We start from the raw sequence: 56,766 nt of genomic DNA, 5'->3' as shown, positions 1-56,766 counted from the left end.
ATTCGCGAAGCCGGACAAATCCATCGGCTGATCACCGACAGCCGTCTTCCGGACGATTACGAGCGGGCGTTAACCGAGCTGGGCGTAGAGGTCATCATCGCCGATCGGTAGCAGGGCGCCTGCATGGGGGCTTCATGCAGCAGTTGTTACAGCTTGTCGAGCAGCACAAGGCCGGTATGCCGGTCGGGATCTTTTCCGTCTGTTCCGCCCATCCCTGGGTTCTGAAGGCCGCGCTGCGGCAGGCCAAAGCGCGCGGCACGCCGGTATTGGTGGAGGCGACGTCCAACCAGGTCAATCAGTTCGGCGGCTATACCGGCCAAACGGCGGCCCAGTTCCGCGATGCGCTGTGGCATCTGGCGGATGAGATTGGCCTGGAGCGCGATCGCGTGTGGCTGGGCGGCGATCACCTGGGGCCCAACGCCTGGCAAGATCGCCCGGCTCAGGAGGCGATGGCGCTGGCGGAAACCTTGATCGACGATTACGTTCGCGCCGGATTTCGCAAGATTCACCTCGATTGTTCCATGTCATGCGCCGGCGATCCCTCGCCCCTGGGGGATGCCATGGTCGCCGAGCGTGCGGCGCGCTTGTGCGCGGTGGCGGAGCGGGCCTGGATGCAGAGCGGCGGCGAAGCGCCGGTCTATGTGATTGGCACCGAAGTGCCGGTGCCGGGCGGCGCGCAGGAGGCGCTGGCGAGTCTGCAGGTCACCACGCCGCAGGCGGTGGCGCAAACGCTGGAAACGCACCGTATCGCCTGGCAACAGGCCGAGCTGAACGATGCCTGGCAGAGAACCATCGCGCTGGTGGTGCAGCCGGGCGTCGAGTTCGATCACCACCGCGTCGAACGCTATCAGCCGCAGCGCGCCGACGCCTTGAGCCATTTCATCGAACGCCAGCCGGGCATGATCTATGAAGCGCACTCCACGGACTATCAGCCGCCGCAGGCCTACCGCCAACTGGTGCGCGATCACTTCGCCATCCTGAAGGTGGGGCCGGCGCTGACCTTCGCGCTGCGCGAAGCGCTGTTCGCCCTCGATCGCATCGAGCGTGAATGGCTGGGGGAGCGCCAGTCGGCGCAGCTGTGCGCCACGCTGGAGCAGGTGATGCGCGAGCAGCCGCAGCAGTGGAGCCGCTATTACCACGGCACGCCGCACCAACAGTACCTCGATCGCCACTACAGCCTGAGCGATCGGGTGCGTTACTACTGGCCGCAGCCGCAGGTGCAGCAGGCGGTCGACGGGCTGCTGGACAACCTGCGCCGCAGCCCGGCGCCGCTGGCGCTGCTCAGCCAGTACCTGCCGGATCAGGCGCGGGCGCTGAACGCCGGCGAATTGAGCGCCGATCCGCAAGAGTGGGTGCTGCATAAAGTGACGCAGGTGCTCGACGATTACCACGCCGCCTGCTACCCGGAGGGCCGCTGACATGCCGAACATTTTAATGACCCGCATCGACAATCGCCTGGTGCACGGCCAGGTGGGCGTGACCTGGACCAACACCCTCGGCGCCAACCTGGTGGTGGTGGCCAACGACGAGGCCGCCGCCGATCCGGTGCAGCAGAACCTGATGGACATGGTGGTGGCGGAAGGGGTGCAGACCCGCTACTTCACGCTGCAGAAAACCATCGACGTGATCCACAAGGCGGCGGATCGGCAGAAGATTTTTCTGGTGTGCAAAACGCCGCAGGATGTGTTGACGCTGGTGCGCGGCGGGGTGCCGATCCGTTTCGTCAACGTCGGCAACATGCACTTCGCCGAGGGGAAGCGGCAGGTGCACAAAACGGTGTCGCTGGACGACGGCGACGTGGCCGCGTTTCGCGCGTTAGCGGCGCTGGGCGTGGAGTGCGAAGTGCGCCGGGTGCCGGATGAGGCGGGCGAGGCGATCGGCAAACTGCTCTTTTGAGCCAGGGGGAAAGCATGTTGACGGATGCGTTATTGATTGCGTTGTTGGCCGGGCTGGCGGGGGTGGACCTGTTCGACGGCCTGACCCATTTCCACCGGCCGGTGGTGATGGGGCCGCTGGTGGGGCTGATTTTGGGCGATGTCTACACCGGCTTGCTGGTGGGCGGCACGCTGGAGCTGGTGTGGATGGGGATGGTGCCGCTGGCGGGCGCCCAACCGCCGAACGTGGTGATCGGCGGGGTGATCGGCACCGCGTTCGCCATTCTGACCAAGGCCGACCCTAAAGTGGCGATCGGCGTGGCGGTGCCATTCTCGATTGCGGTGCAGGGCTGCATCACGCTGCTGTTTACTCTGTTCTCGCCGATGATGCACCGCTGCGATCGCATGGTGAAAGAGCTGAACTGGCGCGGCGTCGAACGGGTGAACTATCTCGGCATCGGCATCCTGTTCATCTTCTATTTCGTGGTGGCGTTCCTGCCGATTTACTTCGGCGCCGATGCGGCCAGCGCCATGGTGCAGAAGGCGCCGGGTTGGCTGCTGGACGGGCTGGCGGTGGCGGGCGGCATGATGCCGGCAATCGGCTTCTCGCTGCTGATGAAGGTGATGATGAAAAAAACCTACGTGGCCTATTTTATCCTCGGCTTTATCTCGGTCACGTTCCTTAAGCTGCCGATCCTGGCGGTGGCGCTGGGCGCCCTGGCGATCGCCCTGATCGATTTCTTCAACACGCAACGCGGCGCGGCAGAGGCGACGGCCCGGCCCGCTCCGCAGGAGGACGCCGAAGATGGCATTTAACGATTCCGACGATCTGCTGGCGCAAAAGGCCGAGCAACGCATGGCGCAGGCGCTGGCCACCAGCCAGGTGGAGCAGGACGACTATCTGGACAGCCAGCCCGCCGAAGCGCTGACGCGCGGCGACATCAACCGCATGGCCTGGCGTTCGCTGCTGCTGCAGGCGTCGTTCAACTATGAACGCATGCAGGCCGGCGGCTGGCTGTATCAGCTGATCCCCGGGCTGCGCAAGATCCACCGCAACCCGCAGGATCTGGCCAACTCGATGAAGATGCACATGGAATTTATCAACGTGCACCCGTTCGACGTCACCTTCCTGTCCGGTCTGGTGCTGGCGATGGAGCAGAACAAGGAGAAGATCTCCACCATTCGCGCGGTGAAAGTGGCGCTGATGGGGCCGCTCGGCGGCATCGGCGACGCGCTGTTTTGGCTGACGCTGCTGCCGATCTGCGCCGGGATAGGCGCTTCGCTGGCATTGGAGGGCAGCCTGTTCGGGCCGATCGTCTTCCTGCTGCTGTTCAACCTGTTCCACTTCGGCCTGCGCTTCGGGCTGGCGCACTACGGATATCAGGCCGGCACCAGCGCGCTGGCGCTGTTGAAGACCCACACCCGGCGCATTTCTCACGCCGCGTCGATCGTCGGCATGACGGTGATCGGCGCACTGGTGGCCTCGTATGTGCATCTGTCCACGCCGTTGGTGATGCATGCCGGCAAAGCCAGGGTGGCGCTGCAGACAGACGTGCTGGACAAGTTGATGCCCAACTTGTTGCCGCTGTGCTTCACGCTGCTCATTTTCTTCCTGATGAAGCGCGGTTTCTCGCCGGTGAAGCTGATTGGCGTCACCGTAGCGATCGGCGTGGCGGGCAAATTTATCGGCATTTTGTGAGGAGTGGGCTATGCCAGGCATTGTGATTACCGGCCACGGCGGCTTCGCCACCGGGCTGTTGCAGGCGGTGGAGCAGGTGGTGGGGCCGCAGCCGCACTGCGCGGCGGTCGATTTCCCCGAACAGATGAGCACCGCGCAGCTCAACGACGCCTTGCGCTCGGCGCTGGCGGCGGTGGCGCAGCCGGACGGCGTGGTGTTTCTCACCGACATGCTCGGCGGCTCGCCGTTTCGCAGCGCCTGCGAACTGGCGGATGCGCAGGGCGATTGCGAAGTGCTGACCGGCGTCAACATGCAGCTGGCGGCGGAAATGATGCTGGAGCGCGACGGGTTGAGCCTGGATGAGTTTCGCGAGATGGCGCTGGCGTGTGGCAAACGCGGCCTGACCAGCCTGTGGCATGAGCGCCGCCGGGTGAAATGTGAAAACGTGCCGGCCGACGGCATCTGAACGAACGCCGGGCGCCGCCGCGCCCGGCTCTGCGGGTTATGCCGGCAGCGGGCTTAGCATCAGGCGCGCCGCTTGATCTTCGCTGCGGCTGAAGCGCCAGCAGGTCTGGTGGTACTTCGCCACGCTGTTGCGGTGCGCCACGCTGATCAGCGTCACGTCCGGCAGTTCATCCACCAGCAGGCAGTACATCAACTGTTCGGTTTCGTCGTCCAGCGCGCTGGTGGCTTCGTCGAGGAACAGGATGTTCGGGCGAATCAACAGGGCGCGGGCGAACGCCAGCCGCTGTTGCTCGCCCGGCGACAGGCGGTGGCTCCAGTTGGCGGAGGTATTCAGCCAGCGCTGCAGGTGTTTCAGGCGGCAGTTTTCCAGCACCCGCATCAGCTGCGGATCGCTGTATTCCGACGCCAGGCTCGGGTAGCTCAACGCTTCGCGCAGCGTGCCGATCGGAATGTAGCTGCGCTGCGGCAGGAACAACGTGTTGGCATTGGCCGCTACCCCAATGGCGCCCGCGCCGTAAGGCCAGATACCGGCGATGGCCCGCAGCAGCGTCGACTTGCCGCAGCCGGAAGGGCCGACGATCAGCAGGCGATCGCCGCGTTGCAGCGTCATCTCGGCGCCGGCCAGCAGCGGCTGGCCGTCGGGCAAGTGCAGGCTGAGGTTGCTCAGCGTCAACGGATGGGCGGTCTCTTCCCGCAGCTGAATGCCGCGCGGCTGATGATGCACCTGATCGACGGCGGCGTTGAAGCCGGCCAGACGGTTGATGCAGGCTTTCCAGGTCGCCAAATCGTTAAATGCGTCGATGAACCACGACAGCGCACCCTGTACCTGGCCGAAGGCCGAGGCGATCTGCATCAGGCCGCCCATCTGAATGGCGCCGGAGAAGTAGCGCGGCGCCGCCACCAGCAGGGGAAATACAATGGCGAACTGGCCGTAGAAGTTGGTGGCGATGTTCAGCCGCCGGGTGATGCGCATAATCGCCCACCAGTTGCTGCGAATGGTGTCGAAACGATCGCCCAGCTGCTGCGCCTCGCGCGGTTCGCCGTGGTACAGCGCGATGGCGTCGTTGTTTTCGCGGATGCGGATCAGGCCGAAACGGAAGTTTGCCTCATACCGTTCCTGGTTGAAGCCCAGCATGACCAGAGGTTTGCCGACCCACCAGATCAGCAGCGATCCCAGCACCGCATACAGCAGCGCGAACCACACCATATAACCGGGCAAGGTGATGGCATGCTGGCCGAGCGCGAAGGTCATTGGCCCGCTGACGTGCCATAGGATGTCGATAAAGGAAAACAGCGTCACCAGGCTGGAGAGCAGCCCGAGCGACAGCGACAGGGTATATTGGGTCAATACGTTGAGATCTTCGGCAATACGCTGATCGGGGTTATCGACGATCTGCTGCTGCTCGGTGTGGTAATACGCCTGGTGCGCCAGCCATTTTTCCATGAACTTTTCCGTCATCCAGCGCCGCCAGCGCATCTGCAGCCCCTGAGTCAGGTAGATCTTGTAGACCGCCAGCACGATGAAGATCAGCGCCAGATAGGTAAAACGCCACAGCTGCGCCTTGAATACCGGGTAGTTCTTGTTCTGCAGCGCATCGTAGAACACCTGATTCCACTGGTTGATCTGCACGCTGATATAGACCAGACCGAGCGACAGGACGACGATGGCGATCAGCATCATCCAGGCGCGCCATCGCTCCTCCGACACCCAAAAGGGTTTGATCAGCTGCCAAACGGCGTGTTTCTGCAAGGGGGTTGCGTTCATAACGGCTCGATAATTGCGGTATTTCGTTCAGCATGGGCTGCGGGCCGGTAACAAACAAACCGCGACTGTAAGCAGTTTTGACCTCGCTAACCGTTTGAAATAAGGCGGCTGAATCGACAGCGGCACGCCGACGGGCGCAATTGCGGCATACACTCCACCGCCGGGCGGTTATACTGGCGCCGAATTTTTGCAGAAAGGATAAACGATGAAGGCTTGGTTTCCCCTGTTGCTGACCTGCGGCGTCTTCGCCGGCGCCCGGGCTTGGGCGCACATTGACGAGCCGGACATCGCCGCCGACTGCCAAAAGGTGGCGAGCTACGCCGAACTGGGAAAAAAGGCCTATCAGCGGCAGGATTACGCCAAAGCTGCCGACATCTTTCGCGATCAGGCGGCCTGGAGCGAGTTTTGCGGCCTGAGCGAGCAGGCCATCGCCACGGCCTACAACAACGTGGCGCTGTCGCTGATGCGCGCCGGGGAATTGCTCAAGGCACAGGCCTACCTGGCGTTGGCGCCGCACGATGACAAATCGCAGCACAACATGAGCCTGTTGCGCCAACGCCTGGCGCAGCGGCCGCAGCCGCAGGGGCCGGGCGGCGTGTATTGGCAATACGCCGGGCGCGGCGTGTGGAGCGAAGTGGCGGTGAAGCCGCAGGGCGAGCGCTGGCTGATCGATTTTTCCGGCTACGCCATGCCGCAGATGGGGCTGTATTACGGGCCGAACATGGGTGACTTCACCGCCGAGCTGCCAATCGAGCACGGCAAAGCGGTCTACCATCAGCATGACTCGGAAAGCGCGCAGGTCTGCGACGTCACGCTGGAATTTGGCGAGCAAGCGCTGGAGATGCACACGCGGGGGGATTGCGGGTTCGGTCACAACGTGCGCGCGGAAGGGCGGTTCGTGCGGGTCGAATGACCCGCCCCGGCAGCCGGGGCGGGAAAGGTAGGTTACGCCAGCGCGGCGGCGCCCAGCAGGTTTTTCCAGGCTTCCACGTTACCCAGATAGTTGCCGGCCGGCAGCAGATGCAGACGGCCTTCGCTGTCCTGCAGCGCAAAGGTCGGGAAGCCCTGGCCTTGCACTTTGGCCAGTAGCGCCCGGCTTTCCGCGATGTGCTGAGCGGTTGGCGCGCCGGTGTTGAAACGCATTTCGGCGATAAACGCCGCCGAAGGCAACCCCAGCTCTTTCGCCAACGCTTCCAGCACCGGCGTATCGGCGATGCGCCGGCCTTCTTGATAGTGCGCCTGCTGAATGCGGTGCAGCATGTCCAGCCCGCGCCCCGCCAGCTTTTCCGCCGCCAGGATAGCGGTGATCGGCGGCTCGGAATCCATCACTGCCGTGGTGTCGCGCAGCAGGCCGTTGAAATAGGCTTCGCCAAAAGGCTGGCCCGTCATCTCGGCGATGCGTTTGTCGTGCGGAATGACGTAGTTGCGCCATTCGTCGGTAATCTGACGGCGGTTGTTGCCGGTCATCATGCCGCCGGCATGCGGCACGATCTTCAGCCCAGGGAGGCTCTGAGCCGCTTTCACCAGCGGTGCGGCGCCGTAGCACCAGCCGCACAGCGGATCGAAAATGTAATGCAGAGTGGTTTCGGTCATCTTTACTCCTCGCCTGGCGCGCGGCAGCTCACCGCGGCGCCAGGGCTGGTTCAATCACGCACGGGCGCTTATTGCGGCCACTTCATCTCGCCTTTCAGCACTTTCGCGCTCAGTTCCAGGCTCGACTCGTCTTTCAGCGTCGGGTAGTGCTTTTTCATCGCCTCAATCAGCGCGGCGGAATCCTTGGCCTTCGGCAGCTCGGCTTCCAGCGTGGTCAGGTATTTCTGGGTAAAGTGCACCGATGCCAGCGTTTGCGCTGCGCCCGGCAGGAAGTGGCCCGGCACCACGACCTGCGGCTTCAGCGCTTCGATGTTTTTCAGCGTCTGCTGCCAGTGCTGGCGCGATTCCACGCTCTGGTTGTCGGCGATCCACGGGTGGATATTGTCACCGGCGACCGCGACACCGCCCACTACCGCTTTCAGCGCCGGGATCCACACGAAGGTGCGATCGGGGGTCGGGCCGTTCAGGCCTTTCACTTCCACTTTCTGGCCGTCGATGGTGAAGCTGTCGCCCTGCAGCGGCTGCGGCACGATCACGGTTTTCGGCGCGTTGTCTTTCAGGATCGGGCCCCAATAGGCGACTTTACCGTCTTTGGTAGCGTTGATGTCCTTGATGGTGCCTGGCGAAGCGATGATTTTCGCCTCCGGGAAGGCCGCTTTAATCACGTCCAGACCGAAATAGAAATCCGGGTCTGAGTGGCTGATGTAAACGGTGGTCAGTTTCTTGCCGGTAGCCTTGATCTTTTTCACCAGCGCTTCGGCGTCGTTACGCTGGAACTGAGCGTCGATCAGCGCCACTTCGTGTTTGCCGCTGATGATTTCGGAAGACACTGGGAACACGCTTTTCTCGCCCGGGTTATACACTTCCATGGTCAGGGTATCGGCCGCGGTGGCGTAGGCGCTGAGGGTGGCGACGCCGGTGAAGGCCAGAGTTAACAGTGATTTCTTAAACATGGGCAGAGGTCCTTAGGTATCGGTTAATGTTGTAATGATGTTAGGTTGCATAAATCGATAGAAAAACCGGATAATAAGCAATTATTCGTTGCATAAATCGGACTAATCATGGATCGCATTACCGCCGCAGAGGTTTTTGTCACCATCGTCGATCGCGGCAGCATGATCGCCGCTGCGGAAACGCTGGAGATGTCGCGCGCGATGGTGACGCGCTACCTGGCGCAGATGGAGCAATGGGCCGGGGCGCGTTTACTGCACCGCACTACCCGTAAGCTTAGTCTGACCGACGCCGGTGAGCGTACTCTGGAGCGCTGCCGGCAAATGCTGGCGCTGGCGGGGGAGATCGACCTGGTGGAGGAAGGGCAGAGCGACGAGTTGCGCGGCCTGCTGCGCATCACCTGTTCGCAGTCGCTCGGGCAAACGGCGCTGGTGGGGGCGGTCGCTCAGTATCTGAAGCGCCACCCGCAGGTGGCGGTCGATCTGCAGATGAACAATCGGGCGGTGAACCTGGTGGAAGAGCGCATCGATCTGGCGCTGCGCATCACCAACGAGCTGGATCCCAACCTGATCGCCCGCCCGCTGTCCACCTGCGCATCGGTGGTGTGCGCCGCGCCCGCTTATCTGGCGGCGCACGGCACCCCGCGTCAACCGCAGGATTTGGCGTTGCACAACTGCCTGACTTATTCCTATTTCGGCAAAAGCCTGTGGCATTTTGACGCGCAGGGGGTGAAATCGGCGGTGGCGGTCAGCGGCAACCTGAGCGCCAACGAGTCGGTGGTGCTGATGGCCGGCACGGTGCAGGGCGCGGGCATTTCCATGCAGCCCTATTATTCGGCGGCGCCGCTGCTGGCCAGCGGCGAACTGGTCGAACTGTTGCCGGATTACCGGCCACAGTCGATGGGCATCTACGGCATCTACACCTCGCGCCGCCAGATGCCCGCCACCTTGCGTACCATGCTGGACTTTCTGGTGGAGTGGTTCGCCACCGATCCGCAGTGGCAGGCGACGCTGCGCTGATGCTGCGGCAATATTCCCCCGCCGCTTTCAGCGCCTGACGGCGGCGGCCAGCCGGGCGACAAAGGTGGCGGCCTGCTGATGAAGGTGGTCGATAAAGGCCGTCACCAGCGCCGACGAGGGGCGGTGTAGCGGCCGAATAAGGCTGACGGTGAACGGCACGTCGATGCTGAACGGCCGCACGTGCACGCCGTTGCCGGCATAGTCGAGCGCCGTCAGCGGGTTGACGATCGACACCCCCACGCCGGCCCTCACCATGGCGCATACCGATGCCGCGCTGTGCGTTTCCATCACCATGCGGCGCTCGACGCCCTGTTCGCCGAACAAAGCATCCAGCAGGTGGCGATAGCTGTCGGTGCTCGACAGGCTGATAAAGTTCTGCCCGGCGAAGTCCTGCGGCGTCAGCCGATCTTTCAGCAGCAGCGGGTGGCCCGTCGGCAGCACGCACACTTCGTTCAACGTCATCAGCGTCACTCGCTCGGTGCCCGCCGGCGTCAGGGTGGTTTCCGTCAGCCCGAGATCGTGGCGCTGGGCCGACAACCACTCTTCCAGCAGCGGCGACTCTTGCGGGATAACGCTAAAGCTGACTTCCGGGTAACGTTCGATAAAGGGCCGGCACACCGCCGGCAGCAGCGATTGGGAAAATACCGGCAGGCACACGATCGACAGCTGCGCCTGCTGAAACTGGCGGATGCCGGCGGCGGCGTTGACGATGCGATCGAGGCCGTAATAGGAGCGCTGCACCTCTTCGAACAGCCGCAATCCCTGCACGGTAGGGGACAAGCGCCCGCGCACCCGATCGAACAGCTGCAGCCGAATCAGCTTTTCAAAACGCGCCAGCTCACGGCTGACGGTCGGTTGCGAGGTCTGCAGCAGGGCCGCCGCCTCGGTCAGGTTGCCGGTGGTCATCACCGCCCGAAAGATTTCGATCTGCCGCAAAGAGATGCTGTGCATGGCGAGGCCGCTCGATTAAGGGGAAAGCCATATCATAAATGAATAGACTACGGCTAAATAGATATTTTCCACCCGATTCAGCGTGCGGCACTATGGCGTTATCTGCCGTCATTTTCGAATTGGGAATATCGCCATGCCACGCCCGTTGCACGACACCTCCACTGCGTTGAACGCCGCTAACCTGTTGGCCTTGCCGCAGCGTTTCGGCTGCCCGGTTTGGGCCTATGATGCGGACATCATCAGCCAGCGCATTGCTCAGCTGCGCCACTTCGACACTATCCGTTTCGCACAGAAGGCCTGTTCGAACATTCATATTTTGCGCTTGATGCGCGAGCAGGGCGTGAAGGTGGATTCGGTGTCGCTGGGCGAGATCGAGCGGGCGCTGCAGGCCGGTTTTCAGCCGGGCGGCGAACCGAGCGAAATCGTGTTTACCGCGGACGTGTTGGATCATGCCACGCTGGCGCGCGTCAGCGAATTGAAGATCCCGGTCAACGCCGGTTCCATCGACATGCTGGATCAGCTCGGCCAGGTTTCCGCAGGGCACCCGGTGTGGCTGCGCATTAACCCGGGTTTTGGCCACGGCCACAGCCAGAAAACCAACACCGGCGGCGAGAATAGCAAGCACGGTATCTGGTATGCCGACCTGCCGCAGGCGGTGGAGAAAATTCGCCGCTACGGCCTGAAGCTTGTCGGCGTGCACATGCACATCGGTTCCGGCGTCGATTACCAGCATCTGGAGCGCGTCTGCGATGCGATGGTGCAGCAGGTGATCGATCTCGGTCATGATATCAGCGCCATTTCCGCCGGCGGTGGCCTGTCTATCCCGTACCAGTACGGCGAAGAGGCGATCGATACCGAACACTATTTCGGGTTGTGGAACCGGGCGCGTGAACGCATCGCCGCGCATCTGGGGCATCCGGTGCAGCTGGAGATCGAACCGGGGCGTTTCCTGATGGCGGAAGCGGGCGTCTTGGTGGCCGAGGTGCGGGCGGTAAAAGACATGGGCAGCCGCCACTTCGTGCTGGTGGACGCCGGTTTTAACGATCTGATGCGCCCGGCAATGTACGGCAGCTATCACCATATTTCGCTGTTGCCGGCCGATGGGCGCGACACCTCGCGGCAAGCGCTGCGCGAGACGGTAATTGCCGGGCCGCTGTGCGAATCCGGCGACGTGTTCACCCAGCAGGCGGGCGGCGGCGTGGAAACCCGCGAACTGCCGCCGGTGCAGATCGGCGATTATCTGGTGTTCCACGACACCGGTGCCTACGGCGCATCGATGTCCTCCAACTACAACAGCCGCCCGCTGTTGCCCGAAGTGCTGTTCGAAAACGGCGAGCCGCGGCTGATCCGCCGCCGCCAGACCATCGAAGAGCTGATCGCGCTGGAGCTTATCTGATAAGCGGGCGGGCGCCTTGCGCTCGCTTCACAGCGTCATGCGGCGGTGTTGGCCATTGGGCAATTGCACATCCAGCGACAGCGTGCCGCCCATGGCCTCGATATAGCGTTTGAGCGACGACAGCTTTATTTCGCTGCCGCGCTTTTCCAAATTGGCGACGGAGGGTTGGCTGATGCCGAGCCGCTTCGCCAATTCAACCTGAGAGACCGCCAGCTCTTCCCTCAGCATCGCCAGCCGCAGCTCGAAAATTTCCTGGTCCGCTTTTTGCCTGGCGGCGGCAACGACGGCGGGATCGAGTTTATCGATCAGTTGGGATAAAGGTTTGGCCATCTGCACTACCTCCGGGTTGCCAGATAATGTGAAAACTCCATGGCGGCGATGGGCAACATGCGCTGGTAAAAGCGTTTGTCGCCGGTTTTATCGCCACCGCACAGCAATACCGCTTGCCGCTGTGGGTCAAAGGCGAAAAACACCCTGAAAGGGCGCCCGCGATGTTGAACGCGCAGCTCCTTCAACTGCCGGACCGCGTCGGAAAAATACAGCGTATCGGCATGCGGCCGCGTCAACTGCGGGCCGAACGTCTGCAATTTGAAGATCGCCGCCAGGATGCTTGTTTGCTGGGCGTTGTTCAGCGCTAAAAACCAGTCGTCGAACCGTTCGACGGTCACCACTTGCCACATGATGCGCTCCGAACATAGCGTTTATGCTATATAGTGTAAAGGTTATTGTGCCAACAATATGCACGAACGCTGGGAGCGGAAAAAATCCAAAAGCGGGAAATGCGGCGGGCTGCGCAATCTGAGCGCATGGGTGATGGCTCACCCATGCGGCGGCGCGAATTACGGCTGTTCGTGCGCGTTGTTGAGGGTGGCGACCGAGTGGCGGCGCACCAGCGTCGGGCTGAACATGTTGGTGATTTCCGGCAGCGGTTGACGATTGGCCAAGGCCAGGGCCAGTTCCGCCGCCTGGGTCGCCATCGCCACGATCGGGTAGCGAACGGTGGTCAGGCGCGGCCGCAGGTAGCGCGAAATCAGTACGTCGTCGAAACCGATCAGCGAAATTTGCCCAGGTACGTCGACGCTGTTGTCGCTCAGCACCGAAAGCGCGCCGGCGGCCATCGGATCGTTGTAGCAGGTAACGGCGGAGAAAGAGCGGCCGCGGCCGAGCAATTCGGTCATCGCCTGTTCGCCGCCGATCTCGTCCGGTTCGCCGTAGGCGATCAGCTTTTCATCCACCGCAATGCCGTGCTCCTGCAGCGCGTCGAGATAGCCTTGCAGGCGATCGGTGGCGTCGGAAATCTGGTGGGTGGAGCAGATGATGGCGATGCGCTGATGCCCTTGCTGGATCAGATGACGGGTCGCCAGCCAGGCGCCGTAGCGATCGTCGAGCGCCACGCAGCGCTTTTCAAAACCCGGCAGCGTGCGGTTGATCAGCACCATGCCCGGGATCTGCTGCATCCAGCCGCCAAGTTCCCGATCGCTCAGACTTTTGGCGTGCACCACCAGCGCCTCGCAGCGATGTCGCACCAGCTGTTCAATCGCCTGACGCTCTTTTTCGGCGTCGTGGTAACCGTTGCCAATCAGCAGAAAATTGTGGGTGGCGTAGGCCACCTGCTCGACCGCTTTGACCATCGCCCCGAAGAAGGGGTCGGAAACGTCGGAGACGATCAGGCCCAGCGTTTCGGTGGACTGCTGCGCCAGCGCCCGTGCGTTGGCATTGGGGTGATACTGCAGCTGTTCCATGGCGGCCAGCACCGCGGTGCGCGACCCTTCGCTGGCCTTGGGGGAATTGTTTATCACGCGGGATACCGTGGCCACGGAAACACCCGCCAGCCTGGCAACATCCTTTATCGTAGCCATATCAGTCAACACATCCTGGGTAATCGCTTACATCCCCCAGTTTTGCGGAAAAAAACCGGGGCTGCAAGCGGTGTTGTGCGCAACTTGTGGCGGCCGTTGCAGAATCTTTTCGCGGCTGCGCGCATAACCGTCGGCCGCCGAACGATAGCGCAATTTGTACGTTGGCACTGGCGACGGGCTGAGGTAACGTCTGTGCATTCCGATTTGCGCCGAGAACGCCATGTCCATTAAACGCTATCCGCAGCTCGCCCATTGGGGCGCCTATACCGCCGTGGTTGAAGACGGCCGGCTTATCCGCTGTGAACCCTTCGCCGACGATCCCGACCCTTCGCCGTTGCTCGATTCCATCGTACCGATGGTTTACTCCGACAAACGTATCCGCAAGCCGGCGGTGCGCCGCTCGTGGCTGCAAAAGCGCGAGGGCAGCGACCGCACGCTGCGCGGCAGGGAAGATTTCGTCGAGGTGGACTGGGAGCTGGCGCTCGATTTGGTGGCGCAGGAGAATCGCCGGGTGCGCGATCGCTACGGCGCCTCCGGGCTGTTTACCGGCTCTTATGGCTGGTCGTCGGCCGGGCGCTTGCATCATGCGCGCTCGCTGGTGCGACGGTTCTATTTCAGCGGCGGCGGCGGGGTCGATCAGCAGGGCAACTACAGCTGGGGCGCGGCGCAGTTTTTCCTGCCGTATGTGATCGGCACTTTCTCGCCGTTGACCGGGCGCGTCACCAGTTGGCCAAGCGTGGTGGAGCATTGCGAGCTGTTTGTGGCGTTTGGCGGGCTGGCGCTGAAAAATGCCCAGGTCTCTTCCGGCGGCGCGGCGGAGCATGCGCTCAAACCCTGGCTGCAAAAGCTGGCGCACAAGGGCACGCCGGTTGTCAACATCAGCCCGATGCGCGACGACTGCCCCGGGTTCGTCAACGCGGAGTGGATCCCGATCCGGCCGAATACCGACGTGGCGCTGATGCTGGCGCTGGCTTACGAAATTCAGCGGCTGGGCGCGCAGGACGAAGCCTTCCTGCGCAGCCACTGCGTGGGCTATCAACAGTTGGCGGATTACCTGAACGGCGTGAGCGACGGCGTGGCGAAAACGCCGGCCTGGGCCAGCGCCATTACCGGCATTCCGGCGGCGCGCATCGCCCTGCTGGCGCGGCAGCTGATCGGCGTGCGCAGTTTTATCACCTGTTCCTACTCCGTACAGCGCGCGCACCGCGGCGAGCAACCCTATTGGATGATGATCGCGCTGTCGTCGATGTTGGGCCAGGTGGGCCTGCCGGGCGGCGGCTTCTCGTTCGGCCACGGCTCGATGAACGGCGTCGGCAACCCGCGCGTGGACACACCCGCGCCGACCATGCCGGTAGGGGAAAACCCGGCCGGGCTGGCGATCCCGGTGGCGCGCATCTGCGACATGCTTCTGCACCCCGGCGAAACCTATCAATTTTGCGGCGAGACGCGGCAGTACCCGGATATCCACCTGGTGCACTGGGCCGGCGGCAACCCGTTCCATCACCATCAGCAGCTGAACCGGCTGGTGGAGGGCTGGCAGAAGCCGGATACGGTGATCGTACAAGATATCTGGTGGACGGCGGCGGCCAAAATGGCGGATATCGTGTTGCCGGTCACCAGTTCGCTGGAGCGCAACGACATCGGCGGCTCCTCGCGCGATCGCTACGTGCTGGCGATGCATCAGGCGATTGCGCCGCAGCATCAGGCGCGCAACGATTTCGATATCTTCGCCGATCTGGCGGAGCGCCTGGGCTATCGCGAGCGCTTTACCGAAAACCGCGGCGAGCGGGCCTGGATCGAAGATATCTATCGGCAATGCGGCGCGGCGCAGCGGCGCGCCGGCGTCGCCTGGCCCGAGTTTGAGGATTTTTGGCGCCGGGGCTATGTCGAACTGCCCGCGCCGGCCAAGGAGTTCGTGTTTTTTGACGAGTTTCGCGCCGATCCGCAGGCTAACCCGCTGCAGACGCCCAGCGGCAAGATCGAACTGTTCAGCGAGCGGATCGCCGGTTATCGCTACGAGGATTTCGCTCCGCATCCGCAGTGGCGGCCGCCGATCGAGTGGCTGGGGGCGCCGCAGGCCAAAACCTGGCCGCTGCATCTGATCTCCATTCAACCGAGCGATCGTCTGCACAGCCAGATGGATCCGGCACCGCTGGCGCAGGGCAATAAGACCGCCGGGCGCGAAACCCTGTATATGCATCCGGAGGACGCGGCGCAGCGCGGCGTGGCGGACGGCGCCGAAGTGCTGGTCAGCAATGCGCGCGGCAGCTGTTTGGCGGGGGCCTCCCTCACCGACGGCGTGACGCGCGGCGTGGTGCTGATGGCGACCGGCGCCTGGTTCGAGCCGGGTTACGACGCGCAGCGCCGGCCGGTCGAGCAGGCGGGCAACCCGAACGTGCTGACGCTGGATATCGGCACCTCGCCGCTGACGCAGGGGCCGAACGCCATGAGTTGCCTGGTGGAGGTCAGCGCGCGATGAGTGAAGGTTTCACGTCGGGATAACCGGCTCGCCGTCGCGGCTGTATTTATTTTTTCGCCGCTGCGGGAAGGTTTAAGTTTCATTGAGTTATTACAGCAGATCGCGGGAAATTTACAGCTGGTTGCATTTGGAGCAGAACTCTTGCGATTCGCCGGTAGTTTCCTGCACGCCATCTCTCTAGAGTAGGTGATCCCAGAGGTATTGATTGGTGAGAAATCAGCATACTCTGTATGTTGAAGCCATTTTCAATTGCACCAACCTACGCGGATGCGTAGGTTTTTTTTTGCCTGCCATATAGTATTCTTTTCCCTACAACGATTTACGCCTCCATGGCCAAGGGAGAAGGGCATGATCTTTTCACTGCTGCGCGCGCTGTTTCGCCTGCTGTTTCGGGTACGGGTCGAAGGGGATGTTCAGCACTTCGAGCGGCAAAAACTGCTGATTACGCCGAACCACGTCTCTTTCCTCGACGGCGTGCTGCTGGCGCTGTTCCTGCCGATTAAGCCGGTGTTTGCGGTTTACGCCAGCATCGGCGAAAGCTGGTTTATGCGCTGGCTGCGGCCCTACATTGATTTCGTCTCGCTCGATCCCACCAAGCCGATGGCCATCAAGCAACTGGTGCGCATGGTCGAGCAGGGGCGGCCGATCGTGGTGTTCCCTGAAGGGCGCATCACCGTGACCGGCGCGCTGATGAAAATCTACGACGGCGCGGCGTTTATCGCTGCCAAATCGGGCGCCACCGTGGTGCCGGTGCGGATCGACGGCCCCGAGTTCAGCCCGTTCGGCCGCATGGCCGGGGTGTTCAAGATCCGCTGGTTCCCGCAAATCAGCATCCGCATCTTGCCGCCGACCACGCTGCCGATGCCGGAAGCGCCGCGCGCGCGTGAACGCCGGGCGCTGGCGGGCGATCGGCTGATGCAGATCATGATGCGGGCGCGAATGGATACGCGCGAACCGCAGACGCTGTTCCATGCCTTGCTGGCGGCGCAGCACCGCTACGGGCGCCGCAAGCCCTGTATCGAAGACATCGCTTTCAAAGAAGACAGTTACCAGACGCTGATCAAGAAATCGCTGGGCGTCAGCCGCATTCTGCAGCGCTTTACCGCCGAAGGGGAACACGTCGGGCTGCTGTTGCCGAACGCCACCATCACCGCGGCGGCGATCTTCGGCGCTTCGCTGCGTAACCGCATTCCGGCGATGCTCAACTACACCGCCGGCGCCAACGGCCTGAACAGCGCGATGCTCGCCGCCGGCATCAAGACCATCGTCACCTCGCGCCAGTTTCTGGAGAAGGGCAAGCTGACCCACCTGCCGGAGCAGGTGACGCAGGCCAACTGGGTGTATCTGGAAGATCTGAAAGACACCGTTACGCTGGCGGACAAGCTGTGGATTTTGCGGCACTTGCTGCAGCCGCAGCGCGCGGCGTTGCCGCAACGCCCGGAGGACGCGGCGCTGATCCTGTTCACTTCCGGTTCCGAAGGCCACCCCAAGGGCGTGGTGCATTCGCATGCCAGCCTGCTGGCTAACGTAGAACAAATTCGCACCATCGCCGACTTCACGCCGCGCGACCGTTTCATGTCGTCGCTGCCGCTGTTCCACTCGTTCGGCCTGACGGTGGGGCTGCTTACGCCGCTGATCACCGGCAGCCGCATTTTCCTCTACCCCAGCCCGTTGCACTATCGCGTGGTGCCGGAGCTGGTGTATGACCGCAACTGCACGGTGCTGTTCGGCACGGCGACCTTCCTCAACAACTATGCGCGTTTCGCGCATCCGTATGATTTCGCCCGCCTGCGCTACGTGGTGGCCGGCGCGGAAAAACTGGCGGACAGCACCAAACAGATCTACCAGGACAAATACGGCATCCGCATTCTGGAAGGCTATGGCGTGACCGAGTGCGCGCCGGTGGTATCCATTAACGTGCCGTTGGCGACCAAGGTGGGCACCGTCGGCCGCATCATGCCGCAGATGGAGGCGCGCCTGATTGCGGTGCCGGGCATCGATAACGGCGGCCGCCTGCAGCTGAAGGGGCCGAACATCATGAAAGGCTATCTGCGGGTTGAGCGCCCCGGCGAGCTGGAACCGCCGGCGGCGGAAGATGCGAATGGCGTGCTGCAGCCGGGCTGGTACGACACCGGCGATATCGTCAGCCTGGATGAGCAGGGCTATTGCACCATTCGCGGCCGCGTGAAACGCTTCGCCAAGCTGGCGGGCGAGATGGTGTCGCTGGAGAGCGTCGAATTGCTGGCGCAACGGCTGTCGCCGGAAAAAATGCATGCCGCCACGGCCAAAGGCGACAGCAGCAAAGGCGAGGCGCTGGTGCTGTTCACCACCGATCCCGCCATCACTCGTGAAGCATTGCTGCGGGTGGCGCGTGAGCTGGGCAGCCCGGAGCTGGCGGTGCCGCGCGATATTCGCCTGTTGAAAACGCTGCCGGTGCTCGGCAGCGGCAAACCCGATTTCGTCACCCTGCGTCATATGGCCGAACAGCCGGAGAGTGCCCGATGAATCCTTCGACCGAGTCCCCTTTGCTGTCACGCGGCATGATCGCCGTCATCAGCGCGCAGTTCCTCTCGGCGTTCGGCGACAATGCGTTGCTGTTCGCCACGCTGGCGTTGATCAAGCAGCAGCTGTATCCGGACTGGAGCCAGCCGATCCTGCAGATGGCTTTCGTCGCCACCTACATCATCCTGGCGCCGTTTGTCGGCCAGGTGGCCGACAGCTTTGCCAAAGGGCGGGTGATGATGTTCGCCAACGCCTTAAAATTGGCGGGGGCGTTGGTGATCTGTTTTGGGGGAAACCCGTTCCTCGGCTACAGCCTAGTCGGGGTGGGAGCCGCCGCGTATTCGCCGGCCAAATACGGCATTCTGGGCGAGATCACCAGCGGCGAGAAGCTGGTCAAGGCTAACGGCCTGATGGAGGCCTCGACTATCGCCGCCATTCTGACCGGTTCGGTGGCCGGTGGCATTCTGGCGGACTGGCATGTGGTGGCGGCGCTGGCGGTCTGCGCCTTGGTTTACGCGGGGGCGGTGGTCGCCAACCTGTATATTCCGCGCCTCGCGGCGGCGCGCCCGGGGGCTTCCTGGCGCCCGCGGGCCATGACGAACAGCTTCTTTACCGCTTGCGTCACGTTATGGCGCGATGGGCAGACGCGTTTTTCCTTGATCGGCACCAGCCTGTTCTGGGGGGCCGGCGTGACGCTGCGTTTTCTTCTGGTGCTGTGGGTGCCGGTAGCGCTCGGCATCGCCGATAATGCCACGCCGACGCTGCTGAACGCCATGGTAGCCGTCGGTATCGTGGTGGGGGCCGGCGCCGCCGCACGCTTTGTCACGCTGAAGACGGTGGAGCGCTGCATGCCGGCCGGGATCCTGATCGGCGTTGCGGTCGCGGTATTCGCGCTGCAAACCACCATGCTCAATGCCTATGTCTTGTTGGCGATCATCGGCATGCTGGGGGGCTTCTTCGTGGTGCCGCTCAATGCGTTGCTGCAGGAGCGGGGCAAGCATTCGGTCGGCGCCGGCAATGCTATCGCGGTGCAAAACCTGGGTGAAAACGCCGCCATGTTGCTGATGCTGGCGCTGTATTCGCTGGTGGTGAAGCTGGGCGTGCCGGTGGTGGGCGTCGGCGTAGGGTTTGGCGTGGTGTTTGCGCTGGCGATTAGCGCGCTATGGTGGTCGCAGCGGCGGTGAAACGGGGCGCAGCCAGGCTGCGCCCTTGCTGTATTAAGGCGCCGGAATGGTAAACCGGGTATGGATTTCTTCGAGCGCCTGCAGCACGTCTTCATCCAATACCACATCGAGGCTGTCGATGTTGATTTTCAACTGATCCACCGTGGTGGCGCCCAGCAGGGTGCTGGCGACGAACGGCTGTTGACGCACGAAGGCCAACGCCATCTGCGAAGGATCCAGCCCGTGTTTTTTGGCCAGCGCCACGTACTCGGCGATCGCCAGCTGGGTTTGCTGCCCTGAATAACGGTTGAAGCGGGTGAACAGCGTATTGCGCGCACCGGCCGGTTTTGCGCCATTGAGGTATTTACCGCTCAGGGTACCGAACGCCAGGCTGGAATAGGCCAGCAGTTCCACCCCTTCGTGCTGGCTGATCTCGGCCAGGCCAATCTCAAAGCTGCGGTTCAGCAGGCTGTACGGGTTTTGAATCGACACGATGCGCGGCAGCTCGTGTTTCTCCGCCAACTGCAGGTAGCGCATCACGCCCCAGGGCGTTTCATTGGAAACCCCGATATAGCGGATCTTGCCGGCGCGCACCTGCTCGGTCAGCGCCTCCAGCGTTTCCAGCAGCGTGACCGTGGCTTTGTCGTCGGTGTATTGATAGTTGAGTTTGCCAAAACAGTTGGTGGCGCGCTGCGGCCAGTGCAATTGGTAGAGATCGAGATAATCGGTATTCAGCCGCTTGAGGCTGGCGTCCAGCGCGGCGCGGATGTTTTTGCGATCGAGCGCCTGCTGCGGGCGAATGCTGCTGTCGGTGCCGCGCACCGGGCCCGAGACTTTGCTGGCCAGGACGATTTTTTCGCGATTGCCGCGCGCCTTGAGCCAGCTGCCGATATAGCTTTCGGTCAGGCCCTGGGTTTCCGGACGGGGCGGCACTGGGTACAGTTCGGCGCTGTCTATCAGGTTCACGCCTGCGGCCAATGCATAGTCCAGTTGCGCATGGGCGTCGGCTTCGCTGTTCTGTTCGCCAAAGGTCATGGTGCCCAGTCCCAGCACGCTCACTTCTAAAGAACTGTGGGGAATACGGTGGTATTGCATTAACGGCCTTCCTTTCTTGTTAGCGCTTACGGGCCGCGCGGCCCGGTGAAACAGGAGCCCAATGTCAGAAGACGGCGCAGAGTCCGTCGGGCGGCGATGTCGCCTTTCCTGACTATAACCAAGCGGTGAAGATGGGGGAAGCGGATTCCGTGCGAACGCGAATGGGGGCTACCGCGCTTGAACGGGCGATAGCCGGCGGGCGGTGATTAGCGTTCGATAACCTGAGAAACTTGATCGCCGTTGATCTGGCGCTGGTTGCCTTTCTCGTCTTTATAGCTGATGAGGCCGGTATCTTCATCGATCTCCGGTTTGCCTTGCGTCAGGATCATGTTGCCGTCTTTGGTCGCCATCACGTAGTCGCTGGAACACCCCGCCAGGCCAGCCACCATCACCAGCGCAGACACTGCCATTACCCACTTTTTCATCCTGCGGATCCTCGATTATGCAGAAAATAATGTTCTTTCAAGATTAGCAAACTCTCGGCGAAGCGCGTCTCAGATAAGTCTTTATCTGATAAGAAAAAGTGAAATGAGAGGTCAACAAAGTGATGAAAGCCGCCAATGGCGGCTTTCATATAGATAGCGTTATTCCGGCGCGCGATTTTTTTTGCTGCGCATCAGATTGAGCGCTTCTACCGACATCGAGAAGAACATGGCGAAGTAGATGTAGCCTTTTGGCACGTGCACCTGGAAGCTTTCCAGCATCAGCGTGAAGCCCACCAGGATCAGGAACGCCAGCGCCAGCATTTTCACCGATGGATGGCGGTTGACGAATTCGCCGATCGGTCGGGCAGCGAACATCATCACGCCGACGGCGATCACCACTGCCGCCATCATGATGAACAGATGGTCGGAAAGGCCCACGGCGGTAATCACCGAATCCAGGCTGAAGATAATATCCAACAGCATGATCTGCACGATCGCGCCGAAGAAGCTGTGCACCTTGGTGTGGTGCTCTTCTTCCGACCCTTCGATGGTTTCGTGGATCTCTTTGCTGGCTTTCCAGATCAGGAACAGCCCGCCCAGCAGCAGGATCAGATCGCGAGCGGATACGCTGTGCTCCATCACGGTAAACAGCGGATGGGTCAGGCGAATCACCCAGGCGATGGAAGCCAGCAGCGCCAGGCGCATAAGCATGGCGGCGGCCAGCCCGATCCGGCGAGCTTTGTTCTGTTGCGCTTTGGGGAGCTTGGCCACCACCAGCGACAGAAAAATGATGTTATCAATACCCAGTACGATCTCAAGAATGGTTAGCGTGCCTAACGCTAACCAGGCATTGGGATCCATAATCCATTCGAACATTGCTCGACACACCTTATTAATACTTAATAAATGCAAAGCGTGAATTATACGCGTTTATCATGGCGCTGATAGGGGCAGCTAAACCAGAGTTAAACGAAATCGCTTAGATTGAGAAATGTCTTGCCAGCAGCGTGCCGGTAAAACTCTTTTTCAGATAGAAGCCGCGCGGCAGCGTCATGATCGGTTGCCCTTGTTCGCCGATGGCTTCGGTGAGCGCCTTGCTGTTAGCCGCTTTGGGGCGCAGCTGCAGCACTTCGCCGTGGCGTGCGGTGATGCGCTCTACGTGGCCGAGCACGATCAGATCCATCAATTCTTCCCAATCGCGGCGCAGCATTTCGTCTTCTGCCGCGCTTGGGCTCCACAGCAGCGGCGAACCGACGCGGCGTTCGGCCAACGGGATCTGGCGTTCGCCTTCTACCGGTATCCACAACACGCGCGCCAGCTTGTAGCGAACGTGGCTGTTGGCCCAGGTGACGCCGCTGTTGCCGGTGAGCGGAGCGACGCAGACAAAAGTGGTTTCCAGCGGTTTGCCGGCGGCGTCGACAGGAATGGTTTTCAGCTCGATGCCCAGCTCGGGAAAGTCCTGCTCCGGTTTGCTGCCGGCCATGGCGCCGAGATACAGCTCCAGCAGCATGCCTACCCAACCTTTATCGCGTTTCAGATCCTTGGGGATCGGCAGCTGCGCGCGAGCGGCCAGTTCGCCAAAGCTGGCGCCGGCCAGCGCCTGAGCGCGCTCGAACAGCTGCCGTTCATTTTCCGGCGGGGGCGGCAAAGGGGATAAAAACGCCATAAATCAAGCCTGTCTAATTTGGTTGAAAAACGTACTGCAATTATGCACGGTGAGCGATAACCGCCATCGCTTGGGGAAAAGAATAATAGTAGCATGATTTTACATGACTTTTTTCCTTTCTTGGCGTGGTGGACAATGCACTGGCGGGGCTTGTTCACCTGAAGCCACCGACAATAAACAGGATCTTACACCTATTTATCCACAGATTTTTGGGATAACCCAAATTTTTGCCGATCACTGGTTCAATTTACAGCCTTGACTCGGGCGGTTTTTTACGAATTTGTCCGTTTTGTGCGTAACTTGCCCGGATAATCTGTGGATAAAAACGACGTTGGTGGATCTTTCGCCAGGGTAAGATCCTTACCGTGCACAGATCACATTTTTGCCCTGTATATAACGATGTGTTAATGCATAATTGTATGTTTTTAAAATAAATATGTGTTTTTAGTGTTGAGGGGGGATTTTGGGGGTTAAGAGTTTTACCGGCTTATTCCTCGAGTTCTGCACACACCTATCCACAGAAAAAGTGAATAAAACCGGTCTGAAAGGCTAGGGTATGTTTATAACTTTGCCTATATCTGTGAGTTATCCCAATGTTATTCGGCCCGCAGCGCCGTAAAGCAGTGGTTTACCGCCTGTAGCTTGTGTGAAACAATCAGGACATCTATGCGAATTTAAGCTTATCGAGGTAGTCCGGTGATCGATGATGATGGCTACCGCCCGAATGTTGGTATCGTAATCTGTAATCGTCAGGGGCAGGTCTTATGGGCCCGCCGTTACGGTCAGCACTCCTGGCAGTTTCCCCAAGGTGGGATTAACCCTGGCGAAACTGCGGAGCAGGCGATGTACCGTGAGCTGTTCGAAGAAGTGGGGCTGAGTAAAAAGGATGTGCGCATCCTGGCTTCGACCCGCAACTGGTTGCGCTATAAATTGCCGAAACGTTTGGTGCGTTGGGACACAAAGCCGGTTTGTATCGGCCAAAAGCAAAAATGGTTTTTGTTGCAGCTACTGTGCAATGACGCTGATATCAATATGCAGCGCAGCAGCACGCCGGAGTTCGACGGTTGGCGCTGGGTGAGCTTCTGGTATCCGGTACGCCAGGTGGTGTCGTTCAAACGCGACGTCTACCGCCGGGTGATGAAAGAATTCGCCGTGACCGTGATGCCGATGCAAGAGCAGGCGGCGCCGCGGCAGGCTCCTGCTTATCGCCGAAAGAGAGGTTAAGTTAAGCCGACTATGCTCACGCGCTTGCGAGAAATTGTAGAGAAGGTGGCTGCGGCGGCCAGTCTGACGGATGCGCTGGATCTGCTGGTCAATGAAACCTGTCTGGCGATGGACACCGAAGTGTGTTCCATCTATCTGGCGGACAACGATCGCCGCTGCTACTACCTGATGGCCACGCGCGGGCTGAAAAAGCCGCGCGGGCGCACTATCGCATTGGCGTTTGACGAGGGCGTCGTCGGGTTGGTCGGCCGCAGAGCCGAGCCTATCAACCTGGCCGATGCCCAAAGCCACCCCAGTTTCAAATACGTCCCGCAAGTGAAAGAGGATCGTTTCAGGTCCTTCCTCGGGGTGCCGATCATTCATCGGCGCCAGCTGCTGGGTGTGCTGGTGGTGCAGCAGCGCGAGCTGCGCCAGTTCGACGAAAGCGAAGAGTCTTTCATGGTCACACTGGCCACGCAGATGGCCGGGATCCTGTCACAGTCGCAGCTCAACGCCATTTTCGGCCAGTATCGCCAAACGCGCGTGCGCGCGCTGGCGGCCTCGCCCGGCGTGGCGGTGGCGGAAGGGTGGCAGGACAGCAGCCAGCCTTCGCTCGATCAGGTTTACCGCGCTTCGACGCTGGACACCGCCAGCGAGCGCGAGCGCCTGACGCTGGCGCTGGAAGAGGCCGGCGCGGAGTTTCGCCGCTTCAGCAAGCGTTTTGCCGCCAGCTCGCAAAAAGAGAGCGCGGCGATCTTCGATCTTTACTCTCACCTGCTAAACGACGCCCGCCTCAAGCGCGAACTGTTCGCCGAAATCGACAACGGTTCGGTGGCGGAGTGGGCGGTGAAACAGGTGATAGAAACCTTTGCCGAGCAGTTTGCCAAACTGCAGGACACCTACATGCGCGAGCGCGGCAGCGACCTGCGCGCGCTGGGCCAGCGCCTGCTGTTCCACCTCGACGACACCACTCAGGGCGCTACCCAGTGGCCGGCGCGTTTTGTGCTGGTGGCGGATGAGCTGACCGCGACATTGCTGGCCGAAGTGCCGCAGGATCGCCTGGTCGGCGTGGTGGTGCGCGACGGTGCCGCCAACTCGCATGCGGCGATTCTGGTGCGGGCGATGGGGGTGCCGACGGTGATGGGCGCCGACATCCAGCCTTCTCTGCTCAGCCAGCGGCTGCTGATCGTCGACGGTTATCGCGGTGAACTGCTGGTCGATCCTGAACCGGTGCTGGTGCAGGAATATCAACGGCTGATCAGCGAAGAGCTGGAACTGAGCAAGCTGGCGGAAGACGACGTCGAGCAGCCGGCGCAGTTGAAAAGCGGCGAGCGCATTCAGGTGATGCTGAATGCCGGCCTCAGCCCGGAACATGAACAGCTGTTGGGCGGCTGGGTAGATGGCGTGGGGTTATACCGCACCGAAATCCCGTTCATGTTGCAAAGCGGCTTCCCCTCCGAAGAGGAACAGGTCGCGCAGTACCAGGGCATGCTGCAGCTTTACCCGAGCAAGCCGGTCACGCTGCGCACTCTGGATATCGGCGCCGACAAGCAGCTGCCTTATATGCCGATCAGCGAAGAGAACCCCTGCCTGGGCTGGCGTGGCATCCGCATCACCCTGGATCAGCCGGAGATCTTTTTGATTCAGGTGCGCGCCATGCTGCGTGCCAACGCCGGCACCGGCAATCTGGGCATTCTGCTGCCGATGGTCACCAGCCTGGAAGAGGTCGATGAGGCCAAACGCCTGATTGACCGCGCCGGGCGCGAGGTGGAAGAGGTGCTTGGCTATGCGATCCCGAAACCGAAAATCGGCGTGATGCTGGAAGTGCCGTCGATGATTTTCCTGATCCCGCATCTGGCCGGGCGCGTTGATTTCATCTCGGTCGGCACCAACGATTTGACCCAGTACCTGTTGGCGGTGGATCGCAACAATACCCGAGTCGCCTCGCTGTATGACAGTTTGCACCCCGCGATGCTGCAGGTGCTGAAACTGATCGCCGAGCAGGGGAACGCGGCCGGGTTGCAGCTTAGCCTGTGCGGTGAACTGGCCGGCGATCCCATGGGCGCGCTGTTGCTGGTGGGCATGGGCTATCGCAATCTGAGCATGAACGGCCGCAGCGTGGCGCGCATCAAATACCTGCTGCGGCATATCGACCTTGCCGACGCCGAAATGTTGGCGCAGCGGGTGTTGAACACCCAGATGACCACCGAAGTGCGCCATTTGGTGGCGGCGTTTATGGAGCGACGCGGCATGGGCGGATTGATCCGCGGGGGCCGGTAGCCGCCGCGCGTTGTGATTTTTTTACAGAACTTTTCCCGGCCTGCCGGACCGGACCGCGCTAAGCCTATGTTATGATGCGCAACCTCAGTGCGGCGCAGGCTCGTCGCCTTGCACACCGCAGCGGCCAATGCTGCTGCTTGCAAGACGCGGGACAATCTCCGCCGCCGCTTGGCACCTGCCGCCCCCGCATGGGGAAAAATAACAGACATGTTGTGGTGATAGATGAGCAATAGCTATCTGGCGTTTCCTAAATTTGATCCGGTCATTTTCTCCATTGGCCCGGTTTCTCTGCATTGGTATGGCCTGATGTACCTGGTCGGCTTCGTTTTTGCCATGTGGCTGGCGGTGCGCCGCGCCAACAAGCCGGGCAGCGGCTGGACCAAAGACGAAGTTGAAAACCTGCTCTACGCCGGTTTCCTGGGCGTATTCGTCGGCGGCCGCGTAGGCTATGTGCTGTTCTATAACCTGCCGCTGTTCCTGGATAACCCGCTCTATCTGTTCAAGGTCTGGGATGGCGGCATGTCGTTCCACGGCGGCTTGATGGGGGTGATTCTGGTGATGTTCTGGTTCGCTCGCCGCACCAAACGCACCTTCTTCCAGGTTTCCGATTTTATCGCGCCATTGATCCCATTCGGCCTGGGCGCCGGCCGCCTCGGCAACTTCATCAACGGTGAACTGTGGGGCCGCGTGACCACCGATACCCCTTGGGCGATGCTGTTCCCAAGTTCGCGCAGCGAAGACGTGGCCCTCGCCGCCGCCGATCCTTCCTTGCTGCCGTTATTGAATCAGTACGGCGTACTGCCGCGCCACCCGTCGCAGCTGTATGAACTGCTGCTGGAAGGCGTGGTGCTGTTTATCATTCTGAACCTGTTTATTCGCAAGCCGCGGCCGATGGGCGCCGTCTCGGGCCTGTTCCTGATCGGTTATGGCGCATTCCGCATCATCGTTGAAGCGTTCCGCCAGCCGGATGCCCAGCTCGGCCTGTTCGACGGCGTGATCAGCATGGGGCAGATCCTGTCCATCCCGATGGTGGTGGCCGGTATTATTATGATGATTTGGGCGTACCGTCGTCGCCCGCAGCAACAAATGTCGTGAGGGACAAATGAAACAGTATCTGGATTTGATGAACAAGGTGCTCGCCGAGGGCACCCCTAAAGCCGACCGTACCGGCACTGGCACGCTGTCGATTTTCGGCCATCAGATGCGTTTCAACTTGCAGGAAGGTTTCCCGTTGGTGACCACCAAGAAATGTCATCTTCGTTCGATCATTCATGAGCTGTTGTGGTTCCTGAACGGTGATACCAACATCGCCTACCTGCGTGACAACAAGGTCACCATTTGGGACGAGTGGGCCGATGAAAACGGCGATCTCGGTCCGGTGTACGGCAAACAGTGGCGCGCCTGGGGCGCGGCGGACGGCCGTCAGATCGATCAGCTGAGCAACGTGCTCCAACAGCTGAAGCAGGATCCGGATTCGCGCCGCATCATCGTTTCCGCCTGGAACGTCGGCGAGCTGGATCAGATGGCGTTGGCGCCGTGCCACGCGTTCTTCCAGTTCTACGTAGCGGACGGCAAGCTCTCTTGCCAGCTGTACCAGCGTTCCTGCGACGTCTTCCTCGGCCTGCCGTTCAACATCGCCAGCTACGCGCTGTTGGTGCACATGATGGCGCAGCAGTGCGATCTGGAAGTGGGCGATTTCGTCTGGACCGGGGGCGATACCCACCTGTATAGCAACCACATGGAACAGACTCAGTTGCAGTTGACGCGTGAACCGCGTCCGTTGCCGAAGCTGGTGATCAAACGCAAACCGGCTTCGCTGTTTGATTACCGTTTCGAAGACTTCGAGATCGAAGGTTACGATCCGCACCCGGCCATCAAGGCGCCGGTCGCGATCTGACCTTAACCGCATCACACCAGGGGGGCAGAGATTGCACCCCTTTTTTTATCCGCATTGCGCACCGCGCCGCATTTTTTTGTCGTCCTCTGCCGTCGTAAATAAAACATTGCGCAGCTTGCCGCAGCGATTACGCATGCGGCTTTACCGCGTTGTGGCGATCCTTACACTGGCGGCATGAAAGACAATACTCTCTCGAATATCGATGATCGCCAGCGTGGCATGACGCTGATTGAGCTGTTGGCGGCGATATTGATCGCCGGCATGCTCACCGGCTGGGGCGTCGGGCAATGGCGTTATCATCAGCAAGCGCTGCGGCTGGAACACACGGCTCAGCAGCTGCTGGCGTTTTTGCTGCGATTGCAGGCGGACGCCAACTGGCGTAACCGCGCGACGCTGCTGTGGTTCAAGAACGGCACGCCCTGGTGTCTGGGCGGTGGCGTGCCGCCGACGGATTGCGCTTCCGCCGAAGGCGCCGTTTTCTCGCCGTTTTATCGTGACGTCGCTTTGAGCGGCTACACCGGCAAAGAGATTGGGTTTTACGGTTTGCGCAATACTGCGCAGGCGGGGCACATCCTTCTCAGCAACGACGCAGGCAGCCTGCGGCTGGTGCTGTCCGCCCGTGGGCGGCTGCGTTTGTGCAGCGAAGGGCAGCGGGTCAGAGGCATTGCGCTATGTTGACTTTAGAACGCGGTTTTACCTTGCCGGAGGTGATGTTGGCGTTGGTCTTCGGCAGCGTGATCGCGCTCGGCGCGGCGAAAACCTATCCGTTGTTGCGCCAGCAAAGCGTGGTCGTCAGCCAGCACTTTCGGCTGGAGTCAACGCTGCGGCAACTGGCGTTCGGCATTGAGAAAGATCTGCGCCGCGCCGGTTTTTGCGCCGGGCAGTGCGCCGGCCGTCCGTTGCTGATCGGTCAGGCATCGGGAGAAGCGGCGGGCAGTTGCGTTATCGTTGCCTACGACATCGCTCGCAGCGGGCAATGGCTCGCTTCGGGCGAGGATGCGGGCTATTTCGGTTACCGGCTGCGCAATGGCGGCTTGGAAGGGCAGCGCGGCGTGAGCCAATGCGATGGCGGTGGCTGGGAGCGGTTGCTCGATTATGACGAAGTGCGCATTGAGCGGTTTCATGTGGCGATCGAGCGGGGCGATCACGGCGCGACCTTGGCTCGCCTGACGCTGGCGGGGCGCTCCGCCAGCGATACGCGTATCCGGCGCAGCCTGAGTGCGAGCGTCGAAATGGCGGCGCTGCCATGAATTGGCGAACCCAGCGGGGCGGTAGCACTCTGGCGGCGGTGATGTTGCTGTTGGCGCTGGGGCTGATGTTGCTTAACGCTCAGCATCGGCAGTTGGATAACGCGCTGTTACTGGCCGCCGATCAGCAGCGTTACCTTCAGGCTTATACTCAGGCCGCTTCGGCGCTGAGTTGGGGTATGAGCCAGCGCTGGCCACACGCCGAGCTGAGTGCGGCGGCCTGGTTATGCAGGCAGCGCGCGGAACTGACGGCCTGCGCCCGGCTGTCTGCCAGAGCGGGCGTTGTGACGATACGCGGCCTTGGTGAGATGCGCGGCGGTGAACCGCTTTGGCTGTATCAGTGGGGCACCTTTAACGGCGCAGAGACCGCTGGCAAGGTGCAAGCTCAGCCGGGCGGTCGGCTGGATTTTTGCCCAGAGAAAAGGCTGACCGACTGTGACGGCTAACGCTCGGGCAGGGCGGCTATCCCGCAACGGCTTCAGCCTGCCGGAAGTGTTGGTGGCGGCCTTGCTGTTCTCGGTGTCGCTGCTTGGCTTGTTACAGTATCATCAGGTGCTGTTGCAGTCGTTTCAGCGCCAGTGGCACTACCGGCAAGCCTGGGCGCTGGCGCATCAGCAGTTAGAAGCGTTCGCCGTCACCGGGCGGCTCGAGGCCGAATCTCCGCCGGAAGGTTGGCGACGCGAGACGGCGCTTGACGATGCGGAGAGTGATTGCCGCCGATTGACGGTTAGAGTCCAAACGCCGCAGCGGCAGTGGGCGACGCTGAGCCGCTGGTATTGCACCCGCTTTTAAGCCGGTAAGTCTTTTGTTTTAAAGGAGCCTTGATGTTCACGGTTTATCATTCCAATCAGCTGGATTTGTTGAAAACGCTGACCAGCGCGCTGATAGCCAGAGATCCGTTGGCCGATCCTTTTCAACCGGAAGTGGTGCTGGTGCAGAGCCCCGGTATGGCGCAATGGCTGCAGATGCAGTTGGCGGAACAGTTCGGCATCGCCGCCAATATTGCGTTTCCGCTGCCGGCGACCTTTATTTGGGACATGTTCACCCGGGTGTTGCCGGATATCCCGAAAGAGAGCGCCTTCAGCAAGGACGCCATGACCTGGAAGCTGATGTGGTTGCTGCCGGAGATGCTGACTCAGCCGGCGTTTGCGCCACTGCAGCACTATCTGACCGATGACGGTGACAAGCGCAAGATTCACCAGTTGGCCGGCCGGGTCGCCGACCTGTTCGACCAATATTTGGTTTATCGCCCGCAGTGGCTGGAGAGCTGGCAGCGCGGTGAGCGCATCGACGGCCTGGCGGAGGCTCAGCAATGGCAGGCGCCGCTCTGGGCGCGGCTGGTGGAGTACACGCGCGAGCTGGGGCAGCCGGAATGGCACCGCGCCAATCTGTACAGCCGATTTATCCACGCGCTGGAGCAGGCAAAAACCTGCCCGCCCGGTTTGCCGCCGCGGGTGTTTATCTGCGGTATCTCGGCGTTGCCGCCGGTCTATCTGGAGGCGCTGCAGGCGCTGGGGCGGCATATCGATATCCACCTGATGTTCACCAACCCCTGTCGCTACTATTGGGGCGATATTCAGGATTACGCTTTCCTGGCTCGCTTGCAGAGCCGCAAGCGCCGTCACTACCATCAGGCACGCGAGCACGGGCTGTTCCGCCAGCCGGATGACGCGGCGCGCCTGTTTGACGCCGAAGGCCAGCAGCAGCTCAGCAACCCGCTGCTGGCCTCTTGGGGCAAGCTGGGGCGCGATCACCTCTATCTGCTGTCGCAGATGGAAGGGGCGCAAGTGGTTGACGCCTTTGTCGATATCCCGGCCGATACCATGCTGCACGCCGTTCAGCGCGACATGCTGGAGCTGGAAGACCATGCGGTGATCGGTATTACTGCGGAAACGCTGGAAAGCAGCTTCAGCAAACGTCCGCTGGATGAGAACGACCGTTCCCTCAGCCTGCATGCCTGCCACAGCCCGCAGCGGGAAGTGGAGGTGCTGCACGATCAACTGCTGACCATGCTGGCGCAGGATCCGTCGTTGACGCCGCGCGACATCATCGTGATGGTCGCGGATATCGACAGCTACACGCCTTACATTCAGGCGGTGTTCGGCAATGCCCCTGCCGAGCGCTACCTGCCGTTCGCCATTTCCGACCGTAAAGCGCGCCAGGCGCATCCTGCGCTGCAGGCGTTCATTTCACTGCTCGATCTGCCGCAAAGCCGTTTTACCTCGGAACAGGTGCTGGCGCTGCTTGAGGTGCCGGCCCTGGCCGCCCGTTTCGCCATTGGCGAAGAGGGGCTGCGCCTGCTGCGCCATTGGGTCGGTGAATCCGGCGTGCGCTGGGGCCTGGACGACGATAACGTGCGCGAACTGGATCTGCCCGCTACCGGCCAACATACCTGGCGCTTTGGCATCACGCGCATGTTGCTTGGCTACGCGATGGACAGCAATGCCGGCGATTGGCAGGGCATTTTGCCTTACGACGAATCGAGCGGATTGGTCGCCGAACTGGCGGGGCAGCTGGCAGACCTGCTGGCGCAGCTCAGCCACTGGCGGCAAATCTTGAGCGAAGCGCGCCCGCTCGAGGCGTGGCTGCCGCTGTGCCGGCAACTGCTGGATGCTTTCTTCGCTGCGGACAGCGACACCGAGGTGGTGCTGGCGCTGATCGAACAGCAGTGGCAGCAGGCCATCAATTTTGGCCTGGCGGCGCGCTATCCCGATGAGGTGCCGTTGACCATTCTGCGGGACGATCTGGCGGCGCGTCTCGATCAGGAGCGCATCAGCCAGCGCTTCCTCGCCGGGCAAATCAACTTCTGTACGCTGATGCCGATGCGTTCCATTCCGTTCAAGGTGGTGTGCCTGCTGGGCATGAATGACGGCGTGTATCCGCGCACGCTGCCGCCGCTGGGTTTCGATCTGATGGCGCAGCAGGTCAAACGCGGCGACCGCAGCCGGCGCGATGACGACCGTTATCTGTTCCTGGAAGCGATTTTGTCCGCGCAACAGCGGCTGTATATCAGCTTCATCGGCCGTTCCATTCAGGACAACAGCCCGCGCTACCCTTCGGTACTGGTCACCGAGCTGCTGGAGTACCTGGAACAAAGCTATTGCCTGCCGGGAGATGAAGAGCTTAGCGCAGACGACAGCGCCCGGCGGGTTGGTGAGCACTTGCTGAAGTGGCACGCGCGCATGCCGTTCGCCGCCGAGAACTTCTTGCCGGGCTCGGAGGAGCAAAGCTATGCCGCCGAGTGGCTGCCTGCCGCCGATGGGCGCGGTGCGGCGCATCCGGCGTTCAACCAGCCGCTGCCCGCCGAAGCGCTGCAGCAAATATCGCTGGAGGAACTGCTGCGGTTTTACCGCCATCCGATTCGCGCGTTTTTCCAACTGCGGCTGGGCGTCAGTTTTATCTTGGAAGAGACCGAGCTGCCGGACGAAGAGCCCTTCACGCTGGATAACCTCAGCCGCTACCAGTTCAACAGCCAGCTGCTGAATACGCTGATCGACGGTGACGATCCCGAACGGCTGTTCCAGCGGGTGCGCGCCGCCGGCGGCTTGCCCTATGGCGCCTTCGGCGAAATTTATTGGCAAAAGCAGCAGGAAGAGATGAGCGAACTGGCCGAGCAGGTGCGTGCGGAACGCGCAGAGAGCCATAGCCTGGAGTTGGATATCGATATCGCCGGCGTGCGCCTCAGCGGCTGGCTGCATCAGGTGCAGGATGACGGCCTGTTGCGCTGGCGGCCCGCGACGCTGTCGGCGGTGGATGGCATATTGCTGTGGCTGGAGCACCTGGTGTACTGCTGCGCCGGCGGCACCGGCGAGAGCCGCATGTATGGCCGCAAGAACTCCGCCTGGCGCTTTGCCGCGCTGGCGCCTGAAGAGGCACAGGCGCAGCTGGCGGAACTGCTGACGGGCTATCAGCGCGGTCTGAGTCAGCCGCTGCTGTTGCTGAACAAGAGCGGCTGGGCGTGGCTGAGTCAGTGCTATCTGCCGGAAACGCAGCAAATCGACTGGGAGGAAGAAGCGCAAATCAAGGCGCGCGCCAAATTGCTGCAAGCCTGGCAGGGCGATCAGCGCATTCCCGGAGAAGGGGAAGATCCCTACGTGCAGCGAGTGTTTCGCCAATTGGATAATGAATACTTAGCGCAAATACTGGCCGAAACAGAGCGTTATCTGCTGCCGGTGGCGCGGCATAACCTGGGATAACAATCCCCCGGTGGTGCTGTGCGGCGGTAGGTGGTAAAAATAACGAAGGTTATATTCAACCATTGGGGTCATTCCCGGTCTTACATAACGTACAGGCATATACCCGCCGAGTTCGGGTCGCCATATTGGCGAAGAACCCGGTGAGTACAGATTTGGTTATGTGGTTTTGATGAACGTCGCCACCGTCAGGGAGTGGGCGCAGTGACGTCAGAATAGGGGTTTATTTTGGATATGCGCAGACAGTTGGCCCGTATCACCGGGCTGGTATTATTGGCTATGTGTTGGGCGCCGTTGAGTTGGGCCGCGCAAGGATGGCAACCGCTGGCGGAGAAGATCAACAAAAGCGAACACGATCCGCGTCAGTATGAGGCGATCAAATTGACTAACGGCATGACGGTATTGTTGGTGTCCGATGCCCAGGCGCCGAAATCGCTGGCGGCGCTGGCATTGCCGGTCGGCTCGCTCGAAGATCCGAACAGCCAACTGGGTTTGGCGCACTATCTGGAACATATGGTGCTGATGGGCTCCAAGCGCTATCCAGAGCCGGAAAACCTGTCCGAGTTCCTGAAAAAGCATGGCGGCAGCCACAACGCCAGCACGGCTTCTTATCGCACCGCCTTCTATCTGGAAGTGGAAAATGACGCGCTGGAGCCGGCGGTCGATCGCATGGCCGACGCCATTGCCGAGCCGCTGCTGGATCCGGGCAATGCCGACCGTGAGCGCAACGCGGTTAACGCCGAGTTGACGATGGCGCGTTCGCGCGACGGTATGCGTATGGCGCAGGTGGGCGCGGAAACCCTTAACCCGGCGCACCCGAGCGCGCGCTTCTCCGGCGGCAATCTCGATACGCTGAAAGACAAGCCGGACAGCAAGCTGCACGATGAGCTGACCGGCTTCTATAAGCGCTACTATTCCGCCAATTTGATGATGGGCGTTTTGTACGGCAATCAGCCGCTGCCTCAGCTGGCTGATATTGCGGCGAAAACCTTTGGCCGCGTGCCGAATCACGACGCCAGCGTGCCGCCGATCACCGTGCCGGCGGTGACGCCGGAACAACAGGGCATCATCATTCATTATGTGCCGGCACAGCCGCGCAAACAGCTGAAGGTCGAGTTTCGCATCGATAACAACAGCGCCGCGTTTCGCAGCAAAACCGATACCTACATCAGCTACCTGATCGGCAACCGCAGCAAGAACACCCTGTCTGACTGGTTGCAGAAGCAGGGGCTGGCGGACGCCATCAATGCCGGCGCCGATCCGATGGTGGATCGCAACGGCGGGGTCTTCGCCATCAGCGTTTCACTGACCGACAAAGGCCTGGCCAAGCGCGACGAGGTCGTCGCCGCCATTTTCAACTACCTGAAAATGCTGCGCAGCGAAGGCATCAAGCAAAGTTACTTCGACGAAATCTCGCATGTTCTGAATCTGGATTTCCGTTATCCGTCGATCACGCGCGACATGGACTACATCGAATGGCTGGTGGACACCATGCTGCGCGTGCCGGTTGAACATACGCTGGACGCGCCTTACCTGGCCGATCGCTATGATCCTAAGGCGATCGCCGAACGCCTGGACGGCATGACGCCGCAAAACGCCCGCATCTGGTTCGTCAGTCCGGATGAGCCGCACAACAAGACGGCCTATTTCGTCAACGCGCCTTACCAGGTCGACAAAATCACGCCGCAGCGCTTTACGCAGTGGCAGCAGTTAGGGAGTGGGATTTCCCTGTCGTTACCGACGCTCAATCCGTACATCCCGGATGACTTTACCCTGACCAAGCCGTCGCACGAGTTCAAAAAGCCGGAAATGGTGGTGGATAACCCCGGCCTGCGCGTGCTGTACATGCCGAGCCGTTACTTCGCCGATGAGCCGAAGGCCGACGTCACCGTCGCTTTCCGCAACGCCAAGACCATGGATTCCGCGCGCAACCAGGTGCTGTTCTCACTGACGGATTATCTGGCCGGCCTCGCGCTGGATCAGCTGAGCTATCAGGCATCGGTTGGCGGGCTGAGCTTCTCGACCTCGCCGAACAACGGCCTGATGTTTAACGCCAACGGCTTTACCCAGCGCCTGCCGCAGTTGCTGACGGCGCTGATCGAAGGCTATTCCAGCTTCACGCCGACGGAAGATCAGCTGGCGCAGGCCAAGTCCTGGTATCTGGAGCAGTTGGACGCCGCCGAGAAGGGCAAGGCGTTTGAATTGGCCATTCAGCCGGTGCAGATGGTTTCCCGCGTGCCGTATTCCGAACGCAGCGAACGCCGCGAAGTGCTGAAGACGCTGACGCTGAAAGACGTGCTGGCCTATCGCGACAGCCTGCTGGCCGAGGCTACGCCGGAGCTGCTGGTGGTGGGCAACATGAGCAAGCAGCAGGTCGACACGCTGGCGTCGACGCTGAAACATCGCCTGGGCTGTACCGGCATCGAATGGTGGCACGGCGAAGACGTGGTGGTGGACAAAAATCATCTGGCCAATCTGCAACAGGTGGGCAGCAGCACCGATTCGGCGCTGGCGGCGGTCTATGTGCCGACCGGCTACGACGAAGTGGCCGGCATGGCCTACAGCTCCTTGCTGGGGCAGATTATTCAGCCGTGGTTCTATAGCCAGCTGCGCACTCAGGAGCAATTGGGGTATGCGGTCTTCGCCTTCCCAATGTCGGTGGGGCGCCAATGGGGCGTGGGCTTCCTGTTGCAGAGCAACAGCAAACAGCCGGCATACCTGTACCAGCGCTATCAGGATTTCTACCCGAAAACCGAGAAACGCTTGCGCGACATGAGCGAAGCGGACTTTGAGCAGTACAAACAGGCGCTGATCAATGAGCTGAAGCAGCGGCCGCAAACCCTGAGCGAAGAGGCCAGCCGGTTCGCCAACGATTTCGATCGCGGCAATTTCGCCTTTGATACCCGTCAGAAGCTGATCGCGCAGGTGCAACAGCTGACGCCGGCCAAACTGGCGAATTATTTCCACCAGGCGGTGATCCAGCCACAGGGGCTGGCTGTGTTGTCGCAGGTGAGCGGCAGCGGGCAAGACAAGGCGGATTACGCGGCGCCTAAGGGCTGGGTCACCTATCCGAACGCGTCTGCATTGCAGCAGATCCTGCCGCGCAAAGTGGCGACGCCATGACGGAAACTGCCCCGCAGAGGCTGGAGCCGCTGACGCTGCCGCTGTTCGGCGAACGCCTGATCGAGGCGTCGGCGGGCACCGGCAAAACCTTTACCATCGGCGCGCTGTACCTGCGTTTGCTGCTGGGGCTGGGCGGTGAAGCGGCGTTTCCCCGGCCGCTGACGGTCGAAGAAATCCTGGTGGTGACCTTTACCGAGGCCGCCACCGAGGAGCTGCGCGGGCGTATCCGCGACAATATCCACGGGCTGCGCATCGCCTGCGTGCGGGGCGTCAGCGCCAACCCGCTGTTTTCGGCGCTGATGGCTGAAATTGACGACTTGACCGACGCCGCCTCGCAGCTGCTGGCGGCGGAGCGGCAAATGGACGAAGCGGCGATTTACACCATTCACGGCTTTTGCCAACGAATGCTGACGCACAACGCCTTCGAATCCGGCATGCTGTTTGAACAAACGCTGGTGCAGGACGAGTTGCCGCTGCGGCGGCAGGCCTGTGCCGATTTCTGGCGTCGCCACTGCTATCCGTTGCCGCTGGGCGTGGCGCGTGCGGTCAGCCAGGAGTGGAGCGGCCCGGAAGCGTTGCTGGCCGATCTTTCCGGCTATCTGCACGGTGAGGCGCCGGCGCTGCGTCGGCCGCCGAAGGATGAAGAAACCGTCCTGATGCGCCACGAGCAGATCGTCGCGCGCATCGACGCCATCAAGGCGCAATGGCGGGCGGCGGCGGGCGATCTGGAGGCGCTGATCGCCCAGTCCGGCGTCGATAAGCGCAGCTACAGCAGCAAACACCTGCCGAACTGGCTGAACAAGGTCGGCGAATGGAGCGGGCAGGAGACCCAGGACTACCAGTTGCCGAAGGAACTGGATAAATTTCGCCAGTCGGTGCTGCTGGATAAGACCAAGAAAGGCGAGCCGCCGCGGCATGCGCTGTTCACGGCGATCGACGAGCTGTTCGATGAACCCTTGACGCTGCGCGACCTGATCATGGCGCGCGCGCTCAGCGAGATCCGCACTTCCATTCAACAAGAAAAGCGCCAGCGCGCCGAGCTGGGGTTTGACGACCTGCTCAGCCGGCTGGACGGCGCCCTGCAAAGCGGCGGCGGCGAACAGCTGGCGCAGGCGATCCGCCAGCGTTACCCGGTGGCGATGATCGATGAATTCCAGGATACCGATCCGCAGCAATACCGCATTTTCCAAAAACTTTACGTCGGCCGGCCCGATTGCGGCCTGCTGTTGATCGGCGATCCCAAGCAGGCGATTTACGCCTTCCGCGGTGCCGACATCTTTACCTACATGCGGGCGCGCTCAGAGGTGAGCGCCCACTATACGCTGGAGACCAACTGGCGCTCGTCGCCGTCGATGGTCGCCAGCGTCAATCACCTGTTTTCTCAGGTAGAAAAGCCTTTCCTGTTCGGCCAAATCCCCTTTATCGAGGTCAGCGCGGCGGAAAAGAACCAAGGGTTGGCGTTTGACCTGCACGGCAAGCCGCAACCGGCGATGCAGTTCTGGCTGCAGCAGGGGGAAGGCGCCGGTGTAAGTGATTACCAACAGTTGATGGCGCGCCTGTGCGCCACGCAAATTCGCGACTGGCTCAGCGCCGGGCAGCAGGGCCAGGCGTGGCTGCAGGGCGGCAAGGAGCCAAGGCCGGTACAAGCTTCCGATATCACGGTGCTGGTGCGCAGCCGCAATGAGGCGGCGCTGGTGCGCGATGCGCTGAGCGCGCTGTCCATTCCGTCGGTCTACCTGTCTAACCGCGACAGCGTGTTCGACACCCCGGAGGCCAAAGACCTGCTGTGGTTGCTGCAGGCGGTGTTGGCGCCGGAGCAGGAGCGCACGCTGCGCAGCGCCATGGCCACCGGGCTGATGGGGCTGGACGCGCCGACGCTGGACGGCCTGAGCCGCGATGAGCGTGCCTGGGACGAGCTGGTTAACGAATTCGATGATTACCGCACGCTCTGGCTGCGCCGCGGCGTGCTGCCGATGCTGAGCGAGGTGATGAAAGCGCGCCAGCTGGCGGAGAACCTGCTGGCCAGCGCCGGTGGCGAGCGTCGTTTGACCGACGTGCTGCATCTGGGGGAGTTGTTGCAAGAGGCGGCGGCGCAACTCGACAGCGAACATGCGCTGGTGCGCTGGCTGGCACAGCAGATCGCCCAGCCTAATCGCCAGTCCGATAATCAGCAACTGCGGCTGGAGAGCGACCGGCATCTGGTGCAGGTGATCACGATTCATAAATCCAAGGGGCTGGAGTTCGATCTGGTGTGGCTGCCGTTCGTCGGCAATTTCCGCCAGCAGCAGCAGGCGCTGTATCACGATCGCCACAGTTTCCAGGCGTTGCTGGATCTCGACGCCAATGAAGAGAGCCAGGCCTGGGCGGAGGAAGAGCGGTTGGCAGAAGACCTGCGCCTGTTGTACGTGGCGCTGACCCGCTCGGTGTACCACTGCAGCATCGGTATCGCGCCGCTGTTCCAGGGCACGCGCAAGAAACAGGGCGATACCGATCTGCACCGCAGCGCATTGGGTTATCTGGTGCAGGGCGGGCAGGCCGGCGACGCCGCGTATCTGCAGGAGCGCCTGCAGCAATTGGCGGGCGGCGGCATCGCGCTGTCGCTGGTGGAACCGCCGGACGAGGCGCCCTGGCAGCCCCAGGCATCGCTGGCCGCTACGCTGGCGGCGAAAAGCTTTACCCGACGGATCCAGGATTTTTGGCGGGTGACCAGCTATACCGGTTTGCAACAGCACGGTTCGAGCCTGATGCAGGATCTGCTGCCGCGTCTGGATGTCGACGCCGCGGGCGAGCGGGGTGAGGAGAGTGAGCCAGCGCTCACACCGCATACCTTCCCGCGCGGCGCAACGCCCGGCACCTTCCTGCACAGCCTGTTTGAAACGCTGGACTTCACCCAGCCGCTGGACGAACAGTGGCTGCAGGAACAGCTGCAACAGCAAGGATTTGCCGAGCACTGGCAGCCGATTCTGCTGGCGTGGATGCAGGTGTTGCTCAATACGCCGCTCGACGACAGCGGCGTGACGTTGTCGGCGCTGACGCCGCAGCACAAGCAGGCCGAGCTGCAGTTCTATTTGCCGATTAACCGGTTGTTGCAGGCGAAGGCGCTCGATGCCCTGGTGAAGCGTTACGATCCGCTTTCCGCCCGCTGCCCGGCGCTAGATTTTCATCAGGTGCAGGGCATGCTGAAAGGCTTTATCGACCTGGTGTTCTGCTGGCAGGGCAAATACTACCTGCTGGACTACAAGTCCAACTGGCTGGGGGAAGACAGTAGCGCCTATACCCGGCCGGCGATGGAGCAGGCGATGGCGGAGCATCGTTACGATCTGCAATACCAGCTGTATACGCTGGCGCTGCATCGTTATCTGCGTCATCGGTTGACGGATTACGATTATCGGCGCCATTTTGGCGGGGTGATTTATCTGTTTCTGCGCGGCGTGGATGCGGCGCACCCGGGCAACGGCATTTTCACCTGTCTCCCCGAGCTTGAGCTGGTGGAGGGGATGGATCGCTTGTTCAGCGGCGAAGCTGCGGCGACGGAGGAAGGATCATGATCGCACTGCTGGAGCAGGCGGTGGCGCTTGGCGTGCTGCGCCCGCTGGACGTGCAGTTCGCCCGCGTGGTGGCGAGCGAAGACGAGCCCGATATTTTGCTGGCAGCCGCTTGCCTGAGCGCAGAGGCGGGGGCCGGTCACGTCTGCCTGATGCTGGAGCAGCTGCAGGCGGACACGCTGTTTGAAGGGCGCCAGCCGGCGTTGGCGCTGGCGGTGTGGGAGGCGGCCGGGCGACCGGATAGCGCGCGTTGGCAGCAGCGTTTGGCGGCCAGCGCGGCGGTTGGGGACGGCAGCGGCGCTACGCCGCTGGTGCTGCGCGGGCCGCGCCTGTATCTGCAGCGCATGTGGCAAAACGAAGGCGAAGTGGCGGCGTTTATCGGCGGCGAAGGCGAGTCGCTGGCGGTGCCGGAGGCTGAGCTGCGCACCATTCTCGACCGCTTGTTCGGCGCCGCGAGCGACGAGCCCGACTGGCAGAAAATCGCCGCCGCGGTGGCCGCCACGCGGCGCATTGCGGTCATTTCCGGCGGGCCGGGCACCGGTAAAACCACCACCGTCGCCAAACTGTTGGCAGCGCTGGTGCAGCTGGATGAAAGCGCGCGCTTGCGCATTCAGCTGGCGGCGCCGACCGGCAAGGCGGCGGCGCGCCTGACGGAGTCGCTTGGCAGCGCCAGCCGCCAGCTGGCGTTGACCCCGGCGCAGCAGGCGCTGTTCCCGACGGAGGCGGCAACGTTGCACCGTCTGTTGGGGGCGCAACCGAACAGTCAGCGCATGCGCTATCACCGTGGCAACCGGCTGCATTTGGATGTGCTGGTGGTGGATGAGGCCTCGATGGTCGATCTGCCGATGATGGCGCGCCTGATTGCCGCGCTGCCCGATCGGGCGCGGGTGATTTTCCTCGGCGACCGCGATCAGCTGGCTTCGGTGGAGGCCGGCGCGGTGCTGGGCGATATTTGCCGTTTTGCCGAGCAGGGATACAGCGATGCGCGCGCCGCTGAGCTGAGCCGCCTGACCGGTTGTTCGCTCACGGGGCAGCAGGCCGACGCGGAAGCGGCGGTGCGCGACAGCCTGTGCCTGCTGCGCAAGAGCTATCGCTTCGACGCCCGTTCCGGCATCGGTCAGCTGGCGTTGGCGGTCAACGCCGGAGCGGGGGATCGCGCGCTGGCGGCATTAAACGGCAGTTTCGGTGATGTTGCGGGCTATGCGCTGGCGACGAGCGAAGAGTATCAGGCGCTGTTGGATGCCTGCGTGGCGGGCTACCGCGACTATTTGCGGCTGACCGCAGAAGGGGCGGACGCGGCGACGGTGCTGGCGGCCTTTGGCCGTTTCCAGGTTCTATGCGCGCTGCGTGAAGGGCCGTTCGGCGTTGCCGGCCTGAACGAGCGCATTGAGCTCGGGCTGCAGCGTGCCGGTTTAATTGACCGCAAGCCGGGCGTGCTCGGCCGCTGGTACCGGGGGCGGCCGGTGATGATCGGCCGCAATGACAGCGCGCTGGGGCTGTTCAATGGGGATATCGGCATTACGCTGCCGGATGAGCACGGCGATCTGCGCGTGCATTTCCAACTGCCCGACGGCAGCATCAAGTCGGTGCAGCCGAGCCGTTTGCCGGCGCATGAAACCGCTTATGCGATGACGGTGCACAAATCTCAGGGATCGGAGTTTGACCATACGGTGCTGGTGTTGCCGAATCACTTTCTGCCGGTGCTGACGCGTGAGCTGGTCTATACCGCGATCACTCGCGCGCGTAAGCTGCTTTCGCTGTACGCTACGGAGGCGGTGCTGCTGCGGGCCATTCGCACGCCGACCCAGCGCCGCAGCGGATTGGCTGAACGGCTGCAGGCGACGGAATAAGCGCTGAGGGGCGCGGCAACGGCCGCGCCCGCAGGGATTACAGATCCGCCAGCAGAATTTTGGAGCGGCGTTGGTAGTTGTACAACGCCTGTTTCTGCATCGGCAGCACGTCGACCTCCGCCGGGGTAAAGCCACGCTCCTGGAACCAGTGGATGCTGCGGGTGGTCAGCACGAACAGCTTCTTCAGCCCCATCTGCCGCGCCTGATTTTCCACCCGCTGCAGCAGCATCTCGCCGCGTGATGAGCTGCGGTAATCGGGATGCACCGCGACACAGGCCATCTCACCGATTTTTTCCTCCAAGAATGGGTACAGCGCCGCGCAGGCGATGGTCAGGTTGTCGCGTTCGATAATGGTGAACTTGTCGATCTCCATCTCCAGCTGTTCACGCGAACGGCGCACCAGAATACCCTGCTGCTCGAGTGGCCGAATCAGCTCCAGGATGCCGCCGATGTCGTTGATCGTCGCCCGACGCACCTGTTCGGCACTCTCCATCACGATTTGGGTGCCGATGCCGTCGCGCGAGAACAGCTCCTGCACCAGCGCGCCGTCCTCTTGATAGCTGATCAGGTGGCTACGGCGCACGCCGCTGCGGCAGCCTTTCACCGCGCCACGCAGGAAGCGCACGGTGCCGGAATGGTAATCGCCGCCTTCCTCGAGCTCTTCAAGGCGCTTTTGCGCGTCGTTGGGGAACAGCTCGGAAAGAATGTTACCCTCCGCGTCGGTCACGCCCTGCGAGGAGCAGAAGCCGATCATTTTTTCCGCTTTCAGCTTGATTGCCAGCTGGGTGGCCACTTCTTCCGAGGTCAGGTTGAAGCTCTCGCCGGTAACGGAAACCGCGACCGGGCCGATCAGCACGATGGCGTTGCTGTCGAGCTGGCGGTGGATCGCGTCTTCATCGATGCGGCGAATGCGGCCGCTGTGACAGTAGTCGATACCGTCATCGATGCCCAGTGGTTGCGCGATGATGAAGTTGCCGCTGACCACGTTGATATGCGCGCCCTGCAGCGGCGTATTGTTGAGGCTCATCGACAGCCGGGCGGTGATGTCGAGCTGCAACAAACCGGCGGCCTGCTTGACCAACTCCAGCGTATGGGCGTCAGTTACCCGCGTGTGCTTGTGGTAGATCGGCTCAAAGTTATGCTGCGCCAGGTTGGCGTCGATCTGCGGCCGCGCGCCGTAAACCACCACCAGGCGAATGCCCAGACTATGCAGCAGCCCGATATCATTGACGATGTTGGAGAAATTCTCGTGTTCGATGGCTTCCCCGCCGAGCATGATGACAAACGTTTTGCCGCGGTGGGCGTTGATATAGGGGACTGAGTGACGGAATCCTTGCACCAGCTCTGTACTACGTTCCTTCACGACAAACCTCTTTTGCATATTTATACGGTATTTTTGTATTTTTATTCTTTTATGGCGCCGATGGCAAGCGTGAAATCATCATGAAGAGTGCGCTAAGGGCGCTAAATCGTTAATAAATTGAAAAACCATAAAAAGATTTTCTGATGACAGGGCTGGAATGATTGGTTAAAGTTTTCGGCATCCCCATTTTATTGATGTTTTTTTCATCTGTTGTAAACAGCTATTACTGCCGGAGCCGCATGCCAAACTCTAATCACAATCTGGGCCGCCGTCGTTTATTACAGGGCGTTGCCGCCAGCTGGTTGCTGAGTGTGAGTCGCACAGGCTTCGCCGCGTCATCGCACGTGATCGCCGTGCGCGTCTGGCCATCCTCCACCTATACCCGCGTCACGCTGGAATCCAACGTCGAGCTGAAATACAAGCAGTTTGCCCTGACCAATCCCGATCGCGTGGTGGTGGATATCGAAGGCGTCCACCTCAACAGCGTGCTGAAAGGCATCGCCGGGCAGGTGCGCGCCGACGATCCGTATCTCAAGCAGGCGCGCGTCGGCCAGTTCGATCAGAATACCGTGCGGCTGGTGCTGGAGCTCAAGCAGAGCGTCAGCCCGCATATTTTCACGCTGGCGCCGGTGCCGGAGTATCGCAACCGTCTGGTGATGGATCTCTATCCGACCAAGGGCAGCAGCGGCGGCGAGGAGTATGATCCGCTGCTGGCGTTACTGGAAGATTACAACAAGGGCGATCTGGAGCGCACGCTGCCGCCGGAAGCGCCGCAGGCCGGCAAGGCGGGGCGCGATCGGCCGATCGTCATCATGCTGGATCCCGGCCACGGCGGCGAAGATCCCGGCGCTATCGGCAAGTACAAGACGCGCGAGAAAGACATTGTGTTGCAGATTGCCCGCAAGCTGAGCGCCATGATCAAGCGCGAGCCGAACATGAAAGTGTTCATGACGCGCAACGAAGACGTGTTTATCCCGCTCAAGGTGCGCGTCGCCAAGGCGCGCAAGCAGCGCGCGGATTTGTTCGTTTCGATTCACGCCGACGCCTTCACCAGCCGCGCCGCGCGCGGTTCGTCGGTGTTCGCGCTGTCCACCAAGGGCGCCACCAGCTCGGCGGCCAAGTTCCTGGCGCAGACGCAGAACGCCTCGGACCAAATCGGCGGCGTCAGCAAGAGCGGCGACCGTTATCTCGACCACACCATGTTCGATCTGATCCAGACCGCGACCATCAACGACAGCCTGAAGTTCGGCAAGGAAGTGTTGAATCGGATGGGGAAAATCAACCGGCTGCACAAGAATCGCGTCGATCAGGCCGGTTTTGCGGTGTTAAAGGCGCCGGATATCCCGTCGATCCTGGTGGAGACGGCGTTTATCAGCAATATCGAAGAGGAGCGCAAGCTGCGCACCAGCCATTTCCAGCAGCAGGTGGCGGAGTCGATTCTGGCGGGCATCAAGGCTTATTTCGCCAACGGCGGCGCGCTGGCGAGCCGATAGAAGCAGGGCCGGGCGCGAGTCCGGCTAGTTTCGCGGATTGCAGATACAAAAAAACACCCGTCAGGGTGCTTGTCTGTTGTCATCAAGAGTTGGTTGCGGGGGCCGGATTTGAACCGACGACCTTCGGGTTATGAGCCCGACGAGCTACCAGGCTGCTCCACCCCGCGTCCGTCTTGGTGCTGTATTACTACGAACCACCGTGCATGTTATGCCGCTGGTACGACATTCGGTTGGTTGCGGGGGCCGGATTTGAACCGACGACCTTCGGGTTATGAGCCCGACGAGCTACCAGGCTGCTCCACCCCGCGTCCGTGTAATACTTTGTTATCGAAGCCAAACGCAAAATACCGCCGCTGCGGCATCGGTTGGTTGCGGGGGCCGGATTTGAACCGACGACCTTCGGGTTATGAGCCCGACGAGCTACCAGGCTGCTCCACCCCGCGTCCGATGGATGCGCACTATACTCTCCATGCGTTTTGTTGCAAACCCTTTTTGCATTTTATTGGCCTAAACCCGTTTTTCTGCTGAATTTGCCCGCAATTTGCCTTCTTTTTCATCACCATCCTCCGTGCGGCTTTTTTTATTTGCAGCGATTCCTTTATCAATGAGCGTTTGTTATCGTTCAGCCGGTAGATCATATCAGTTTGAGAGTGTGCGCGATGAAAGGACGTTGGGGCAAATACCTGCTGGGCGGGTTGATGGTGGCGGTGTTGGCGGGCTGTTCGTCCAAGCCGACCGATCGGGGTCAGCAATATAAAGACGGCCGTCTGGATCAGTCGCTGGAGCTGGTCAATCAGCCCAACGCCAAAGGTTCGCCGGTCAACGCCAAGGATTATTCGGATCAGCTGATGGAGATCAAGTACGCGTCGCCTTCGCTGTTCAACCGCAACAACGGCACCTATCAGGCGGTACAAAATTGGATGGCGTCCGGCGCTGACACGCGCATGTTGAGCCAGTATGGCCTCAGCGCTTACCAGATGGAAGGCGTCGACAATTACGGCAACGTGCAGTTTACCGGCTACTACACGCCGGTGGTGCAGGCGCGCTATACCCAACAGGGCGAGTTCCGCTATCCGCTGTACCGCATGCCGCCGAAGGGCAGGGGCCGCTTGCCGGATCGCGCGGGCATCTATTCCGGCGCGCTCGACGATCGCTATATCATCGCTTACACCAACTCGCTGATGGACAACTTCATGATGGAAGTCCAGGGCAGCGGCTATGTCGACTACGGCAACGGCCAGCCGCTGGTGTTCTTCGGCTACGGCGGCAAGAACGGCCACGCCTATCGCAGCATCGGCAAGGTGCTGATCGATCGCGGTGAAGTGGCCAAGGCGGACATGTCGATGCAGGCGATCCGTCAGTGGGCGGATACCCACAGCGCCGCAGAGGTGCGTGAGCTGCTGGAGCAAAACCCATCGTTCGTGTTCTTCCGCCCGGAAGCTTTTGCGCCGGTGAGAGGTGCCAGCGCGGTGCCGCTGATCGCCAAAGCCTCGGTGGCCTCCGATCGTTCGCTGATCCCGGCGGGCACCACGCTGCTGGCCGAAGTGCCGCTGCTGGACAACAAGGGTAAATTCACGGGAAAATACGAGATGCGTCTGATGGTCGCGCTCGACGTGGGCGGCGCCATCAAGGGCCAGCATTTTGACATGTATCAGGGCATCGGGCCGGAAGCCGGCCACTCGGCGGGGTACTACAACCACTATGGCCGCGTCTGGGTGCTGAAGAACAACGGCGGCGGTCAGCTGTTCAGCGCCAATCAGTCAAACGGCGGCGGTTCGTTGCTGGCCACCCGCTAAACGCATACGGCGTGAAAAGAGTGACCCGCAAGGGCCGGATTTTCCGGCCCTTATCATTTGCATTACGAAGGTAATTAAAGCGTTATGAGTACAGCTTATTCGGAAGCCTATCTGCAGCGTTTCGGCGGCACGGCGCGGTTGTACGGCCAGCAGGCGCTGGCGGTGTTCGCGCAGGCGCACGTCTGCGTGATCGGCATCGGCGGCGTGGGTTCCTGGGCGGCTGAGGCGCTGGCGCGCACCGGCATCGGCGCCATCACCCTGATCGACATGGATGATGTTTGCGTCACCAATACCAACCGCCAGATCCACGCGTTGCGCCAACACGTCGGGCAATCGAAAACCGAGGTGATGGCGGAGCGTATCCTGGCGATTAACCCGGAATGCCGGGTGACCTGCATCGACGATTTCATCACCCCGGACAACGTCGCCGAGCTGCTGGACCATAACTTCAGCTACGTCATCGACGCGATCGACAGCGTGCGGCCGAAGGCGGCGTTGCTGTCATACTGCCGCCGCTTCAAGATCCCGGTGGTGACCACCGGCGGCGCCGGCGGGCAGATTGACCCGACCAAGATCGAAGTGGCCGATCTGGCGAAAACCATCCAGGATCCGCTGGCCGCCAAGCTGCGCGAGCGGCTGAAGCACGATTTCAACGTGGTGAAAAACGGCAAGGGCAAGCTGGGCATCGACTGCGTCTTCTCCAGCGAGCCGTTGGTTTACCCGCAGCCGGACGGTTCGGTGTGCGCTTCACGCAGCACGGCGGAAGGGCCGAAAAGAATGGATTGCAGCGCGGGGTTCGGCGCGGCGACCATGGTCACCGCTACTTTCGGCTTCGTCGCCGTGTCGCACGCGCTGAAAAAGATGGTGGCGAAGGCGGCGCGTCAGGCGTAACGGGCGGCGATCGCCTTGACGGCGGCGGCCAACGCCGCCAGGCCGCCGGCGCGGGTGGCGCTCAGCTGGGCGCGCAGCGCTAACCGGTCGAACAGCGCCAGCGGATCCAATGCGGCGATCTGCTGCGGCGTTTTCCCTTCCACTTCGGTCAGCAACACCGCCAGCAGGCCGCGCACGATGCGGCCTTCGCTGTCGCCATAGAAGTGCAGCGTGCCGTCTTCCAGCAACTGGTGCCCCAACCAGACGCGGTTTTCACACCCGCTCAACGCCATTTCTTCACTACGCAAGGCCTCCGGTAGCGGCGGCAGCCGTTTCGCGAGCATAATCAGCTGGCGGTAGCGATCTTCCCACTGTTTCAGCGTGCTGAAGGTGGCGATCAACGCCTCGGCGGTGACCTCTCGGCCAAAAGGATGGGGGGCGAGCATAGCGTCTCCGGGAATCAAGTCAGTCGGCCAGCAGATCGAGGGCGTGAGTCAACGCGCTGACCAGCGTATCGACGTCCTGTTGCGTATTGTAGGGGGCGAACGACGCGCGCAGCGTGCCGCTGACGCCCAACGCCGCCATCAGCGGCTGCGCGCAGTGTTGGCCGGCGCGCAGCGCAATGCCTTGCTCCGCCAGCAGGGTGACGATGTCGCTGTGGTGCACGCCGGCGATGTCGAACGCCAGCAGGCTGGAGCCGGAGCTGCGGAAGCTGCGAAAGCCCGGCAACTGCGCCAACCGCTGTTCCGCCTGGTCCGCCAGCTCGCGGCTGTAGCGCTCCGCCGCCGCCATGTCCTGTTCGCTGAGCCAGGTGAGCGCCGCGGCCAACCCCAGCACGCCGGCGATATTTGGCGTGCCGGCTTCGAAGCGATGCGGCGGCTTTTGCGGGGTAAAGCCGTCGAACGATGCCTGGGTCAGCATCTTGCCGCCGCCTTGCCACGGTGCCATCTGCGCCAGCAGCTCGGCTTTGCCGTACAGCGCGCCGATGCCGGTCGGCCCATACAGCTTGTGGCCGGAGAAGGCGTAGAAATCGATGTCGAGCAGCTGTACGTCGGCCGGGCCGTGAACCACGCCCTGTGCGCCGTCGATCATCACGCGTGCGCCGGCGGCATGCGCCATCGCGATCGCCGGCGCCAGATCCGGGCAGCCGCCGGTGACGTTGGACATTTGCCCCAGCGCCAACAGGCGGGTGTTGTCGTTGAGCAGGGTGGGCAGCTGCGTTAAATCCGGCAACCGATCGGCGCCGATCGGCAGTTTCACCACCCGCGCGCCGGTTTGTTCCGCCACCATCAGCCAGGGGATCAGGTTGGCGTGGTGTTCCGCTTCGCTCACCAGGATTTCATCGCCCGGCTGCAGACGCGGACGCAGGTAGCTCTGCGCCACCAGGTTGATCGCTTCGGTGGTGCCGCGCGTCCAGACGATGTCGTCGGCCGACGGCGCATTGATCAGTTGCGCCACCTGGCCGCGCGCCTGCTCGAAGCGGGCGGTCAGATCCTGCGCCGCCCGATGCTGGCTGCGGTGCACGGTGGCGGCGTCATCGCGATAAAATTGCTGCGTGGCGTCGATCACCGCCTGCGGTTTTAACGCGGTGGCGGCGCTGTCCAGATAGATGCCGTCCTGCGCGAGCGCGGGAAACTGTTGGCGAAAAAGGCTGGGGTTAAAAGGCGTCATACCCTGATTGTCACTGGCTTGAGTCGATGGGGGATCCTGTCCTATTTTGCCGCCGGAGACAAGCGATCCTGCCTATTAGGACTTATCGCCTGGCAAAATTGGGAAAGTTTGTTATGCTATTAAATGTGCGCTTATTAATCGCATCTATACACATAAAAGGTATTTATCAGCATTTAAAACTAAAAAGGAGTCCTCAATGAAGAAAACAGCCGCAGTTCTCTCTGCCCTGATGCTTACGTTCACCCTGGCCGCCTGTTCCAGCAACTACGTGATGCATACCAATGACGGACGCACCATTGTCGCTGACGGCAAGCCAAAAGTGGACAACGATACTGGCATGATCAGCTATAAAGACGCCAACGGCGTCGAGCAGCAGATCAACCGCGCCGATGTGAAAGAGATGGTTGAAAGCAACCAGTAACCGTCAGGCAAAAAAAAGCACCGCAAGTTTTGCGGTGCTGCATAAAATCACTATGGACAGACAGGGTAAATGTACAGGAAGTGAAAAAACAGTAGCCTAGCTACCATGTCCGGAATCGCCGGACAATTTGCAAACACAACATCACAACCACAAGCCAAAAGTTCATCGGCGTCCTCGACACCCACTCCCTTTTCGTTCCGGCCCGGGAAGTGCCGCCACTATAGGTATTTGCTGGCGCATCCTCAACGGACAAATTATAATGGCTCGGATTAAAAAAACTAATGGCAATACGCCGTTAGCGTTTACCGATGGCTTGCCACACAAAGCCGCCCGATTTTCGGCGCCGAATCATTCGGATTAATGTTACACAAAAGTAGCTAATTTAATGTCTAAACGCTTACCTCCCCTCAATGCGCTGCGCGTGTTCGATGCGGCCGCTCGCCACCTGAGTTTCACCAAGGCGGCGGAAGAGTTGTTCGTGACCCAGGCCGCGGTGAGCCACCAGATCAAGTCGCTGGAGGACTTCCTCGGGCTGAAGCTGTTTCGCCGGCGTAACCGCTCGCTGCTGCTGACCGAAGAGGGGCAAAGTTACTACCTCGATATCAAGGAGATCTTCTCTTCGATCAACGAGGCGACGCGCAAGCTGCAGGCGCGCAGCGCCAAGGGGGCATTGACCGTCAGTTTGCCGCCGAGCTTCGCCATTCAGTGGCTGGTGCCGCGCCTGTCCGGCTTTAACTCAGCTTATCCGGGGATCGACGTGCGCATCCAGGCGGTGGATCGCGAAGAAGACAAGCTGGCGGACGACGTCGATGTGGCGATTTTCTACGGCCGCGGCAACTGGCCGGGGCTGCGCGCCGAGCGCCTGTATGCGGAATATCTGCTGCCGGTGTGTTCGCCGAGCCTGCTGACCGGCGATCATCCGCTGAAAACCGCAGAGGATCTGGCTTATCATACGCTGCTGCATGACGTTTCACGCCGCGACTGGCTGGCCTATACGCGCCAGCTGGGGTTGCAGCACATTAATGTGCAGCAGGGGCCGATCTTCAGCCATAGCGCGATGGTGGTGCAGGCGGCGGTGCACGGCCAGGGCGTGGCGCTGGTGAACAACGTGATGGCGCAAACCGAGATCGAAGCCGGTCGCCTGGTGTGCCCGTTCAACGATGTGCTGGTCAGTAAAAACGCTTTTTATCTGGTATGTCATGACAGCCAGGCAGAACTGGGTAAAATAGCCGCCTTCCGGCAGTGGATCCTGGCGCGCGCCGCCAGCGAACAAGAGAAGTTCCGCTTCCGCTACGAACAATAAGACCGGCCGCCGCCTTGCCGCGGCCGGTGATTTTAAATGGGATAAATCACGATGAGCAGCCGTTCCATGCTGGTTTTCGCCGCTATCAGCGGCTTTGTGTTTGTCGCGTTGGGCGCATTCGGCGCGCATGTATTAAGCGGCACGCTCGGCGCCAACGAAATGGCCTGGATCCGCACCGGGCTGGAGTATCAGGGGTTCCACACCCTGGCCATCCTGGCGCTGGCGGTCGCGATGCAGCGCCGCGTGAGCCTGTGGTTTTACTGGAGCGGAGCGCTGTTGGCGTTCGGCACCGTGTTGTTCAGCGGCAGCCTCTATTGCCTGGCGCTGTCGCACCTGAAGGTCTGGGTATACATCACGCCGGTTGGCGGCATGTGCTTCCTGATCGGCTGGATATTGATGTTGATTGGCGCTTTGCGTCTGAGGAAAAAGGCCGAGCGCCATGAATAAGATTGCGTTGTACTGCCGCCCTGGCTTTGAAAAAGAGTGTGCGGCGGAGATCACCGACAAAGCCGCCCAGCGGGAGATTTTCGGCTTTGCGCGGGTAAAAGAGCACAGCGGTTACGTGTTGTTCGAATGCTATCAGCCGGACGATGCCGATCGCCTGGCGCGGGAAATTCCGTTCCGCGAACTGATTTTCGCCCGCCAGATGATCGTGGTGGGCGAGCTGCTGCGCGATCTGCCGCCGGAAGATCGGGTATCGCCGATTGTCGGCATGCTGATCGGCGTGGTTGACCGCGGCGGCGAGCTGCGGGTGGAAGTGCCGGACACCAACGAAAGCAAAGAGCTGATGAAGTTCTGCCGCAAGCTGACGGTGCCGCTGCGCGCCGCGATGCGCGAGCAGAAGGTGCTGATGGCGCGCGAGAACCCCACTCGCCCGGTGGTGCACGTGTTCTTCATCGCGCCGGGCTGCTGCTACGTCGGTTACTCCTACAGCAACAACAACTCGCCGTTCTACATGGGCATTCCGCGTCTGCGCTTCCCGGCCGATGCGCCGAGCCGTTCGACGCTGAAGCTGGAAGAAGCGTTCCACGTGTTCATCCCCGCCGACGAGTGGGACGAACGCCTGGCCAGCGGCATGCACGCGGTCGATCTGGGGGCCTGCCCGGGCGGCTGGACCTATCAGCTGGTAAAACGCAGCATGATGGTGCATTCGGTGGATAACGGCCCGATGGCGCCGAGCCTGATGGAAACCGGCCAGGTGACGCACCACCGCGCCGACGGCTTCAAGTTCGAGCCGAACAGCAGCAAGATCTACTGGCTGGTGTGCGACATGGTGGAGAAGCCGGCGAAGGTAACCAGCCTGATGATTCAGTGGCTGGTGAAAGGCTGGTGCCGCGAAGCGATTTTTAACCTCAAGCTGCCGATGAAAAAGCGCTATGAGGAAGTGTCGCAAAACCTGATGAGTATCCGCGAAGCGCTGGGCGCTGCCGGCATCAGCGTCGAAGTGCATGCCAAGCAGCTGTATCACGACCGCGAAGAGATCACCGTACACGTGCGCCGCATGTGGTCGGCGGTGCCGGGCCGGCGCGATGAGCGCGATTAATCGCGTTAAGCTTGATGAAGGGCGCTGCTTGCAGCGCCCTTATTGTATCGGCAGGCGCAACTGCTGCAGGTTGCCGTCCAGCGACAGATCGGTGCGCAACGTGGCGACGTGTTTGCTGACGTAGGCCAGCTCGCGGTGCCGCTCCAGCTTGCCGCGCCATTTCTCCGGCACCTGTTCCAGCTGCTGATAGAGCCCATCCAGGCTGCCCGACTGCTGCAACAGCAGTACGGCGGTTTTCGGCCCGATCCCCGCCACGCCGGGGATCTTGCTGCTGCCGATCCCCGCCAGCCCCCAATAGTCCGGCAGCTGCTGCGGCTGCACGCCGAATTCCTGCTGCACGAAAGGCATATCCAGCCAGCGTTTCTGGAAGTAATCACGGATCTGCACGTTCGGCGCCAAAAGCTGGCAGTAACCTTTGTCGGTGGAGACGATGGTCACCTGGTGGCCGCCGCCGGCGACCTTCGCCGCCAGCGTGGCCGCCAGATCGTCCGCCTCGTTGCCGGGAGAATGCCAGCTGGCGACGCCCAGTTCGGCGAAGGCCTCGCGCAGCTGCGGCATCTCCTGCTGCAGGTTTTCCGGCATCGGCGAACGCCCGGCCTTGTAGTCCGGCAGAATTTGGTGACGCCAGCTGTCGCGGCGATCGTCCTCGTCGAAGACCGCCACCGCGTGGGTCGGGCGGCTGTGCTGGATCAACTGCTGCAGCGCGTGGCGACAGGCGTTGACGCAAGGGGAACCCTGCACGGCGTGAATGCGGCGGATGAGGTTCAGGGCGTCGACAATCAGTAGGTGTATCATCATGGGCGGCAAGGTCAGAAAACGGGGCGGCCGTTACGCCGCCCGGGATTGAGGGTCAGGCGACGATTTCGTAGCAGGGCACATAGGCGCTGCCCGGCAGCTTCATGCGGTGCTGGGCGACAAAGCCCTGCAGCAGGCTGTCCATCTGTTTCATCATCTGCGGCTCGCCGTGCAGCTTGTACGGGCCGAACTGCTCGATGGCGTGGATGCCGTTTTCCTTCACGTTGCCGGCCACGATGCCGGAGAACGCGCGGCGCAGCGCGGCGGCCAATTGCTCCGGCGGCTGGTTCGGATACAGGTTGAGGTTCGCCATGTTCTCGTGGGTCGGCTCGAACGGCAGCTGCAGATCCGGCGCGATGCGAATCGACCAGTTGAAGCTGTAGGCGTCGCCGGTATTGCGGCGGTTTTCCTTCACCAGCGGCATGGCTTTCTTCATCTGCCGCGCCACTTCCGCCGGATCGTCGATGATGATGGTGTAGTGACGGCGCGCGGCATCGCCCAGCGTGTTCATGATGAACTCGTCCAGCACGCGGAAGTAATCGGCGCTCTCTTTCGGCCCGGTCAGGATCAGCGGCAGCACCTGTTCGCTGTTCTCCGGGTTCATCAGAATACCCAGCAGGTACAGCAGCTCTTCGGCGGTGCCGACGCCGCCCGGGAAGATGATGATGCCGTGCGCGATGCGCACGAAGGCTTCCAGGCGCTTTTCGATGTCCGGCATGATCACCAGCTCGTTCACCAGCGGGTTTGGCGGCTCGGCGGCGATGATCGACGGCTCGGTCATGCCGATGAAACGGCTGTTGCGGTAACGCTGCTGCGCGTGACCGACCGCCGCGCCTTTCATCGGCGCTTCCATCGCGCCCGGCCCGCAGCCGGTGCAGATGTTCAGCTCGCGCAGGCCCAGCTGGCTGCCGACCTTGCGCGCGTACAGGTATTCGTTCTCGTTGATCGAGTGGCCGCCCCAGCACACCACCATATTGGGATCTTCATCCAGATGCAGCGTGCGTGCATTGCGCAGGATCGAGAATACCAGGTTGGTGATATGGGCCGAGTTTTCCAGGTTCAGGTGCTGGAAACGGCCGGCGCTGGCGATTTGGCCGTGCACGAACAGGATGTCGCGTAGTACGGCGAACAGGTTGGCCTGCAGCGAGCGGATGATGCGGCCGTCGACGAACGCCTCTTCCGGCGGGTTGACCAGCTCCAGCTTCACCCCGCGTTCGCGGCGCAGCACGTTGATGTCGAAGGTTTCATAGCGTGACAGCAGCTGCTTGCTGTTGTCGGTTTGGCTGCCGGAGTTCAACACGGCCAGCGAACAGTTGCGGAACAGGCGGTACAGGTCGCTGCTGGCGGTGCGCTTCAGCATGTCTACTTCCAGCTGCGACAATAAATCCATAGAGCCAAGCGGGCTGATGTGTGTAATCAAGGTAACTCCTTTGCACCCGGTGCGGGGCGGTAGTAATCCATACGCAGCAAAACAGCATCTCGTTATGGTTGGCGTGCTGCGGCGCAGCGGGCGTTCCGCCCGGCCGCAGCCTCGTTTTAACCTTACCGCCGTCCCTGCGCTTTTACCAACATAAACCGCTCGTTAGCTCAGTTGTTGAGCAATGTTTCGCACTTATTGGCGCGCCAGGCGGCCGCGCTCGGGGGCGAATTCGACGTTGCTGCGCCACGGGTTGATATCCAGCCCGCCGCGGCGGGTGTAGCGGGCGTAAACCGTCAGGCTTTGCGGCCGGCAGTAGCGCATCAAATCGTTAAAGATGCGCTCGACGCACTGCTCGTGGAATTCGTTGTGGTGGCGGAAGGAGACCAGGTAGCGCAGCAGCGCTTCGCGATCGATCTTGCCGCCGCGGTAGCTTATCTGCACCGAGCCCCAGTCCGGTTGATGGGTGATCAGGCAGTTGGACTTCAGCAGGTGGCTGACCAATTGCTCTTCCACCACCTCTTCACCGGCGGCGTTCAGCAGGTAGTCGGCGTTGAACTCATAATTGTCGATGCGGATATCCTGCTGATCGATGCAGTCGCCGGCCAGGCGGGCGATCGGCGTGCTTTCCAACTGCTCGACGCTGAACAGGGTGACGCTCACCTCGCCCTGGGCGCAGGCGGACAGATCGCGCTGCAGCGTGCTGCGCACCGTTTCCCAATCGGCGAACGGGGTTTGGTTGAAGCTGTTGAGATACAGCTTGAAGCTTTTCGATTCGATCAGGTTCAGGCTGTCGGCGTTGAGGCTGATTTCACCGACCGCCACCTGCGGCAGCCCGTTGGCGTTCAGCCAGGAGAGCTCGTACAGCGTCCAGATGTCCGCGCCGTGGAAGGGGAGGTTATCGGGGTACAGCCCCAGCGGCTCGCGGTTCATGCTGCGCGGCACCGCCTGCAGCAGCGAGGCGTCGTAGCGATCGCGGTAGGCGGTGGGTTTGCCCAGCGTCAGCCCCGACAGGGCCTGGTGGTCTTGATATGAGGACATCTGCTGTCACCTTGGTCAGAGATAGGTACAATGGCCGTCAGTTTAACGTATGCGGGAAAGAATATGGACCATGATGTATCGCACGCTCTGCGTGAATTCACTCAACGCTATGTCGAGTTGTGGCAGCAAGAGCGCGGCCACGCGCCGGCCAGCCAGGCGCTGTACGGCGTGCCGTCGCCCTGCATCGTGGAGAACCGCGAGGACGAAGTGTTGTGGTTGCCACAGCCTTTCGAACCGGCGGCGACGTTGGAAAAGGTAGAAGCCGCGCTGGAGCTGCGTTTGCAGTCGGACGCGCACCGTTTCTACACGCAGCAATACGCCGGCGACATGAGCGCGCAGTTCGGCGAGCATCGTCTGAGCCTGCTGCAGGTCTGGAGCGAAGAGGATTTTATCCGCCTGCAGGAGAACCTGATCGGCCATCTGGTGACGCAAAAGCGCCTCAAGCTGCCGCCAACGCTGTTCCTGGCGACCACCGAATCCGAGATGACGATGGTGTCGTTGTGCAACGTCAGCGGCAACGTGGTGCTGGAACAGTTCGGCAGCGATAAGCGTACCCTGCTGGCGGCGACGCTGGGGAATTTCCTCGATGCGCTGCGCCCGGTGCTGGACTGAATGGCGACGGATTCGCCGTCGCCCGTGTGCGAGATCTCTCACACGGGCTGTGAGAGATCGCTCTTAATTTTTCCCGCCTTTCTCCAGGCGATGAGATTATTGTTATCCAGATCAATTGGTTAGAATTTCTTTAGGATAACTCTTAGGCTTAATTTAGTGTGAGACACCTCCCAAACCCTTGTGATTCCGGGGAATTTAAGCGATCTTATCGTTACCGGAACG

At 61.5% G+C, this 56,766-nt stretch carries 49 protein-coding genes and 3 tRNA genes (1 of these 52 cut by a window edge); 32 read left to right on the top strand and 20 right to left on the bottom strand.

The window, feature by feature from the left end; genetic code table 11:
* The 6 genes in view from agaR to agaF are tightly spaced (at most 23 nt apart) and all read left to right on the top strand, a layout consistent with a single transcriptional unit that may run on beyond the window.
* Positions 1-111 carry the 3' portion of a transcriptional repressor AgaR gene (gene agaR, locus ACSBQQ_RS22315; RefSeq protein ID WP_060388391.1) on the top strand. It extends 663 nt beyond the left edge of the window, so the window shows 111 of its 774 coding nt (coding positions 664-774); the start codon falls outside the window, past its left edge; it ends in the stop codon at positions 109-111.
* A 23-nt stretch (positions 112-134) separates the two neighbouring features.
* Positions 135-1,418 carry a D-tagatose-bisphosphate aldolase, class II, non-catalytic subunit gene (locus ACSBQQ_RS22310; RefSeq protein ID WP_060429291.1) on the top strand — a complete coding sequence of 428 codons (1,284 nt, stop codon included), beginning with the start codon at positions 135-137 and terminating at the stop codon, positions 1,416-1,418.
* Position 1,419: 1 nt separating this feature from the next.
* Positions 1,420-1,896, top strand: a complete 477-nt coding sequence (gene agaV, locus ACSBQQ_RS22305) for a PTS N-acetylgalactosamine transporter subunit IIB (RefSeq protein ID WP_019455696.1) — start codon at positions 1,420-1,422, stop codon at positions 1,894-1,896.
* Positions 1,897-1,910: 14 nt separating this feature from the next.
* Positions 1,911-2,690 (top strand): PTS N-acetylgalactosamine transporter subunit IIC, encoded by a 780-nt coding sequence (agaW, locus tag ACSBQQ_RS22300; RefSeq protein WP_033635784.1) that lies wholly within the window; start codon positions 1,911-1,913, stop codon positions 2,688-2,690.
* On the top strand, positions 2,680-3,573 hold the full coding sequence (locus ACSBQQ_RS22295; protein WP_033649490.1) for a PTS system mannose/fructose/sorbose family transporter subunit IID: 894 nt from the start codon (positions 2,680-2,682) through the stop codon (positions 3,571-3,573). Before agaW ends, ACSBQQ_RS22295 begins: the two co-directional genes overlap by 11 nt.
* A gap of 10 nt (positions 3,574-3,583) precedes the next feature.
* Positions 3,584-4,018, top strand: coding sequence for a PTS galactosamine/N-acetylgalactosamine transporter subunit IIA (gene agaF, locus ACSBQQ_RS22290; RefSeq protein WP_039567342.1), 435 nt, complete (start codon positions 3,584-3,586; stop codon positions 4,016-4,018).
* Between the two features lie 36 nt (positions 4,019-4,054).
* Here the strand turns inward: agaF and ACSBQQ_RS22285 are convergent, their stop codons facing one another.
* On the bottom strand, positions 4,055-5,782 hold the full coding sequence (locus tag ACSBQQ_RS22285) for an ABC transporter ATP-binding protein/permease (protein WP_060429292.1): 1,728 nt from the start codon (positions 5,780-5,782) through the stop codon (positions 4,055-4,057).
* Positions 5,783-5,987: 205 nt separating this feature from the next.
* Here ACSBQQ_RS22285 and ACSBQQ_RS22280 point away from each other — a divergent pair, with 205 nt between their 5' ends.
* Positions 5,988-6,695 (top strand): hypothetical protein, encoded by a 708-nt coding sequence (locus tag ACSBQQ_RS22280; protein ID WP_033635780.1) that lies wholly within the window; start codon positions 5,988-5,990, stop codon positions 6,693-6,695.
* 32 nt (positions 6,696-6,727) lie between these two features.
* Here the strand turns inward: ACSBQQ_RS22280 and ACSBQQ_RS22275 are convergent, their stop codons facing one another.
* Both ACSBQQ_RS22275 and ACSBQQ_RS22270 read right to left on the bottom strand, forming a co-directional pair.
* Positions 6,728-7,375, bottom strand: coding sequence for a DsbA family protein (locus tag ACSBQQ_RS22275; RefSeq protein ID WP_039567349.1), 648 nt, complete (start codon positions 7,373-7,375; stop codon positions 6,728-6,730).
* Between the two features lie 68 nt (positions 7,376-7,443).
* Complete coding sequence (locus ACSBQQ_RS22270) at positions 7,444-8,328, bottom strand: MBL fold metallo-hydrolase (RefSeq protein WP_039567352.1); 885 nt, start codon at positions 8,326-8,328, stop codon at positions 7,444-7,446.
* Between the two features lie 108 nt (positions 8,329-8,436).
* Between ACSBQQ_RS22270 and ACSBQQ_RS22265 the strand changes: the two genes are divergently transcribed.
* Complete coding sequence (locus tag ACSBQQ_RS22265; RefSeq protein WP_015378928.1) at positions 8,437-9,345, top strand: LysR family transcriptional regulator; 909 nt, start codon at positions 8,437-8,439, stop codon at positions 9,343-9,345.
* A gap of 27 nt (positions 9,346-9,372) precedes the next feature.
* Here the strand turns inward: ACSBQQ_RS22265 and ACSBQQ_RS22260 are convergent, their stop codons facing one another.
* A complete protein-coding gene (locus ACSBQQ_RS22260; RefSeq protein WP_033649494.1) occupies positions 9,373-10,296 on the bottom strand; it encodes a LysR family transcriptional regulator in 924 nt (307 codons plus the stop codon).
* 133 nt (positions 10,297-10,429) lie between these two features.
* Between ACSBQQ_RS22260 and lysA the strand changes: the two genes are divergently transcribed.
* Positions 10,430-11,692 (top strand): diaminopimelate decarboxylase, encoded by a 1,263-nt coding sequence (gene lysA / locus ACSBQQ_RS22255; protein ID WP_033649495.1) that lies wholly within the window; start codon positions 10,430-10,432, stop codon positions 11,690-11,692.
* Positions 11,693-11,719: 27 nt separating this feature from the next.
* Here the strand turns inward: lysA and ACSBQQ_RS22250 are convergent, their stop codons facing one another.
* The 3 genes from ACSBQQ_RS22250 to galR form a co-directional block, all read right to left on the bottom strand.
* On the bottom strand, positions 11,720-12,022 hold the full coding sequence (locus ACSBQQ_RS22250; RefSeq protein WP_004931828.1) for a helix-turn-helix domain-containing protein: 303 nt from the start codon (positions 12,020-12,022) through the stop codon (positions 11,720-11,722).
* A 5-nt stretch (positions 12,023-12,027) separates the two neighbouring features.
* On the bottom strand, positions 12,028-12,372 hold the full coding sequence (locus ACSBQQ_RS22245; protein WP_033635775.1) for a type II toxin-antitoxin system RelE/ParE family toxin: 345 nt from the start codon (positions 12,370-12,372) through the stop codon (positions 12,028-12,030).
* 159 nt (positions 12,373-12,531) lie between these two features.
* Positions 12,532-13,551: an HTH-type transcriptional regulator GalR gene (gene galR / locus ACSBQQ_RS22240; protein ID WP_060429293.1), complete on the bottom strand. Its 1,020-nt coding sequence runs from the start codon at positions 13,549-13,551 to the stop codon at positions 12,532-12,534.
* A 220-nt stretch (positions 13,552-13,771) separates the two neighbouring features.
* Between galR and ACSBQQ_RS22235 the strand changes: the two genes are divergently transcribed.
* From ACSBQQ_RS22235 to lplT, 3 genes are all read left to right on the top strand, one after another.
* Complete coding sequence (locus ACSBQQ_RS22235) at positions 13,772-16,030, top strand: molybdopterin guanine dinucleotide-containing S/N-oxide reductase (protein WP_060419403.1); 2,259 nt, start codon at positions 13,772-13,774, stop codon at positions 16,028-16,030.
* A gap of 348 nt (positions 16,031-16,378) precedes the next feature.
* The gene (gene aas / locus ACSBQQ_RS22230) at positions 16,379-18,535 is read left to right on the top strand and encodes a bifunctional acyl-ACP--phospholipid O-acyltransferase/long-chain-fatty-acid--ACP ligase (RefSeq protein ID WP_033635771.1); all 2,157 of its coding nucleotides are present in this window, start codon (positions 16,379-16,381) and stop codon (positions 18,533-18,535) included.
* Positions 18,532-19,716: a lysophospholipid transporter LplT gene (lplT, locus tag ACSBQQ_RS22225; protein ID WP_060429294.1), complete on the top strand. Its 1,185-nt coding sequence runs from the start codon at positions 18,532-18,534 to the stop codon at positions 19,714-19,716. Before aas ends, lplT begins: the two co-directional genes overlap by 4 nt.
* A 33-nt stretch (positions 19,717-19,749) precedes the next feature.
* On the opposite strand, the gene ACSBQQ_RS22220 is transcribed toward lplT, so the two are convergent.
* The 4 genes from ACSBQQ_RS22220 to mutH all read right to left on the bottom strand — a co-directional run bounded on the left by ACSBQQ_RS22220 (position 19,750) and on the right by mutH (position 22,881).
* Positions 19,750-20,790, bottom strand: coding sequence for an NADP(H)-dependent aldo-keto reductase (locus ACSBQQ_RS22220; protein ID WP_060429295.1), 1,041 nt, complete (start codon positions 20,788-20,790; stop codon positions 19,750-19,752).
* Positions 20,791-20,996: 206 nt separating this feature from the next.
* A complete protein-coding gene (locus ACSBQQ_RS22215) occupies positions 20,997-21,215 on the bottom strand; it encodes a YgdI/YgdR family lipoprotein (protein WP_033635766.1) in 219 nt (72 codons plus the stop codon).
* Positions 21,216-21,374: 159 nt separating this feature from the next.
* A complete protein-coding gene (locus ACSBQQ_RS22210) occupies positions 21,375-22,091 on the bottom strand; it encodes a TerC family protein (protein WP_033635765.1) in 717 nt (238 codons plus the stop codon).
* 103 nt (positions 22,092-22,194) lie between these two features.
* A complete protein-coding gene (gene mutH / locus ACSBQQ_RS22205; RefSeq protein WP_060429296.1) occupies positions 22,195-22,881 on the bottom strand; it encodes a DNA mismatch repair endonuclease MutH in 687 nt (228 codons plus the stop codon).
* A gap of 696 nt (positions 22,882-23,577) precedes the next feature.
* Between mutH and rppH the strand changes: the two genes are divergently transcribed.
* The 12 genes from rppH to recD all read left to right on the top strand — a co-directional run bounded on the left by rppH (position 23,578) and on the right by recD (position 42,219).
* A complete protein-coding gene (gene rppH / locus ACSBQQ_RS22200; RefSeq protein ID WP_004931849.1) occupies positions 23,578-24,105 on the top strand; it encodes an RNA pyrophosphohydrolase in 528 nt (175 codons plus the stop codon).
* A 12-nt stretch (positions 24,106-24,117) separates the two neighbouring features.
* Entirely contained in the window at positions 24,118-26,364 is a 2,247-nt protein-coding gene (gene ptsP / locus ACSBQQ_RS22195; protein ID WP_060429297.1) for a phosphoenolpyruvate--protein phosphotransferase, read from the top strand.
* A gap of 222 nt (positions 26,365-26,586) precedes the next feature.
* Complete coding sequence (gene lgt / locus ACSBQQ_RS22190) at positions 26,587-27,459, top strand: prolipoprotein diacylglyceryl transferase (protein ID WP_033649501.1); 873 nt, start codon at positions 26,587-26,589, stop codon at positions 27,457-27,459.
* A gap of 7 nt (positions 27,460-27,466) precedes the next feature.
* A complete protein-coding gene (gene thyA / locus ACSBQQ_RS22185) occupies positions 27,467-28,261 on the top strand; it encodes a thymidylate synthase (RefSeq protein WP_016929918.1) in 795 nt (264 codons plus the stop codon).
* A gap of 174 nt (positions 28,262-28,435) precedes the next feature.
* A complete protein-coding gene (locus ACSBQQ_RS22180) occupies positions 28,436-28,939 on the top strand; it encodes a prepilin peptidase-dependent protein (RefSeq protein WP_049212619.1) in 504 nt (167 codons plus the stop codon).
* A complete protein-coding gene (locus tag ACSBQQ_RS22175) occupies positions 28,933-29,511 on the top strand; it encodes a prepilin peptidase-dependent protein (protein WP_041036506.1) in 579 nt (192 codons plus the stop codon). Before ACSBQQ_RS22180 ends, ACSBQQ_RS22175 begins: the two co-directional genes overlap by 7 nt.
* A complete protein-coding gene (locus ACSBQQ_RS22170; protein WP_060429298.1) occupies positions 29,508-29,954 on the top strand; it encodes a YgdB family protein in 447 nt (148 codons plus the stop codon). The genes ACSBQQ_RS22175 and ACSBQQ_RS22170 overlap by 4 nt, the downstream gene beginning before the upstream one ends.
* A complete protein-coding gene (locus ACSBQQ_RS22165; RefSeq protein ID WP_033649504.1) occupies positions 29,944-30,300 on the top strand; it encodes a prepilin-type N-terminal cleavage/methylation domain-containing protein in 357 nt (118 codons plus the stop codon). Before ACSBQQ_RS22170 ends, ACSBQQ_RS22165 begins: the two co-directional genes overlap by 11 nt.
* A 32-nt stretch (positions 30,301-30,332) precedes the next feature.
* Positions 30,333-33,704, top strand: a complete 3,372-nt coding sequence (recC, locus tag ACSBQQ_RS22160; RefSeq protein WP_060429299.1) for an exodeoxyribonuclease V subunit gamma — start codon at positions 30,333-30,335, stop codon at positions 33,702-33,704.
* Positions 33,705-33,935: 231 nt separating this feature from the next.
* Complete coding sequence (ptrA, locus tag ACSBQQ_RS22155) at positions 33,936-36,824, top strand: pitrilysin (RefSeq protein ID WP_060429311.1); 2,889 nt, start codon at positions 33,936-33,938, stop codon at positions 36,822-36,824.
* Positions 36,821-40,372, top strand: a complete 3,552-nt coding sequence (gene recB, locus ACSBQQ_RS22150) for an exodeoxyribonuclease V subunit beta (RefSeq protein WP_060429300.1) — start codon at positions 36,821-36,823, stop codon at positions 40,370-40,372. Before ptrA ends, recB begins: the two co-directional genes overlap by 4 nt.
* Complete coding sequence (gene recD / locus ACSBQQ_RS22145; protein WP_049232226.1) at positions 40,369-42,219, top strand: exodeoxyribonuclease V subunit alpha; 1,851 nt, start codon at positions 40,369-40,371, stop codon at positions 42,217-42,219. The genes recB and recD overlap by 4 nt, the downstream gene beginning before the upstream one ends.
* Positions 42,220-42,256: 37 nt before the next feature.
* On the opposite strand, the gene argA is transcribed toward recD, so the two are convergent.
* On the bottom strand, positions 42,257-43,600 hold the full coding sequence (gene argA, locus ACSBQQ_RS22140; protein WP_049232224.1) for an amino-acid N-acetyltransferase: 1,344 nt from the start codon (positions 43,598-43,600) through the stop codon (positions 42,257-42,259).
* 221 nt (positions 43,601-43,821) lie between these two features.
* Here argA and amiC point away from each other — a divergent pair, with 221 nt between their 5' ends.
* Positions 43,822-45,075, top strand: a complete 1,254-nt coding sequence (gene amiC / locus ACSBQQ_RS22135; protein ID WP_033635752.1) for an N-acetylmuramoyl-L-alanine amidase AmiC — start codon at positions 43,822-43,824, stop codon at positions 45,073-45,075.
* Positions 45,076-45,165: 90 nt separating this feature from the next.
* On the opposite strand, the gene ACSBQQ_RS22130 is transcribed toward amiC, so the two are convergent.
* The 3 genes from ACSBQQ_RS22130 to ACSBQQ_RS22120 form a co-directional block, all read right to left on the bottom strand.
* A tRNA-Met gene (locus ACSBQQ_RS22130) sits at positions 45,166-45,242 on the bottom strand.
* 64 nt (positions 45,243-45,306) lie between these two features.
* A tRNA-Met gene (locus ACSBQQ_RS22125) sits at positions 45,307-45,383 on the bottom strand.
* A gap of 58 nt (positions 45,384-45,441) precedes the next feature.
* Positions 45,442-45,518 (bottom strand) — tRNA-Met (locus ACSBQQ_RS22120).
* A 216-nt stretch (positions 45,519-45,734) separates the two neighbouring features.
* Between ACSBQQ_RS22120 and mltA the strand changes: the two genes are divergently transcribed.
* Together mltA and tcdA are read left to right on the top strand one after the other, a co-directional pair.
* Positions 45,735-46,871: a murein transglycosylase A gene (gene mltA / locus ACSBQQ_RS22115; RefSeq protein ID WP_033635751.1), complete on the top strand. Its 1,137-nt coding sequence runs from the start codon at positions 45,735-45,737 to the stop codon at positions 46,869-46,871.
* 84 nt (positions 46,872-46,955) lie between these two features.
* Positions 46,956-47,762, top strand: a complete 807-nt coding sequence (gene tcdA, locus ACSBQQ_RS22110) for a tRNA cyclic N6-threonylcarbamoyladenosine(37) synthase TcdA (protein WP_004931886.1) — start codon at positions 46,956-46,958, stop codon at positions 47,760-47,762.
* On the opposite strand, the gene csdE is transcribed toward tcdA, so the two are convergent.
* Both csdE and csdA read right to left on the bottom strand, forming a co-directional pair.
* Positions 47,753-48,187, bottom strand: a complete 435-nt coding sequence (csdE, locus tag ACSBQQ_RS22105; protein ID WP_033649797.1) for a cysteine desulfurase sulfur acceptor subunit CsdE — start codon at positions 48,185-48,187, stop codon at positions 47,753-47,755. The two genes, tcdA and csdE, sit on opposite strands and share 10 nt — an antisense overlap.
* A 19-nt stretch (positions 48,188-48,206) precedes the next feature.
* On the bottom strand, positions 48,207-49,412 hold the full coding sequence (gene csdA / locus ACSBQQ_RS22100) for a cysteine desulfurase CsdA (protein ID WP_060429301.1): 1,206 nt from the start codon (positions 49,410-49,412) through the stop codon (positions 48,207-48,209).
* A 196-nt stretch (positions 49,413-49,608) separates the two neighbouring features.
* Here csdA and ACSBQQ_RS22095 point away from each other — a divergent pair, with 196 nt between their 5' ends.
* From ACSBQQ_RS22095 to rlmM, 4 genes are all read left to right on the top strand, one after another.
* A complete protein-coding gene (locus ACSBQQ_RS22095; RefSeq protein WP_025304050.1) occupies positions 49,609-49,833 on the top strand; it encodes a YgdI/YgdR family lipoprotein in 225 nt (74 codons plus the stop codon).
* Positions 49,834-50,218: 385 nt separating this feature from the next.
* Positions 50,219-51,136, top strand: a complete 918-nt coding sequence (locus ACSBQQ_RS22090) for a transcriptional regulator GcvA (RefSeq protein WP_025304049.1) — start codon at positions 50,219-50,221, stop codon at positions 51,134-51,136.
* Between the two features lie 51 nt (positions 51,137-51,187).
* Positions 51,188-51,583 carry a DUF423 domain-containing protein gene (locus ACSBQQ_RS22085; RefSeq protein ID WP_086556952.1) on the top strand — a complete coding sequence of 132 codons (396 nt, stop codon included), beginning with the start codon at positions 51,188-51,190 and terminating at the stop codon, positions 51,581-51,583.
* A complete protein-coding gene (gene rlmM / locus ACSBQQ_RS22080; RefSeq protein ID WP_060429303.1) occupies positions 51,576-52,679 on the top strand; it encodes a 23S rRNA (cytidine(2498)-2'-O)-methyltransferase RlmM in 1,104 nt (367 codons plus the stop codon). Before ACSBQQ_RS22085 ends, rlmM begins: the two co-directional genes overlap by 8 nt.
* Positions 52,680-52,718: 39 nt before the next feature.
* Here the strand turns inward: rlmM and xni are convergent, their stop codons facing one another.
* The 3 genes from xni to queF form a co-directional block, all read right to left on the bottom strand.
* Positions 52,719-53,477: a flap endonuclease Xni gene (xni, locus tag ACSBQQ_RS22075; protein WP_060429304.1), complete on the bottom strand. Its 759-nt coding sequence runs from the start codon at positions 53,475-53,477 to the stop codon at positions 52,719-52,721.
* Between the two features lie 52 nt (positions 53,478-53,529).
* Positions 53,530-54,894, bottom strand: coding sequence for a nucleotide 5'-monophosphate nucleosidase PpnN (gene ppnN, locus ACSBQQ_RS22070; protein WP_019455737.1), 1,365 nt, complete (start codon positions 54,892-54,894; stop codon positions 53,530-53,532).
* 192 nt (positions 54,895-55,086) lie between these two features.
* Positions 55,087-55,932, bottom strand: coding sequence for an NADPH-dependent 7-cyano-7-deazaguanine reductase QueF (gene queF / locus ACSBQQ_RS22065; protein ID WP_060426859.1), 846 nt, complete (start codon positions 55,930-55,932; stop codon positions 55,087-55,089).
* A 63-nt stretch (positions 55,933-55,995) separates the two neighbouring features.
* On the opposite strand from queF, the gene syd reads away from it, so the two are divergent.
* Positions 55,996-56,544 carry a SecY-interacting protein gene (gene syd / locus ACSBQQ_RS22060; protein WP_060388399.1) on the top strand — a complete coding sequence of 183 codons (549 nt, stop codon included), beginning with the start codon at positions 55,996-55,998 and terminating at the stop codon, positions 56,542-56,544.
* The last annotated feature ends 222 nt before the right edge of the window (positions 56,545-56,766 follow it).

The organism is Serratia sp. G204Y (assembly GCF_051172435.1).
Lineage (GTDB): Bacteria > Pseudomonadota > Gammaproteobacteria > Enterobacterales > Enterobacteriaceae > Serratia > Serratia sarumanii.
This window is presented reverse-complemented; position numbering and strand designations above follow the sequence as displayed.

Excerpts from the sequence above, each read along its gene's own strand:
- ACSBQQ_RS22310 (WP_060429291.1), top strand. The coding sequence starts at position 135 with ATGCAGCAGTTGTTACAGCTTGTCGAGCAGCACAAGGCCGGTATGCCG.
- agaV (WP_019455696.1), top strand. The coding sequence starts at position 1,420 with ATGCCGAACATTTTAATGACCCGCATCGACAATCGCCTGGTGCACGGC.
- agaW (WP_033635784.1), top strand. The coding sequence starts at position 1,911 with ATGTTGACGGATGCGTTATTGATTGCGTTGTTGGCCGGGCTGGCGGGG.
- ACSBQQ_RS22295 (WP_033649490.1), top strand. The coding sequence starts at position 2,680 with ATGGCATTTAACGATTCCGACGATCTGCTGGCGCAAAAGGCCGAGCAA.
- agaF (WP_039567342.1), top strand. The coding sequence starts at position 3,584 with ATGCCAGGCATTGTGATTACCGGCCACGGCGGCTTCGCCACCGGGCTG.
- ACSBQQ_RS22285 (WP_060429292.1), bottom strand. The coding sequence starts at position 5,782 with ATGAACGCAACCCCCTTGCAGAAACACGCCGTTTGGCAGCTGATCAAA.
- ACSBQQ_RS22280 (WP_033635780.1), top strand. The coding sequence starts at position 5,988 with ATGAAGGCTTGGTTTCCCCTGTTGCTGACCTGCGGCGTCTTCGCCGGC.
- ACSBQQ_RS22275 (WP_039567349.1), bottom strand. The coding sequence starts at position 7,375 with ATGACCGAAACCACTCTGCATTACATTTTCGATCCGCTGTGCGGCTGG.
- ACSBQQ_RS22270 (WP_039567352.1), bottom strand. The coding sequence starts at position 8,328 with ATGTTTAAGAAATCACTGTTAACTCTGGCCTTCACCGGCGTCGCCACC.
- ACSBQQ_RS22265 (WP_015378928.1), top strand. The coding sequence starts at position 8,437 with ATGGATCGCATTACCGCCGCAGAGGTTTTTGTCACCATCGTCGATCGC.
- ACSBQQ_RS22260 (WP_033649494.1), bottom strand. The coding sequence starts at position 10,296 with ATGCACAGCATCTCTTTGCGGCAGATCGAAATCTTTCGGGCGGTGATG.
- lysA (WP_033649495.1), top strand. The coding sequence starts at position 10,430 with ATGCCACGCCCGTTGCACGACACCTCCACTGCGTTGAACGCCGCTAAC.
- ACSBQQ_RS22250 (WP_004931828.1), bottom strand. The coding sequence starts at position 12,022 with ATGGCCAAACCTTTATCCCAACTGATCGATAAACTCGATCCCGCCGTC.
- ACSBQQ_RS22245 (WP_033635775.1), bottom strand. The coding sequence starts at position 12,372 with ATGTGGCAAGTGGTGACCGTCGAACGGTTCGACGACTGGTTTTTAGCG.
- galR (WP_060429293.1), bottom strand. The coding sequence starts at position 13,551 with ATGGCTACGATAAAGGATGTTGCCAGGCTGGCGGGTGTTTCCGTGGCC.
- ACSBQQ_RS22235 (WP_060419403.1), top strand. The coding sequence starts at position 13,772 with ATGTCCATTAAACGCTATCCGCAGCTCGCCCATTGGGGCGCCTATACC.
- aas (WP_033635771.1), top strand. The coding sequence starts at position 16,379 with ATGATCTTTTCACTGCTGCGCGCGCTGTTTCGCCTGCTGTTTCGGGTA.
- lplT (WP_060429294.1), top strand. The coding sequence starts at position 18,532 with ATGAATCCTTCGACCGAGTCCCCTTTGCTGTCACGCGGCATGATCGCC.
- ACSBQQ_RS22220 (WP_060429295.1), bottom strand. The coding sequence starts at position 20,790 with ATGCAATACCACCGTATTCCCCACAGTTCTTTAGAAGTGAGCGTGCTG.
- ACSBQQ_RS22215 (WP_033635766.1), bottom strand. The coding sequence starts at position 21,215 with ATGAAAAAGTGGGTAATGGCAGTGTCTGCGCTGGTGATGGTGGCTGGC.
- ACSBQQ_RS22210 (WP_033635765.1), bottom strand. The coding sequence starts at position 22,091 with ATGTTCGAATGGATTATGGATCCCAATGCCTGGTTAGCGTTAGGCACG.
- mutH (WP_060429296.1), bottom strand. The coding sequence starts at position 22,881 with ATGGCGTTTTTATCCCCTTTGCCGCCCCCGCCGGAAAATGAACGGCAG.
- ptsP (WP_060429297.1), top strand. The coding sequence starts at position 24,118 with ATGCTCACGCGCTTGCGAGAAATTGTAGAGAAGGTGGCTGCGGCGGCC.
- lgt (WP_033649501.1), top strand. The coding sequence starts at position 26,587 with ATGAGCAATAGCTATCTGGCGTTTCCTAAATTTGATCCGGTCATTTTC.
- thyA (WP_016929918.1), top strand. The coding sequence starts at position 27,467 with ATGAAACAGTATCTGGATTTGATGAACAAGGTGCTCGCCGAGGGCACC.
- ACSBQQ_RS22180 (WP_049212619.1), top strand. The coding sequence starts at position 28,436 with ATGAAAGACAATACTCTCTCGAATATCGATGATCGCCAGCGTGGCATG.
- ACSBQQ_RS22175 (WP_041036506.1), top strand. The coding sequence starts at position 28,933 with ATGTTGACTTTAGAACGCGGTTTTACCTTGCCGGAGGTGATGTTGGCG.
- ACSBQQ_RS22170 (WP_060429298.1), top strand. The coding sequence starts at position 29,508 with ATGAATTGGCGAACCCAGCGGGGCGGTAGCACTCTGGCGGCGGTGATG.
- recC (WP_060429299.1), top strand. The coding sequence starts at position 30,333 with ATGTTCACGGTTTATCATTCCAATCAGCTGGATTTGTTGAAAACGCTG.
- ptrA (WP_060429311.1), top strand. The coding sequence starts at position 33,936 with ATGCGCAGACAGTTGGCCCGTATCACCGGGCTGGTATTATTGGCTATG.
- recB (WP_060429300.1), top strand. The coding sequence starts at position 36,821 with ATGACGGAAACTGCCCCGCAGAGGCTGGAGCCGCTGACGCTGCCGCTG.
- recD (WP_049232226.1), top strand. The coding sequence starts at position 40,369 with ATGATCGCACTGCTGGAGCAGGCGGTGGCGCTTGGCGTGCTGCGCCCG.
- argA (WP_049232224.1), bottom strand. The coding sequence starts at position 43,600 with ATGCAAAAGAGGTTTGTCGTGAAGGAACGTAGTACAGAGCTGGTGCAA.
- amiC (WP_033635752.1), top strand. The coding sequence starts at position 43,822 with ATGCCAAACTCTAATCACAATCTGGGCCGCCGTCGTTTATTACAGGGC.
- mltA (WP_033635751.1), top strand. The coding sequence starts at position 45,735 with ATGAAAGGACGTTGGGGCAAATACCTGCTGGGCGGGTTGATGGTGGCG.
- tcdA (WP_004931886.1), top strand. The coding sequence starts at position 46,956 with ATGAGTACAGCTTATTCGGAAGCCTATCTGCAGCGTTTCGGCGGCACG.
- csdE (WP_033649797.1), bottom strand. The coding sequence starts at position 48,187 with ATGCTCGCCCCCCATCCTTTTGGCCGAGAGGTCACCGCCGAGGCGTTG.
- csdA (WP_060429301.1), bottom strand. The coding sequence starts at position 49,412 with ATGACGCCTTTTAACCCCAGCCTTTTTCGCCAACAGTTTCCCGCGCTC.
- ACSBQQ_RS22095 (WP_025304050.1), top strand. The coding sequence starts at position 49,609 with ATGAAGAAAACAGCCGCAGTTCTCTCTGCCCTGATGCTTACGTTCACC.
- ACSBQQ_RS22090 (WP_025304049.1), top strand. The coding sequence starts at position 50,219 with ATGTCTAAACGCTTACCTCCCCTCAATGCGCTGCGCGTGTTCGATGCG.
- ACSBQQ_RS22085 (WP_086556952.1), top strand. The coding sequence starts at position 51,188 with ATGAGCAGCCGTTCCATGCTGGTTTTCGCCGCTATCAGCGGCTTTGTG.
- rlmM (WP_060429303.1), top strand. The coding sequence starts at position 51,576 with ATGAATAAGATTGCGTTGTACTGCCGCCCTGGCTTTGAAAAAGAGTGT.
- xni (WP_060429304.1), bottom strand. The coding sequence starts at position 53,477 with ATGATGATACACCTACTGATTGTCGACGCCCTGAACCTCATCCGCCGC.
- queF (WP_060426859.1), bottom strand. The coding sequence starts at position 55,932 with ATGTCCTCATATCAAGACCACCAGGCCCTGTCGGGGCTGACGCTGGGC.
- syd (WP_060388399.1), top strand. The coding sequence starts at position 55,996 with ATGGACCATGATGTATCGCACGCTCTGCGTGAATTCACTCAACGCTAT.